The sequence below is a fragment of the Actinoplanes awajinensis subsp. mycoplanecinus genome, from assembly GCF_001509495.1.
GTDB classification, from domain to species: domain Bacteria; phylum Actinomycetota; class Actinomycetes; order Mycobacteriales; family Micromonosporaceae; genus Actinoplanes; species Actinoplanes palleronii.
This window is the reverse complement of sequence record NZ_LLZH01000339.1, coordinates 1-47,594: the sequence shown is the minus strand read 5'-3', so window position 1 is coordinate 47,594 and position 47,594 is coordinate 1. Positions and strand designations below refer to the sequence as shown.

The 47,594-nt window shown below is 71.3% G+C and carries 38 protein-coding genes and 2 pseudogenes; 15 read left to right on the top strand and 25 right to left on the bottom strand.

Annotated elements, in window-relative coordinates:
- Nucleotides 1–288: 288 nt before the first annotated feature.
- From ADL15_RS53780 to ADL15_RS56255, 3 genes and pseudogenes are all read left to right on the top strand, one after another.
- Nucleotides 289–624, top strand: coding sequence for a hypothetical protein (locus tag ADL15_RS53780; RefSeq protein ID WP_157442067.1), 336 nt, complete (start codon nt 289–291; stop codon nt 622–624).
- Between the two features lie 149 nt (nt 625–773).
- Nucleotides 774–1,262: pseudogene (locus tag ADL15_RS57300) on the top strand (tannase/feruloyl esterase family alpha/beta hydrolase); the annotation flags it as partial.
- Nucleotides 1,263–1,290: 28 nt separating this feature from the next.
- A pseudogene (locus ADL15_RS56255) lies at nt 1,291–2,430 on the top strand (tannase/feruloyl esterase family alpha/beta hydrolase); the annotation flags it as partial.
- 112 nt (nt 2,431–2,542) lie between these two features.
- On the opposite strand, the gene ADL15_RS47870 reads toward ADL15_RS56255, so the two are convergent.
- The gene (locus ADL15_RS47870) at nt 2,543–2,995 is read right to left on the bottom strand and encodes a hypothetical protein (protein ID WP_067707190.1); all 453 of its coding nucleotides are present in this window, start codon (nt 2,993–2,995) and stop codon (nt 2,543–2,545) included.
- On the bottom strand, nt 2,977–3,171 hold the full coding sequence (locus ADL15_RS57295) for a TetR family transcriptional regulator (RefSeq protein WP_394327002.1): 195 nt from the start codon (nt 3,169–3,171) through the stop codon (nt 2,977–2,979). Before ADL15_RS57295 ends, ADL15_RS47870 begins: the two co-directional genes overlap by 19 nt.
- 84 nt (nt 3,172–3,255) lie before the next feature.
- Between ADL15_RS57295 and ADL15_RS47865 the strand changes: the two genes are divergently transcribed.
- Nucleotides 3,256–4,743, top strand: a complete 1,488-nt coding sequence (locus ADL15_RS47865) for a tannase/feruloyl esterase family alpha/beta hydrolase (protein WP_067707185.1) — start codon at nt 3,256–3,258, stop codon at nt 4,741–4,743.
- Between the two features lie 107 nt (nt 4,744–4,850).
- Here ADL15_RS47865 and ADL15_RS54815 read toward each other — a convergent pair whose 3' ends face one another.
- The 3 genes from ADL15_RS54815 to ADL15_RS47850 form a co-directional block, all read right to left on the bottom strand.
- Entirely contained in the window at nt 4,851–5,393 is a 543-nt protein-coding gene (locus tag ADL15_RS54815) for a DUF4232 domain-containing protein (RefSeq protein ID WP_269748446.1), read from the bottom strand.
- A 136-nt stretch (nt 5,394–5,529) separates the two neighbouring features.
- Complete coding sequence (locus ADL15_RS47855; RefSeq protein WP_198171328.1) at nt 5,530–6,159, bottom strand: M15 family metallopeptidase; 630 nt, start codon at nt 6,157–6,159, stop codon at nt 5,530–5,532.
- A 201-nt stretch (nt 6,160–6,360) separates the two neighbouring features.
- Nucleotides 6,361–6,825, bottom strand: coding sequence for a hypothetical protein (locus tag ADL15_RS47850; protein WP_067707177.1), 465 nt, complete (start codon nt 6,823–6,825; stop codon nt 6,361–6,363).
- A gap of 138 nt (nt 6,826–6,963) precedes the next feature.
- Between ADL15_RS47850 and ADL15_RS56780 the strand changes: the two genes are divergently transcribed.
- The 3 genes from ADL15_RS56780 (at nt 6,964) to ADL15_RS47840 (ending at nt 9,145) form a co-directional block, all read left to right on the top strand.
- The gene (locus tag ADL15_RS56780) at nt 6,964–7,092 is read left to right on the top strand and encodes a hypothetical protein (RefSeq protein WP_269748445.1); all 129 of its coding nucleotides are present in this window, start codon (nt 6,964–6,966) and stop codon (nt 7,090–7,092) included.
- A 261-nt stretch (nt 7,093–7,353) separates the two neighbouring features.
- Nucleotides 7,354–7,713, top strand: coding sequence for a hypothetical protein (locus ADL15_RS47845; RefSeq protein ID WP_067707174.1), 360 nt, complete (start codon nt 7,354–7,356; stop codon nt 7,711–7,713).
- A 172-nt stretch (nt 7,714–7,885) separates the two neighbouring features.
- Nucleotides 7,886–9,145: a hypothetical protein gene (locus ADL15_RS47840; RefSeq protein WP_067707171.1), complete on the top strand. Its 1,260-nt coding sequence runs from the start codon at nt 7,886–7,888 to the stop codon at nt 9,143–9,145.
- A 34-nt stretch (nt 9,146–9,179) separates the two neighbouring features.
- On the opposite strand, the gene ADL15_RS47835 is transcribed toward ADL15_RS47840, so the two are convergent.
- Both ADL15_RS47835 and ADL15_RS47830 read right to left on the bottom strand, forming a co-directional pair.
- Nucleotides 9,180–10,142 (bottom strand): hypothetical protein, encoded by a 963-nt coding sequence (locus tag ADL15_RS47835; protein WP_067707169.1) that lies wholly within the window; start codon nt 10,140–10,142, stop codon nt 9,180–9,182.
- A gap of 54 nt (nt 10,143–10,196) precedes the next feature.
- Nucleotides 10,197–11,318: an NAD(P)/FAD-dependent oxidoreductase gene (locus ADL15_RS47830; protein ID WP_067707166.1), complete on the bottom strand. Its 1,122-nt coding sequence runs from the start codon at nt 11,316–11,318 to the stop codon at nt 10,197–10,199.
- Nucleotides 11,319–11,408: 90 nt separating this feature from the next.
- Between ADL15_RS47830 and ADL15_RS47825 the strand changes: the two genes are divergently transcribed.
- The gene (locus tag ADL15_RS47825) at nt 11,409–11,888 is read left to right on the top strand and encodes a MarR family winged helix-turn-helix transcriptional regulator (RefSeq protein ID WP_067707162.1); all 480 of its coding nucleotides are present in this window, start codon (nt 11,409–11,411) and stop codon (nt 11,886–11,888) included.
- Nucleotides 11,889–12,007: 119 nt separating this feature from the next.
- Here ADL15_RS47825 and ADL15_RS47820 read toward each other — a convergent pair whose 3' ends face one another.
- Entirely contained in the window at nt 12,008–12,829 is an 822-nt protein-coding gene (locus tag ADL15_RS47820) for a hypothetical protein (RefSeq protein WP_157442064.1), read from the bottom strand.
- The gene (locus ADL15_RS53775; RefSeq protein WP_157442063.1) at nt 12,777–13,259 is read right to left on the bottom strand and encodes a hypothetical protein; all 483 of its coding nucleotides are present in this window, start codon (nt 13,257–13,259) and stop codon (nt 12,777–12,779) included. Before ADL15_RS53775 ends, ADL15_RS47820 begins: the two co-directional genes overlap by 53 nt.
- Before the next feature lie 90 nt (nt 13,260–13,349).
- Between ADL15_RS53775 and ADL15_RS47815 the strand changes: the two genes are divergently transcribed.
- From ADL15_RS47815 to ADL15_RS47800, 4 genes are all read left to right on the top strand, one after another.
- On the top strand, nt 13,350–15,209 hold the full coding sequence (locus ADL15_RS47815; protein WP_067707157.1) for a glycoside hydrolase family 15 protein: 1,860 nt from the start codon (nt 13,350–13,352) through the stop codon (nt 15,207–15,209).
- Nucleotides 15,196–16,056 (top strand): alpha/beta fold hydrolase, encoded by an 861-nt coding sequence (locus ADL15_RS47810; protein WP_067707155.1) that lies wholly within the window; start codon nt 15,196–15,198, stop codon nt 16,054–16,056. Before ADL15_RS47815 ends, ADL15_RS47810 begins: the two co-directional genes overlap by 14 nt.
- A gap of 92 nt (nt 16,057–16,148) precedes the next feature.
- Nucleotides 16,149–16,802, top strand: a complete 654-nt coding sequence (locus ADL15_RS47805; protein ID WP_067707152.1) for a Bax inhibitor-1/YccA family protein — start codon at nt 16,149–16,151, stop codon at nt 16,800–16,802.
- Between the two features lie 477 nt (nt 16,803–17,279).
- Nucleotides 17,280–17,699 (top strand): hypothetical protein, encoded by a 420-nt coding sequence (locus ADL15_RS47800; protein WP_067707149.1) that lies wholly within the window; start codon nt 17,280–17,282, stop codon nt 17,697–17,699.
- Between the two features lie 636 nt (nt 17,700–18,335).
- Here the strand turns inward: ADL15_RS47800 and ADL15_RS47795 are convergent.
- From ADL15_RS47795 to ADL15_RS47720, 16 genes are all read right to left on the bottom strand, one after another.
- Entirely contained in the window at nt 18,336–18,686 is a 351-nt protein-coding gene (locus tag ADL15_RS47795; protein WP_067707146.1) for a CU044_2847 family protein, read from the bottom strand.
- 8 nt (nt 18,687–18,694) lie between these two features.
- Nucleotides 18,695–19,159: an LppP/LprE family lipoprotein gene (locus ADL15_RS47790; protein WP_067707142.1), complete on the bottom strand. Its 465-nt coding sequence runs from the start codon at nt 19,157–19,159 to the stop codon at nt 18,695–18,697.
- A 2-nt stretch (nt 19,160–19,161) separates the two neighbouring features.
- A complete protein-coding gene (locus ADL15_RS47785; RefSeq protein ID WP_067707139.1) occupies nt 19,162–23,277 on the bottom strand; it encodes an ATP-binding protein in 4,116 nt (1,371 codons plus the stop codon).
- Between the two features lie 130 nt (nt 23,278–23,407).
- Nucleotides 23,408–25,729 (bottom strand): hypothetical protein, encoded by a 2,322-nt coding sequence (locus ADL15_RS47780; RefSeq protein WP_067707136.1) that lies wholly within the window; start codon nt 25,727–25,729, stop codon nt 23,408–23,410.
- A 49-nt stretch (nt 25,730–25,778) separates the two neighbouring features.
- Nucleotides 25,779–26,078 (bottom strand): YbaB/EbfC family nucleoid-associated protein, encoded by a 300-nt coding sequence (locus ADL15_RS47775; RefSeq protein WP_067707134.1) that lies wholly within the window; start codon nt 26,076–26,078, stop codon nt 25,779–25,781.
- Between the two features lie 11 nt (nt 26,079–26,089).
- Nucleotides 26,090–29,401 carry a right-handed parallel beta-helix repeat-containing protein gene (locus tag ADL15_RS47770; protein ID WP_067707131.1) on the bottom strand — a complete coding sequence of 1,104 codons (3,312 nt, stop codon included), beginning with the start codon at nt 29,399–29,401 and terminating at the stop codon, nt 26,090–26,092.
- Nucleotides 29,401–32,310 carry a hypothetical protein gene (locus ADL15_RS47765; protein ID WP_067707128.1) on the bottom strand — a complete coding sequence of 970 codons (2,910 nt, stop codon included), beginning with the start codon at nt 32,308–32,310 and terminating at the stop codon, nt 29,401–29,403. The genes ADL15_RS47770 and ADL15_RS47765 overlap by 1 nt, the downstream gene beginning before the upstream one ends.
- Nucleotides 32,311–32,315: 5 nt before the next feature.
- Nucleotides 32,316–33,671 (bottom strand): type VII secretion protein EccB, encoded by a 1,356-nt coding sequence (gene eccB, locus ADL15_RS47760; protein ID WP_067707125.1) that lies wholly within the window; start codon nt 33,669–33,671, stop codon nt 32,316–32,318.
- 6 nt (nt 33,672–33,677) lie between these two features.
- Nucleotides 33,678–35,084 carry a type VII secretion integral membrane protein EccD gene (gene eccD, locus ADL15_RS47755; RefSeq protein WP_067707122.1) on the bottom strand — a complete coding sequence of 469 codons (1,407 nt, stop codon included), beginning with the start codon at nt 35,082–35,084 and terminating at the stop codon, nt 33,678–33,680.
- A 43-nt stretch (nt 35,085–35,127) separates the two neighbouring features.
- Entirely contained in the window at nt 35,128–39,093 is a 3,966-nt protein-coding gene (eccCa, locus tag ADL15_RS47750) for a type VII secretion protein EccCa (protein ID WP_067707119.1), read from the bottom strand.
- On the bottom strand, nt 39,090–39,452 hold the full coding sequence (locus ADL15_RS47745) for a hypothetical protein (protein ID WP_067707116.1): 363 nt from the start codon (nt 39,450–39,452) through the stop codon (nt 39,090–39,092). The genes eccCa and ADL15_RS47745 overlap by 4 nt, the downstream gene beginning before the upstream one ends.
- Nucleotides 39,445–40,260 (bottom strand): hypothetical protein, encoded by an 816-nt coding sequence (locus ADL15_RS47740; protein ID WP_157442061.1) that lies wholly within the window; start codon nt 40,258–40,260, stop codon nt 39,445–39,447. The genes ADL15_RS47745 and ADL15_RS47740 overlap by 8 nt, the downstream gene beginning before the upstream one ends.
- Entirely contained in the window at nt 40,257–42,074 is a 1,818-nt protein-coding gene (locus ADL15_RS47735) for a superantigen-like protein SSL4 (protein WP_067707110.1), read from the bottom strand. The genes ADL15_RS47740 and ADL15_RS47735 overlap by 4 nt, the downstream gene beginning before the upstream one ends.
- A 68-nt stretch (nt 42,075–42,142) precedes the next feature.
- Nucleotides 42,143–42,943 (bottom strand): hypothetical protein, encoded by an 801-nt coding sequence (locus tag ADL15_RS47730; RefSeq protein WP_067707107.1) that lies wholly within the window; start codon nt 42,941–42,943, stop codon nt 42,143–42,145.
- 130 nt (nt 42,944–43,073) lie between these two features.
- Nucleotides 43,074–43,376, bottom strand: a complete 303-nt coding sequence (locus ADL15_RS47725) for a WXG100 family type VII secretion target (RefSeq protein ID WP_067707104.1) — start codon at nt 43,374–43,376, stop codon at nt 43,074–43,076.
- 45 nt (nt 43,377–43,421) lie between these two features.
- The gene (locus ADL15_RS47720) at nt 43,422–43,742 is read right to left on the bottom strand and encodes a WXG100 family type VII secretion target (protein ID WP_067707101.1); all 321 of its coding nucleotides are present in this window, start codon (nt 43,740–43,742) and stop codon (nt 43,422–43,424) included.
- 293 nt (nt 43,743–44,035) lie between these two features.
- Here ADL15_RS47720 and ADL15_RS47715 point away from each other — a divergent pair, with 293 nt between their 5' ends.
- The 3 genes from ADL15_RS47715 to ADL15_RS54810 all read left to right on the top strand — a co-directional run.
- Nucleotides 44,036–44,452 (top strand): YbaB/EbfC family nucleoid-associated protein, encoded by a 417-nt coding sequence (locus ADL15_RS47715; RefSeq protein ID WP_067707098.1) that lies wholly within the window; start codon nt 44,036–44,038, stop codon nt 44,450–44,452.
- Nucleotides 44,449–45,411 (top strand): hypothetical protein, encoded by a 963-nt coding sequence (locus tag ADL15_RS47710; protein ID WP_067707095.1) that lies wholly within the window; start codon nt 44,449–44,451, stop codon nt 45,409–45,411. Before ADL15_RS47715 ends, ADL15_RS47710 begins: the two co-directional genes overlap by 4 nt.
- Before the next feature lie 6 nt (nt 45,412–45,417).
- Nucleotides 45,418–47,594: WXG100-like domain-containing protein (locus ADL15_RS54810; RefSeq protein ID WP_067707092.1), on the top strand; the 2,177-nt coding region annotated here is incomplete at its 3' end.

Below are 47,594 nucleotides of genomic sequence, written 5' to 3'. Positions count from 1 at the left end.
CCCCAGCTTCTATCGAGCCGCTGCGACGACCCAATGGTGAAGGTCTTTCACCTCCACTCGATAGAACAGCGCCTCGTGGCGCACGAAGCGGAACTTGAACGCCCACCTCACGCTCGAGGTCAAGCCTCGCAAGCTAGCACAATGGGCTGGAAACGATCGTGGGGGCTTGTCCCGAGGTGGTAGACGCCGATCCGCCTTGACGGCGGATCGGCTACCCATGACCTGCTCCGCAGGGGGTTCCGTTTCCTCGCCGGCCTGAAGGCCAGAGTATCCACGGAAAGAAATCTGATGACCGGTACGCTCGTCGCCGTGGTCCTGGCCGGCCTCACGATGTTCGTTGTCAGCGAACTGGTCGTTGCGGTACTTCCGATGATCATCGTTATCGCGTTCATTCCACCGGTGGAACGCCCGGGCGTCGCCACAGTCCTCGCCGCCGCCGGCGGTTCCCGCCGCCTACGGCTCTGGCGGGCGCTGCGACTTGCCGTCAAGGCTCGGCGCCTGACCCGAGGGAACGCCGGCCCCCTGGATCGATCGCCTTGTTGCTGCGCACCTGCCGTCAGGCCGGGCTGCCCCTTCGCCGCCCCCGCACGCACGGCGCCACCGAACCCGCACCGCCACTGGTGAACCCGCCAGGAGTCGGCGCGATCTCCGGATGCCGGCCAGGTATTGACACCCACCCATGGCCATATTTAGCTTTCCGTGCTCGTGTCGTGCGGTCGCAGGCGTCACCGAGGTCCCGCGATTGCGTATACGCCGCGAAACGGGGGACACCTATGCGCGCTCTCGTCCGGGCTCGGACGCTTGGAATCCGGGCACTGTCGGCCGTGCTCGCCGTCCTGGTGATGGCCGGCGGTGCCCAGGCCGCGCCCCGCTCGGCCGCAGCCGGGGCGTTCTCCGAGGCAGACGGCCCTCCCGTGGTGCTGCCGAAGATCGACTGCGCGGCCCTCGCCGGGCAGGACCTGTCCGGGATCCCGGACGCTCCGGCGGTCATCGGGTCCGCGACCGCGGCCACCTCCCCGGACGGCTCGGCAGCCTGCGAGGTCAAGGGAACCGTCGCACCGCAGATCCAGTTCGACGTGTACCTCCCCACCGAGACGTGGCGGCAGCGGTATCTGCAACTCGGGTGCGCGTCGCTCTGCGGGAACATCGACTTCTACGCCGACGCGACCGACGGGTGTGTGCCGCTGACCCGCGGCGACTTCGTCCTGGCCACCACCAACCAGGGCCACGTCGGCGTCGCCGGCTTCGACGCCACCTTCGGCGCCGACCCACAGCTGGCAAGCCCCGCGCTACTCCTACTTCGACGGCTGCTCACAGGGCGGCCACCAGGGACTGACCGAGGCACAGCGCTACCCACACGACTTCGACGGCATCGTCGCCGGCGCCCCGGCATCGCTGCTCACCTCGCTCATCGTGTGGTCCACCGGCTGGCACGCCACGGCGAACACCGACGCGCAAGGCCGGCCCATCCTGACCGCCGCCAAGCTTCCCGCACTGCACGCCGCGGTCCTGCGCGAGTGCGACGCACGCGACGGCCTGGCCGACGGCCAGATCGACGACCCCCGGGCCTGCACGTTCGACCCGCGCAGCCTGCGCTGCCCGACGGGAACCGACGATGCGAACTGCCTCACCGACGCGCAGATCGACACCGTACGCAAGTTGTATGACGGACCCCGAGACGAGCGGAACCGGCGGATGTACCCGGGCGGTGAGCCCGTCGGCTCGGAAGCGAACTGGGCCCGCTGGGTGACTCCGACCGCAAACGGCACCCCGGCCGTGGCCGAGAACAACGCGACGAACGCCCTGAAGTACCTCGCCTACCCGTCCGCCCGTCCGTCGGCGACACTGCACGACCTGCACTACGACGCGGCGACGTTCCACGAGATCTACCAGCGGGCCGGCATCTACGACGCGACCAACCCCGACCTGACCGCCTTCCGCGCCGCGGGCGGGAAACTCCTGCTCTGGCACGGCTGGGCCGACCCGGCGATCTCCCCCTACGGAACGATCGCCTACTACCACGCCCTGGTCGAACGCATGGGCGGGACGCCCGCCACCCAGCGCTTCGCCCGCCTGTTCATGCTGCCGGGCGTCGCCCACTGCGGCGGCGGCCAGGGACCGGACGCGATCGACGCACTCACCCCCACCCTCAACTGGGTCGAGAACGGCATCGCCCCCGACCAGCTCATCGCCACACAACGCCAGGACGACACCGTCACACGAACCCGGCCGATCTACCCCTATCCCACCGTCGCCCGCTACGACGGCACCGGCAGCACCGACGACGCGGCAGACTTCGCCCCGACACCCCCACCCACCCGCTACCAGGACGACATCCCCTGGCTCGGCTCGTTCCGCTCCGGCTACGAGCAGACCTGCACCTGGCACAACGGCCACTGGACCTGCACCCCGGCGCACAAGCCGAGCTGACCGGGGCGACTCGGCGTCCTGCTCCCCGACCGTGGCCAGGGCCTGCTCGATCCCGGGCTACCTCGTGGACCTTCGTGGACGGCGGACGGCGGGACGCACCTGATCCGCTCTTTCAGATGTGGGGCGAGTTCCGGGCCTCGATGGCCGTGACCGTGTTGCCCAACGCCTTGTCGAGCTGGCTCTTGGCGACCGATCCGAGCAGGAATCCGACGATCTTCCCCTTGAGGTTCTTCCCCTCGCGGATCACCACGGCGTTCAGCTCGGTCAGCCCGTCGGGCCGCCGGGTCAGGGTGTAGGTGTGCCCCGACGCTCCGCCCCACAGGTTGGAGTCGACGGTCGTCATGACGATCCGGTTCGGGTCCGACCAGTCGTACTCCAGCCGTTCCCAGACGCCACCGGAACCTTCCGTGACGTCAGCCCGGGTGGCGCTCCTGGAGTGCACCTTCAGCTGGTCGTCGGCGCTGGCGGTGAAGAGCTTCGACCGGCCTGGGCCGAAATCGGTGATCCCGGCGACCAACTGCTCAGGCGTCGCGGTGCTCGTCTTGGTCATGCGAATGATGGACATCGGTGTGCTCCGGTTCGGTGGTTTCGAGTACCGCACCAGCATCGCGTTCTCCGCGGTCCGCCGAGCCGGTGGAAGACCCTGGTCCCGGACCCTGGTGTGCCGGCACTGCGGGCGATCTGTGGAACGGTCGTCGCCGCACAACCGTGGCGCATGAACAGATCCCGGGCGACTGCCAGGATCTCCGCGCGGGTCGCGGCCCGGGGGCCGACCAGTGATCTTCCCTGGCTCGGGCGGGCACCCCGGCTGTGAGAGTCCTTGGCATGAGACGACGACTACTACTGATCGCCGCCGCGATCGTTCCGCTCTCGGCCGCCGCCCTGGCGCCGATGGCCGCGAACGCCCTCAACCGCGCCGAGAGTGCCTCGACGTCCTGCGGCACCCTGCCGGTCAGCGCGCCGGCGGGTACGCAGGTGGCATCCGTGACGGCGGTCGCCCGTCCCGGGGGAAGCGTCACGATCCCCGATCAGACACCACTGCCGACCCCGGCCGAACCGATCACCGGCGTGCCGGCCTGGTGCGACGTCACTGTCACGCTGACCCACCCTGGCGCGAACGACCACGTCACGGTCAAGGTCTTGCTGCCCACCGACCCGAAGAACTGGACCGGGCGGCTGCAGGCCACCGGCGGCAGCGCCTACCAGGCCGGCAATCTGGACGGCCCGGAGCTGGTCACCGCGGTCAAGAACGGCTATGTCGGCACCGCGACCGACGCCGGGGTCAGCGACAACCCGCTCGACACCAGCTGGGCGCTGAAAGCCGATGGCACGGCGAACACCGCGCTGGTGACCAACTTCGCCTCCCGCTCGCTGCACGACATGACCGTCGTCGCCAAGAGCGTGACCACGTCCTTCTACGGCAAGCCGGCCGACTACTCGTACTGGAACGGTTGCTCCACCGGCGGCCGGCAGGGCTACCTGGAGGCGCAGCGGTACCCGGACGACTACGACGGTGTCCTGGCAAACGCCCCCGCGGTGAACTGGGACCGGTTCGCGATCGCCACGCTGTGGCCGCAGGTCGTCTACAACGAGGAGAAGGTGGCGCTGACCGGCTGCGAGCTGACCGCTTTCAACAATGCCGCGGTTCAGGCCTGTGACACCGACGACGGGGTCAAGGACACCATCATCGGGGACCCGCAGACCTGCCGCTGGGACCCGCGGAAGCTGGTCGGGGCCACTGTCGAATGCGACGGTCAGACGCTGACCATCACCAAGGCCAAGGCCGACGTCATGCGCAAGATCTGGGCCGGACCGGTCACCCCGAACGGCACGAAGCTCTGGTACGGCCCGAACAAGGGCGCCGACCTGTCGTTCTACCTGGCCAAGGCGGGTCAGCCCTTCTTCGTCGCGGACCTCTGGGCGAAGTACTTCGTGACCCGGAACCTGGCGCTGGACACCACCGAGCTGACCTACCCGAGTTTCGCGAAGCTGTTCGCTTCCTCCCGGCGGCAGTTCAACCAGGTCATCGGCACCGATGACGCGGACCTCCGGGCGTTCCGCGACTCCGGCGGCAAACTACTGACCTGGCAGGGCCAGTACGACGAACTGGTTCCCACCCAGGGCACCGTCGACTACCGGGAGCGAGTGGAGCGGCTGCTGGGCGGCAAGGCGAAGGTGGACCGGTTCTACCGCCTGTTCCTGCTGCCGGGCGTGGCACACTGCGGCGGCGGCACGGGGCAGCAGCCCGGTGACGCCCTCGGCGCCCTGGTGAAGTGGGTCGAGAAGGGCAAGGCCCCGACCAGCGTGTACTGATGTCGCAGTGGAACGCGAAGCCGGCCCCGGGGCTTTCCCCGGGGCCGGCTTCTGTCACGGCCTCATCCGGGCCAGGCCCCGCCAGGCTCGATCCGGCGGGACAGGATCTAGCGGCGTGCGGTCGGCGAGGTGGAGGCGTCGGGGAACAACTGCCAGGAGCTGACCGCGAGGCGGCCGGTGCTGCCGAAGTCGAGGGCGGCGTCCGGTTCGATGGTCTGGGCGGGACGGCCGGCGAGGGGCTCGATCCGCAGGTACTTGCCGTTGGCCGGCGGTTTCCGCGTGTCGTCGTAGGTGTTGCGCCAGGCCAGTGCCGTGCTGGCTCGCTGGCCGGGACGCAGGGTGACCGGCTTCGGCGGGCCGTCCCAGGGCATGCTGCCGAGGATCTCGGTGACACCGTTGAGGACTCGGAGGTCGAGCACGGCCCCGTCGTCGTCGAGTGCTTGCACGGCCGGGTAGCCACTCAGGCGGTAACTCTTCGTACCGCAGTTGACCAGCGTGATGCTGAGCACGCGCAGGCCCGCCGCCGCGTCACCGCCGTCCGGCTGCACCCGGACGCCCTCGGGCGGGCAGGCCGCTGACAACAGCCCCGGAGGCGACGGCGACGGTGTTGCCGAGGGAACGACCGATGGTGTGGGGACCAAGGGTGACACTCCGTCGGCCGTGCCGATGGGACGTGCGCAGCCGGCGAGCAGCACGGCCCCGACAAGCGGGACGGCACAACGGAAGATCCGAGATCCGATCACCGGGCCATCCTGCCCGGCCGAGGCAAGAACGTCCGCACCGCTGTCAGACAGGGGCCTCGAAATGCTGGTAGTCCTTGAGCGACGTCCAGTCCCCGCCCCAGGTGAAACCGTGCCTCGTGAATGCCCGCCACACCGGGTCACCGTGCTTGATCATGCCCGGCCGGACCTTCTCACGGTTCGTGAACGCCTTACCGGCCGGCGGCTGCACGACCGCACCTTTGACGTAAGGGTTCTCCAGCGTATTGAGGTCAATGGCTTTACCGTACGAATGCACCGAGAAACCGCTCGTCGAACCGGTGATCGGCCGGCAGTTGAACCCCGAGGTGTTGTCGGCGGCCATCGACGCGTTGTCATCGGCACCGAATCGATCCACCGGGAGCATCGTCCTGATCGGAAAACGCATCGAGTACAGCGTGTGGAAAACCTCCACCACGCTGCGCGCCACCGTCTGATTGACGATCAACTCGCCGCGGTGCCGGACACCGTCGAAGCCCCAGTGGGTCAGCTCCACACGGCGCAGGTCCGAGATCCGCACCGGGCAACCCGGGTGCCACGAGACTCCGGTCATCGCTTTCGCGGCGGCGAGGTCGATGGCCTGGATCGAGGCCCGGTAGCCGTCGTCGGCTGCGGCGGGTGCGGCAACGCCGATCACGCCGAGAACTGCGCTGGTCACGGCAGACATGATCGAGGCAAGCGAGGAAGGACGCACGTCCCGATACTGTCAGCCCCCACCGCAGTCGGCGTCGTTTATGACCACAGTGGCCTCGTCGTGAAGGGCCGGCGTCACCCGGCCGAGGTAACCATCGGGTGCGGGCGTTGCGGGCCGAACGGGATGTGAATGCGAGATCGGGAAGATACGGATGGCCCGAGCCGATCAGTCGAAAACCGACAACGGCAGTCGTACGAGCGGCGGAACCCGCTCGGCGGCTCGGCTCTCGAACCACACCAGGACATCGTCGCCCTCCACCCGGGCGGCGACCTGGGCGTCCGGCGCCGGCCAGCGCTCGTCCACCTCCCGGACAGCCTCATGGATGGCTTCCAGAGCGGCCACGGCCGCACCCCGCACACGTGTCCTGCGTGGCATCGGCACCCAACTGCCGAACCCCCAGGGCAACCAGACACCTCGCTGCCCGATGCTCAAGATGACGTCGCCGTCCCCGCCGCTGACGTCCCAGAATCCATATTCCTCGCCGGGCGCTGCGGTGCTGGGCACCGCCCAGATCTGCAAACCGCCGCCGGTACCCACTCTCGTGTCGACGCTGCGGACCCCGGCGGGTAGGTGCCCCGCCAGCGCCTCGATCAGCCGATCGAGCAGTCGTCGCCCAGCAATTCCCTTCACGGCATGATCCAACCAGCCGGAAACACCGCGGGCCAACCCTCGATCCGGACAGTCGAACGACCCACACGGCCGACCGGGCACAGCGAACCAAAACCACGACCAATGGGCCCGGATCAGCACAGCGCTTACTGTGGCATCGTGAAGGGACGTGCGATTCCCCTGCGACCCACCGCAGTGATCATGTCCGTGGTGGTGCTGGCGGTGCTGCAGGCCGGGCAGTGGAGCATGCCGTCGTGCTGGGCGCCGCGCTCACCCTCCCGCTGCTGACCGCCCGCCCGGCACCCCTGATATCGACCCTGGTCACCGTCACGGCGGCGGGTTGGTGCACGTTCTCCGGGTACGGGCAGGGCCTGCTGGGCTGGCCGTGGCCCGCCGCCGGATGTTTCGCGCAGCGCCTTCCTGCTCACCCGCGACCGCGACATCGTCTGACCCGGGCCGGGTTCGCGCCTGCTGCCGGTCGGCGAGACCGCGGACACCGCTCTCCTGCGCCGACGGTTACCGCCGGCTCCGTCAGGGAACCTCAGGGAGATGAGTACCTATCCTGATCCGGCCTGGCACGGCGATGTCTACCCCTCTGAAGAGGAGATCGATCCGGCCGGCACCGACGGCCCGGTCGGGGCGTACGCCAGCGGGCCCGACCCGTTACCATCCTCCGCGCCTGGATCGCCGCCCATCCCCGGACCGGCAGACCGGGTCGCCACCGCCGCTAACTCGATTGTCATCCGGCGCGCGGACGGGTCGATCGAGGTGGTCACCGACCTCGACGGTGACGGTATCGCCGACGTGGTGCAGCTCGACCTCGACGGTGACGGGGTGCCCGACCTCACCTACCTCGACACAGACCACGACGGGCAGCTCGACACCGTGCTGCGCACCCCGAACCACTGACAGCACGGTGCGGGCTCGACCCGGGTCCGGTAAAGCCTATGTCGCATGCCGCAAGGCAAGCCGATAGGCGGGTCGGCGGCATAAGCGCACTTCCGGCAGGCGCCGCCCCCTCAGCAAAGTCCCGCTCCGTGCCGGAAGCAGTGGGTCGCGCCGAACGCGGTAGAAAGTACGGATGAACATCCGAGCGGGTGGGATCGCCCTCTCCGCCGCGGTCGGGGCGCTGGCCGGTGCCGCGCTCGCCGGGACCGCGTCGGGTCGGCGTCGGGGCGCGGCAATGGGCGCGGCCATCATGGCGGGCACCGAGGTAGTGGCACGCGCCCGGCAGCGGCCCGGCGAGATTCCGGACTGGTGGTCGCGGGTGGTGATGAGTGGGGCCCTCGCGGCGATCGGCGGTGGCCTGGTCAAGGCCGGCCCTGTGCCGGTCGGGGTCGCCGCGGGCGCGACGGCCGGCGCGTTGGGCCTGCGACCGCAGAAGGTGCTGCTCGGCCCGGTCGTCGGCGCCGCGGTCGGGATGCTCTTCCCGAAGGGCGCGAAGCCTGCCGCCGTCGCCGCGACTGCCGTGGTCGGCTTCCGGGTGTTGTCCGCGCTCGTCTTCCGCGACCCGCAGGTGAGCCTGCTGGCCGAACGCGCCCGCGCCGAGGAGCTGCCGTTCGTCGTCCCGCTCGAAGCGCGCACCAATCGCGTCGGTACAGGTTTCGTGCGCGAGCTGGCCGACGTGCTCGGCGGCACCTACCGGGCCGACACCGAGGACGAGGGTATCGTCGCGTCACTCGACGAGCTGGCCGGGCCGCAGTTCGACCCGAGCGACGTCGACCCTCTGGTGCGCGAATTCTATGAACACACCAGCCGCTTCACACTGACCATCGTGCCCGAGTGGCGGCTCTGGGTCCGCCCCGGCTACCTGCTCTACCGCAATCTGGTGGCGCGCCCGCTCGGCCAGGCCAACGTACCGATGAACCAGCGCGAAACCATGCGCGGTGTCCGCAGCCGCATCGACACCATCACCCTGAAAGATCAAGAGCAAGTCGGCGTACGCGGGTGGATCCGCTCGTTCGCCGACACCGACGAACCAATCTATGTCGGCATCTACACCACATACCGGCATGAGGGCCGCGGTTACGTCAGTGTCGGCTTCCCGGTGCCGCACGGCAGTTTCACCGCCACCCTGCTGCCACTGCCCCGCCCCGGTGGAGGGCTCGTGCTCACCAGCCGCAGCGACCTCGCCCATCCAGGCCATTATCTGAGTTCCATCGACCCGCGAACCCGCGATCTGACCACGCTCGCAGTGCACGGCTTCACCGAACAACTCGACGTACACACCGAAGACGGCCGACTACACGCCGAGCACGCTTTTTCCCTGTACGGCCTCCCGTTCCTCACTCTGCGCTACACCATCACTTCTTCCCGAACCGAACCGAATGCAGGCCCGTGACAATCCGCCGTAGGCGACTTCCATCGAACAGGAATCAGCCGAGCTCCGCGATCAGGCGACGGAGGGTGTGGAACGCAGGCTTCGGCGAATAGTCGCTGCGCAACACGCCGAACCGGTGAAACAGGTCGTCCTTCGCACTGTCGGCATCGCGCAGTGTGAACAGTTGCCAGTGCGTCACGTTCAGCTCCGCCCGCAGTCGATACACCGTCCGGATGATGGTTTCCAGCACCACTGCCTGCTGTTCCTCGGGCCGGCCCGGGCCCGTTGGCCAACCGTTCTCACAGATCCGGATCGGCACCGTGGCCGGAATCCCCGCCGTCACCAGGGCTTGCTCACGGAAATCGCGCAACAGCCGCTCCACCGTGCCCGGCAACGCGTCGAGGCTCACTCGGGGGCCGAACACGTCCGGGTAGACGTCGATCCCTGCATAGTCCAGCGCCGCCGCGAATGATGGACCACCGGACTTGCGCACCCCGGTCCAGAAGTCGCTCACGGCGGGATCGATGTCGGGCACGACCGCGAACCCGATCGCCGCCGAACCACCGGTCTCACGCTTGGCCGCGGCGCCGGCCAGCACGCCTTCGACCATCGCGTCGCGGGCACCGGGAAACGCGCCGTCGGCTGCGGCGCCGGCCCAGGTCAGATTCGGTTCACCGGTGACCTGCACCGCCGACAGCCGCCCGCCGTGCCGGCGGACGACCTGGGCCACGAACGCAGCCCATGCCGCCACATCCCCGGCGGGATCCCGATAGCAGAGCACCAGATCCCACGGGATCCCGCCCGCAGTGAGGGTTGCGATCTGCGCGTGCACCGCCGCGGTGGAGTCGGCGCCGGACCAGAGTACGTACATGCGCGGAAGCAAGGCGCGGCCTTCTCCCTGCAACTCGCGGACCATCCGCCCGATCGCCTCGAAGTCATCCGGCGGTCCCGCGGCGATTCCGTCCGGCCCACCAGCGATCCCCAGCGGGAAGACTCCGAAAATGAGCGGCGCCGTCATAGCACCGACCCTAAATCAGAATCACCTCCACTACCGGCCGGCAGGTCGGCCTGCTCAATCCCAATCGTTGATCGATCTCCGCGGGTTGCTGAATCGCGAGGCGAACTTCGCGGTGAACAGGTCGGCGCCCTTGCGTTCGTAGACCATCTGCGCCGTGGCCGGGGCAGCGCCGTCCGGGGTGGGGAGCTGGCCGGCTCCCCCGTGCGTGCCCAGCGGGAGCAGGATCCTGCGCTCGGCCGTCGGCGACCAGACGGTGCCCGGTTGGTCGCCGGCGAGCTGGGCGGTGATGTTCTGCACCACGACCTCGGCATGGGTCATCGCGTAGGACGCCATTTTGGGATCGGGCAGAGCGGCGATGTCGCCGATCGCGTAGACGTGGTCGTAGCCCTGGACGTTCAGGCGCTCGGTGACCGGGACGGTCGCCTGCTCGGTCAGTGGCGTGAGCGTCCCGTCCGCCAGGTAGTCGGTGTTGGTCCGGACGCCGAAAGCGCGGAACCAGATGTCCGCCACGATCTCGTCGCCGCGGTCGGTGGTGACCGCGACGTGGCCGGCCCGGCCGGCGTCGATCGTCGGTAGCGCGGTCAACCCGGTGCCCAGGTGCAGCTCGACACCGAGTTTGTCCAGCTGGCGGCGCAGGTCGTCCTGCACCTCGGGCAGAAAGCCGGGTAGCAGCTGATCGGTCCGGTCGACGACGATCACCTGCTTGTCCGGCCAGACCTCCTTGATCTCCCCGGCGAGTTCCAGGCCGACCGGGCCGGCGCCGAGGATGAGGACGCGGTGGGTGCCGGCCAGCTCCTGGTGAGTCTCGCGGAGATCGCCCAGCTGCTCGGCGATGCTCGTTGAGCCATGGTGCGGCTTGGCCGGATAGGTGTAGCCGGAACCGGTGGCCAGCACGAGGTAGTCGGCCTCGACCCGCTCACCCGAAGCGAGCGTCACGCCGCGCGGGTCCACCGAGGCAGCCCGGTCGCGGAGCACCCGTCCTCGTTCGAGCAGGGTCGCGAACGAGAAGAAGGCGTTGGGCGCCCAGTCCGGCTGGGTCAGCGCCCGTAGCGACGCTGCCGCGTTGACGAACGCCTCCCGGGGGTCGATGAGGATGACGTCCGCGTCGGCGTCCAGCGCCTTGGCGACCAATGATCCTGCGTAGCCTCCGCCGACGACCACTACCGTGCGATTCACAGCTACTCCTTGCTGCAGCGCAGTGAAGTTGACGCGACAACTCTAGCTCGCAAAGTTGTCGCGTCAACTCCCCACCGATAGGGTTTCGCCATGACGAAGCCCCTGGAGCCGGCGGAGTGGGAGCTCTGGCACATCTGGATGCAGGCGCAACGCCTGCTGGCCCGCGAGCTGGACCGGCACCTGCAGCAGGACTACGGCATCTCCAAGGCTGAGTTCAGCGTTCTCGTGTCGCTGCACCAGGCGGCCGGTGGCCAGTTGCGCGTCGGCGAGCTCGCCGAGTCGCTCGCCTGGGACAAGGGTCGTGTCGCCCACCAGCTCACGCGGATGGAGGGCCGCGCACTCGTGAAGCGGATCGACAACGGGTCCACCGGCCGCCGGATCGGGGTCGGACTGACACCCCAGGGCCGCAGCGCCGTCCAGAAAGCCATCCAGGGCCACGAAGGCAACATCCGCCGATACTTCTTCGACCAGCTCACGCCCGAGCAGGCCGCAGTCATCCAGGTGTGGAGCCGGCAGGTGGTCGACCGGATCGAAGCGTCCGGCGACGAAGCCGCCGAGGACGCCGGCTGACGGCGGCAGCGGGTTCGACTCCGACGTCACGGTGGTCGATGCCGACGATTTTCTTGACGATCTGATCAGTACGGACGAGCCGCGCGACCGGGGGCTGCACGCCCTGGCGGGCCGATCCGTCAGACGGGGTCAAGGACGGCGGCTGAGCCACGCGGCGTGCGCGCGGGGTGCGCCATGAAGTGCAGCAGGGTGCGGCCCCGATGGTCGCGGGTGTGCGCGGAGACACCGGCATCGAGCAGCATCAGCACGCCCTCGGTGTCGCCGTGCAGCGCGAGCCGCATCAGTTCGCGGCGCTGCTCGGTCAGCCGGCGCGGCAGCCGGGCCTGGCGGGCCGAGCGGACGGGCGGGGCCTGGGGGACGACGGGCGTCGCGGGCACGGCCGCCGCCCCCGGATCCGGGAAGCCGGTGTCGTCGCCCGGGGAACGGGGCAGTCCGGCGGGACCGTTCTCCATGGCGGTCTTGGCGGCGAAGCAGCCGCTGCGGCTGCCGCCGAACGTGACAAGCATGGTTTCGCGCTGTTGCTCCTGCGCACTGTGCGGAATGTGTACGCGCCCGCCCTGCCAGCGGACCTCGTGCCAGACGCCGCCGCAGCGCACCCGCACCGGGTCCACCGGCGGGCGGCCGGGACGCGGTGGACCGGCCGGTGACACGGTGGCCGACGGGAACAGCGCCGCGTGGATCAGCGGGTGCAGATGGTCCGGGTCGATGAGTCCGAGACGGATCAGCAGGGCGTCGAGCGGCAGGCCGAGACGTTCCAGCGGGACGTAGGCGTCGCGCGGTGTGTAGGTGTAGAAGTCCATGGTGAGCCGTCCACCCCCGGCCGGGGTGAACGACAGGTAGGACTGGTCGCGCCACCCAGCGACGACCTGGCCCGGGGTGGTGGCGGCGTCACGGACCGCGCGGACGATCTCCGGCAGCCGATACCAGAAGCCGAGGGCCATGAACCGGTTGATCTGTACCCGCCGCTGCGGGACGTCGACTCCCAGCTCCGCCCACGCCCGCACGAACCGTTCGGTGGCCGGTACGGGGGCTGCCGACGGCGAGGATCAGGTCGTCGCGGTAGCGGGCCAGGACCGACAGGCGACGTGGCGACAGCGCGGTGTGGCCGGTACTCGGGCGCCGGGGCAGGTGCCAGCGCAACAGATCCGGGGCGAAATGGCGCAGATCTTGCTCGACACGGCCGGCTGCCGTCGTACCAAATCGGCTTTTGATTGTGGAAAAGTCGAGATCAACCGCGACGTCGGCGGCGGAGCAGGCACCCCGCCAGTCACCGGCGAGGCGGCGTTCGGTCGCCCGGTGGATCATCGGGGCGGGCACCGCGTAGCGGCGGACGGTGCGCCAGCCCCGCGCGTCGGCGTCAGTCAGGATCACCGCAACAAACTAACGCTGCGAAGTGCGGGACGACGCCAGTCATCCGCTGGGTATGAGGCGGGCCGCCCGGCGGGAGCCGACGCTTGCCGCATGACCGGCTACCCGCTCATCGCCGACCACGGCCTCATCGGAGATCTTCAGACGGCGGCGCTGGTCGCCACGGACGGGACCGTCGACTGGTTCTGCGCTCCCCGGTTCGACTCGCCGAGCGTCTTCGGCGCCCTGCTCGATCACGAGCGCGGCGGGCACTGCCGGGTGCGCCCCACCGTGGACGTGTTCACCACGAAGCAGCTCTACTTCCCGGACACCGCGATCCTGGTCACCCGCTTCATGACCGAGGCCGGCGTCGGCGAGGTCATCGACTTCATGCCGGCTGCCGGCGGCGAGGTCGCCTCGGGCACCCACCGGCTGGTCCGCATCATGCGCTGTGTCCGGGGCCGGATGACGTTCGCGATCGAGATCGCCCCGCGGTTCGACTACGGACGCGAGCCGCACGAGACCCACGTGGCCGACGACGGCGTCGTCTTCCAGGGCAGCCGCACCTCGATGACGGTGAACCTGGTCCGGGAACCCGACGACGACCGCCGGGCCCGAACCCTGCTGGACGCCGACGGCGACCTGCACGCCGAGCTGTCGCTGGAGTCGGGGCAGATGCGCGGCATGGTGCTGGAGACCGGTGTCGCCGGGCCCCTGCGCCCGGTCCGGGTGGCGGAGGCCCAGCTGCTGTTCGACGAGACGGTCGCCTTCTGGCGGGCCTGGCTGCGCAAGTCCACCTACTCCGGGCGCTGGCGCGAGATGGTCAACCGGTCGGCGATCACCCTCAAACTCATGACGTACGCGCCGAGCGGCGCCCTGATCGCGGCACCGACCGCCGGGCTGCCCGAGCAGATCGGCGGCGAACGCAACTGGGACTACCGCTACACCTGGGTGCGCGACGCGTCGTTCTCGGTGTATTCGCTGCTCGGCCTGGGGTTCACCGAGGAGGCGGCGGCGCTGGAGCGCTGGCTGGGGGACCGGGTCGACGAGGGCCGGGATGCCAAGAACGGCAGCGGTCCACTCCAGATCATGTACCGCGTCGACGGCTCCGGCGATCTGACCGAGGAGGTGCTCGACCACTGGGCGGGCTACCGCGGATCGTCGCCGGTCCGCATCGGCAACGCCGCCTCCGACCAGCTGCAACTCGACATCTACGGTGAGGCGCTGGACAGCGTCTACGCCGCCGACCAGAACGGGGTCGAGGTCGGCCACCAGGGCTGGAAGCGCATCGGTGAACTGCTCGACTGGGTGAGCGAGAACTGGGACCAGCCCGAGGAGGGCATCTGGGAGACCCGCGGCGGACGGCAGAACTTCACCTACGGCCGGCTGATGTGCTGGGTCGCCCTGGACCGCGGCATCCGCCTGGCGACCAGGCACGGGCGCCCGGCCTCGCTGCAACGCTGGCAGCAGGAACGCGACGCGATCTACCAGCAGATCATGGACCGCGGCTGGAGTCCGACCCGGCGGGCGTTCCGGCAGCACTACGACACCGACGTGCTCGACTCGTCGCTGCTGCGGATGTCCACGACCGGTTTCATCACCCCGACCGATCCGATGTGGCTCTCCACGCTGCAGGCGATGGACGCCGAACTGGTCACCGACAGCCTGATGTACCGCTACGACCCGTCGGCGTCACCGGACGGTCTGCGCGGCTGCGAGGGGACGTTCTCGCTGTGCACGTTCGCCTACGTCACCTCGCTGGCCCGGGCCGGCCAGCTCGACAAGGCCCGGGTGACGTTCGAGAAGATGCTGACGTACGCCAACCACGTCGGTCTCTACTCCGAGGAGATCGCGCTGACCGGCGAGCAGATCGGCAACTTCCCGCAGGCGTTCACCCATCTCTCCCTGATCGACGCCGCGATCACCCTCGACCGTCTGCTCGACCGTTCCCCGGCCGCTGATGAGATCGGCTGAGCTGCGCCCGGCCGCACGGCACGCGCCGATGCCGGGTTGGCGGGAGCGCTACGTCACGGTGCAGGGACGGCGCGTCTTCGTACGCCTCGGGCCGGACGTCCCGGGCACGACGCCGCTCGTCCACGTGCATGGTTTCGCGGTGTCCGGGACCTACCTGATGCCGACCGCCGCAGCGCTCGCCCACCGGGCCACCAGCCTGGTCCCGGACCTGCCCGGCTACGGCCGCAGCCACGGGTGGGGTCACGTGCTGGGCATCTCGTCGCTGGCCTGGGCGCTGCTCGAGACACTCGACGCGCTCGGGCTCGCCCGGGCGACCCTGATCGGCAACTCGATGGGCGCACCGGTCTGCCTGGAGGTCGCGCACAGCGCCCCCGACCGGGTGGCCGGCATCGTGCTGGCCTCGCCGGCCGGCGGCGTGCACAACCAGCCGCTCGTCCGCGCGCTCGGCCAGCTGGCGCGCGACGCCTGGCGGGAGAGCCCGGCGATGGTCCGCGTCGTGGTGCCGGACTATCTGCGGTTCGGGCCGATGAACGCGCTGCAACTGTTCAGCGAGCTGATGCGGTTCCCGTCTCTCGAACGCGTTCTGCGTACTCCGGTGCCCACCCTGGCCGTGCTCGGCTCCCGCGATCCGCTGATGCCGCCGCTGCAGCGGGTGCGGGAGGTGGGCCGGCTCGCGCCACCGCAGGTGACGATCGCGGTCATCGACGGCGCGGCCCACGCGATGAATTTCAGCCATCCCGGCGAGCTCGCCCACCTCATCGGCTGCTGGCTCGACGGGCGCGACATCACCGACGACCCGGATCAGCCCGGCCTCACCCAGGTCCTGCGCCTGGACATCGGCGACTGACCCGGCCCGTATCTCACCCCTGGCGGGCGGTGCCCGGACGGCCGCGCCGGTCCAGAGTGGCAGCGAGTACACCTCGATCGCAGGGAGTACCGATGGACAACACCTACCCGTACCAACCGGCCCGCGTCGCTACCGAAGGCCACACCCTGTTCGCCCGCACGATGGGCTACGTCTCGGCCACCACCGGCCTGTTCGCCCTCGGCGCCTACCTCGGCCGCAACCTGCCCGGGGGCGTGGCCTTCCTGGCCTACCTCGCGGCGTTCGCCGCCCTGATCGCCATGCAGTTCACCGTGCGCCGGTCACCGCAGGCCACGGTCGCCCTGCTCGCCGCGTTCGGGCTGCTGATGGGCGTCGCGGTCGCGCCGACGCTGGTCTACTACGCCAGCACCGACCCGCAGGCGCTCTGGCAGGCCGGCGCCGCCACCGCGCTGTTCGTCGCCGGGTTCGGGGCGGCCGGATTCGCCACCCGCCGCGACCTCACCGCGCTCGCCCGGATCTGCTTCTGGGCCCTGGTGGCACTGATCGTCTTCGGCATCGTGCTGATCTTCGTGAACATCCCGAACGGCGCGCTGATCTACTCCGTGCTCGGCCTGGTGATCTTCGCGGGTTTCATCATGTTCGACTTCCAGCGACTTCGACGCTCGTCGGACGTCGCCTCCGCACCACTGCTGGCGGCATCGATCTTCCTCGACATCCTCAACGTCTTCCTGTTCTTCCTGCGGATCTTCCGGGGCGGCAACCGCTGACCCCGGCCTGACCGCCGGCGCGCGGCCGGGGCTGCCCTCTGGCGCTGCCGCGCGCGGTCAGTGGATCGTCCATAGCGGAGGGCCACCGGCTCGACAATCCGCCGATCGAGCTATCACGGGCGAGTGACGCTTCCGCTACCTTCTGTGCTTTCGGTGGCCGTGGGCGGCCGCTCCCGATGAGACACAGGAGGGTCTCATGCCTATTACCGTGACACTGAAGCAGCTCGACGCTCTGTCCGCCACGAAACCGGCGAACAACCCCGCGCTGGAAGACGTCTTCGACGACTATGTCGTGCTGCGCGAGGTGCTGGCCCGGTACCTCACCGCCCCGGACCTGCGGGATCGCCACGAGTTTCTGATCGACCTGACCGAGCTCGGCACCGATTGGATCAATCGGCATGCGGCCTTCCACGACACATCGGCGGAGGGAAAGGTCTGGTCCGCCCTGGTGAAGCGGCGCAGAGATCGGAGACCGAGATGCTCGAACTGGGCGGCCTGCACGGCGCACTCGCGATCTCGGGTCTGCGCAAACTGCCCTTGTACGACAAGGACGTCTACCGCGGCATGGCCTTCACTCCCGCCGAGTGGGCGGAGAAGTCGAAAGAGTACGTGGTCGGGCAGCCGTTCACGCTGAAGACGATCACCAGTACCAGCACCGCCCCGGGCGTGGCGGTGGACTTCATCACCAGAATCGCGCCGGGCAAGAACGCCGCCCGCACGGTCGGCGTCCTTCTCAACCTGCACGACGCCGGCGGACACGACACGCTCGCTCTCAACGCGAACGAGATGGAGGTCATGCTGCTGCCCGGCACGCAGCTGTGGACCGAGTCGGTGTCGGCCCCGGCCGCCAACCAGCCGTGGTACGAGATCGTGGCCGGCGGGAAAGCTCCGGCCTGAGGACGGGAACCCACGACCCGGGCCCGGGCCCGAGAAGCCCGGCGACACGCCGAGAAAATCTGTGGCCCAAATGCTAGATATTCTGGCGAGGACTGGTTAGTGTTCTTCTTGTCGAACACAGAGATCGCTGAAGACGCAGACGATCGGACTGAGCGTCAAGCAGGGCCCGGCACCACGTCGTGGCTCGCTCGGTCCAGTGATTGAGTACGACGCAAGGCAGGTAAGACCCTGACGTAAGTCCAGGTCAGGGCAGATCTGGTGGGGCCGATGCAAGTTCAGGGCCGCACGGGAAAGACCGCCTGTCGCACGTGCCCGGGGCCATGAAGTCGCGTGGGGTTCCGGCACCGGCGGGCAGCAGTATCGGAAGAAGAGGAAAGGGAGGGCTGGACACCGTTGGATCGCCCGCTTCCAGAGCGCAGTTCACGTCTGGGGCGGACACCGAGTTTCCATCGTACGAAAGGTGGTCTCCGGTCACGCTTACGCGATCCTCGCACCGCACGCTGCTCATGGCGGCCGGTGTGGAAACGACAAGCCGACGACCCTGTCGGTGAATGGTGGTTCGACCTGTAAACCCGGGCCCCGGCGCATCAGCGCCGGGGCCCTCGTCCATGCCCTGCCCGACGACAGCTGCGGGTTTCACCGCTTCGTGTCGCGCCCCCACTCCAGGGTCACGGTGAAGTTCGCCTCGGCCGCCGACTTGGCCAGCATCACGCCCAGTTCCCCGGAGACCTTCACCTGCATCTGGACGATCACCTTGTCCGGCGCCGTCGGCATGCTGGTCAGCCGGTTGATCGCCATCTCGCCGAAACGCCGGATCTGATCGATCGACTCCTCGACCCGGCCGGCCAGCCGGCGGGCGTCGTCGGCGCGCCCGACCGGGCGAGGGTCGGCCGCGAACGGCGAGCCGTTGGTGGGGCCGGGCCCGTCCGGCTGAACGGCGAGCAGCTCGCCGTTGCCGTACATCAGGACGCTGACCTGCTCGGGCATGAGTTCTCCTACTGGTGGTTGGGGTCGGCCGGGATCGGCGGGGTGATGGTCAGCGTGGTGCCGGTCAGGGTGGCGGTGTGCCGGCGCGACGGGGCGCTCGGGCAGCACTGGGCGTCGCTGCCGGCGTACTGCGGCAACTCCAGCCGCACCGACGTGCCGTCCTGGCCGAGGATCTCGTACCGACCGCCGTGCGTGGTGCCGGCCAGCCGGCCCTCGTCGAAGAAGAAGACCTGCTGATAGCCGCCGTCAGCGCTGCCCGTGCCGACCGCGAGGAACGCCCGCAGCGGCCCGGGCGGCACGGTCGCGGGCTTGTCCGCGGTGAACCCCTTGCGGCGGATCTCGGCCAGCACGGTCCGGTAGTCGAACGGGACGCCCGACGCCGGTGCGGCGCTGGTCTGCACGCCCCAGCCCGGAGCCCGCCGTGGCGCCGGTTCGGCCTTCGCCGACGAGCAGCCGGCCAGCGCCAGCGCCACGCTCAGCAGGGATCGACCAGCCAGGGCACCGGGCCGAGACGCTCCCGTGCCCGGTCCTGATCGGACGTGGTCATCGCGCACAGCTGTTGCCTCCATAGGTCGACGTCGGTCGGGTACACCTCGACCGCACCGTGGCGCACCACGGCGAACCGCTTGCGGTCGTGGGTGAGCAGCACGTGCCGGGCCTCACCGGGCACGCGGGCGGAGCCGTCGGCCGGCCACAGCCGGTCGAGGTCGGGTGACAGCCCCCAGCCGGCGAGCACCTGCGGCCAGCCGGCCACCGAGTCCGCGTCGTCCGAGGACAGCGGGCGCGAGGTGAACTGGCCGACCGCGCCGGTCGCCTCGGCCGGTGCGGCCGGCGGGTCCCGGTCGAGCACGTCCCGGCCGAGATCGACCTCGTCGGTGCCGCCCTCGCCGATCACGACCGCACGGTCCGGTGACGGAAAGACCACGTTGCGGGTCTCACCGCCGGACATCGGGCCCCAGGCCGGGCCGGTGGTGCCGCGGTCGACGTCGAGCAGCTGGAACCCGGAACCGTCCGGGGCGACCACCGCCACCTGGCTGGATGCCGGCCTGGCCGCCAGCACGGTGGTTCCCGACTCGCTGCGCCCCGCCGCGGACGACAGGGTCAGGTGCCGAGGCGGCGCACTGCCCAGCCTGGCCGGATAGATCAGAAGATCATCATTCGATCGTACGACGATCCGCCCGTCCCCGAGCACGGTGAGCGCCGAGCGCGCCTCCCCCGGATCCACCTCGGCGGTGACCACGGCTGTCCCGGCGCGCCGCAACCCGGGCAGCTCGTAGCGGCTGACCTCGAAGGTGGCCGCCTTACCGGGCCGGGCCAGCAGCGCCACGAACGAGCCGTCCGGGGCCATCTCGGCCGTCCCCCGGTCCCCCGGCGTGCCGGTCTGGTCCACCGTCACCGCCGCCCGCGCGGAGCCGTCCGGGTTCAGCAGCTCCAGCACGTTGTCGTCGTGCAGCGCGAGCAGGGTCCCGTCCGGGCGGAACCGGGCGAACGAGATCTCCGCCGTGCTGCGGGGCGGCCGGGCCGGTGGCCGGATCACCCGCACCACCCCGTCGCCGGCCGCCGCGATCAGGTCACCCACCGCGTAGGGGCCGTCGGCGTCCGGGCGCCCCGGCGCCTCGGCGAGCTGCCGCGCCCCGTCGAACAGGAAGATCCGGTGCATCGTCGGGAACCCGGTGCCGACCTGCTCCCCGGTCACGTTGTCGACGCAGAGCACCCGCCGGCCGCTGACCGCCGCGGTCAGGCGCCCGCACCGGCCCTGGACCACGGCCGGGTACCGGCGGCGGGTCACCGGGTCGAGCAGCTGCTGAGAGTTGTCCTGGAAGTGGGCCAGCAGGGTCGGTGTCCCGAAGACCACGTGGTCCGGTGACGCGGCGGGGCGCATCGCTCGCACGGTGCTGGTGCCGGGCTTCCACAGCAGCGGTTCGAAGCCGTCCGACAGGCCGTCGCCGTCGGTGAGCCCGGCCACGACCCAGCCGCCGGGGCTGAAGCCGAGGTGCTCGATCGGGAACGGCACCCCACCGCGCAGAGTCCGGTTCCAGATCGTGCCGGAGCTCAGGTCGACGACGCGTACGGCGCGGGACCGGTCGGCCACCGCGGCCAGCCGGTGTCGCGTGCCGTCGAAGGCGAGCGCGTGCACCGCGGTGCTCTCGCTGTCGGTGCTGGCCGGCCCGGTCAGGCGCCGCACCACCGCCCAGTCGGCCGCCGCCCGGACGGTGATCTGCCCGGTCCGGTCCCCGGTCGCCACCAGCGTCCCGGCCGCGGCCAGCGCCGTGACCCCGGTCTCGTCGACCACCCGGCGCGGACCGTCCGGGCCGATCCGCCAGCCGGTCAACCGGCCCGCGGTGTCGGCGATCAGCACCAGGTCCCCGGCGACGGCCAGCTGTGCGACCGGGCCGGTGACCGGCAGCAGGGCCGTCGTGCCGGCGTTGTCGAGCAGGTCGTCGAGCACCGGCCGGATCGTGTCGGTGCGGCCGCGGGCCCGGGCGGCGGCCAGCTCCAGGATCGTCCGGGTCGCCTCGTCGGTACGGCCGATCTGCGCGGCGGTGCGCTGCAACCCGTCGGCGGTGCGGTCCCGGGCCACCGGGAACAGCACCGTGACCGCGGTGACCAGCAGCAGTACCGCCCCGGCGGCGCCGGCGGCGACCGTGCGCCGGACCCGGCGCTGCCGCTGCTCGTGGGCCAGCGAGGCGCGGACGAACTCCTGCTCCACCGCGGACAGGTCGCCGGGGCGCTCGTGCAGCCAGCCGCGCGCCGCCCGCAGCATCACCCCGCTGAGCAACGCGTCCTTGGCCCGCCCGGCGATCCAGTGGCGCAGCGCGGACTCCAGCTCGGCGTGCCACCGCCGGAACGCCCGGTCCGCGGCGATCCAGTCGCGCAGCCGCTGCCAGTGGATCAGCAGCGCGTCGTGGGCGAGCCGCACGCTGAGCTGCCCGTCACGCTCGCTGACCGTGATCAGGCGTTCGCCGGCCAGGCGCTGGGCGACCGGCCAGTAGCCGGGTGGCAGGTCCTCGACCGGCACGGTGGCCCGGGTGTCCTGCAGCGCGTCGTCGCCGACCCGGACGAGCCGGGTGAGCAGCCGCGGCGCGATCCGGCGCAGGTCGGTGCCGAGCCGTCGCAGGGCCTCGTCGCCGATCCGGGTCAGGATCCGGGCGACCCCGCCCAGCCGGAAGTAGTCGTCCGGACCGATCGGCGAGTCGGTGGCCCGCTGCCACAGTTCGCCGGCGGTGAGCTCGATCAGGGGCAGCAACTGCCCGGGTACGCCGTCGGTCGCGGCTGTGGCGTCGGCGACGATCCGGGCGACGGTCTCCGGGGCGAACCGTACGTAGCCGCTGAGCTCGGCCGGGCGCCGGATCGCGGTGGCGAGCTGCTCGGGCCCGAGCGGCGCGAGCACGAACGGCTGCTCGACCAGCGGCGCGGGCAGGTGGGTCGTGGCCATCGGCAGGTAGTCGTGGCGGACACAGGCGAGCACGCGCATCCGGTACCCGCCGCCGACGGGCCGGTCGGCGGTGTGCGGCAGCAGCAGTGCGAGCAGCTCACGTGCCGTCGCGGGGTCCTGGACCAGCAGCTCCTCCAGCTGGTCGATGATCACCACGAGTGGGGCCGGCAGCGCGCTCAGCACGTGGCCGAGGCCGTCGTCACTCAGCAGCCCGGCCAGGCGGGCCGCCGTTTCGGGGCCGGATCCACCGGTCAGCGGCAGCAGCGCGTCGGCCAGCCGCGCCGCGCTCGACAGCGCCGGGGCGCCGGCGTCGACGTACGAAACAAGGTGATTTTGATCTTTGAGGGTGGGCACCAGGCCTGCCCTGACCAGCGACGACTTGCCGACACCGGGCCCGGCCAGGACCAGGGTGACCGGATTCGCCCGCACCCGGGCGGTGAGCAGGGCGGTCTCCCGGTCCCGGCCGAAGAACCACTCGCGGTCCGCCTCGTCGAAACAGTGCAGGCCCCGGTACGGCTGCGGGGGCCGGCAGGCCTCGGTCAGCTCCGGCCACATCCGGTGGATCTCGCTGAACGGCAGCGCGTAGGCGGTCTGCCAGCCCAGCCCCTGCTCGCTGCTGAGCACGATCCCGAACGCGGCCCGATGCGCGGGCGCCCACAGCGGGCCGCCGCTGTAGCCGGAGACCACGCCCATGCGCGAGCGCGGGTCGACACCGAGCTGGATCAGCCCGCCCGCGGTCACTCCCTGGCAGGTGGTCTCCAGCCAGAACCCGGCCTCCCGGTTCTCCGGCACGCCGAACAGCCGGAACGTCGTCCCGGCGGGCGGCACCGTGCGCAGCACCGGCGCGGGTCGCACCCCGGCCGGCGGTTCGCTGTCGAGCACCAGACCGGCGAGGTCCCCGGTGAGCTGCGGGCGTTCGGGGGCGAAGAACCGCACCCGGGCGACCCGCTCCTCCCCCGGTGCGACCAGCGGGAAGTCGATACGGACCGGGTCGCCGTCGCGCGGCTCGCGGCCCAGCGCGAAGCTGACGTTGTGCCCGGCCGTGACCACGTGCCGAGCCCCGACCAGCACGGCCGCGCCGACCGGCACGCCGTCGCGTTCCCGCAGCACCCGGACCACGGCCACCTGGCTGGGCTCGCGCAGCAGCCGGGTCACCGGTGGCACTCGGCGGCGTCGCTCGTTCTGGACATCGCGTCCCAGGATCGGGCGGAGCCGAGATCCACTCAAGACACGCGGTGCGCTTTACCCCGATCGTGCGGGCGCGCGCCCGGGACGCCGGCCGCGGTCAGCTGACCCGGGGCCGCAGGCCGGATCCGGGTTCTGCCGTCAGGCCGGGGACCTGGGCGAAGCGGCGCACCGCCGCCGCGCCCACCGTGGCGCGGGCCGTGCCGGTGAGCCAGCGGTCGGCGGCGCGCTGCAGCTCGGCGATGATCACGTCGCTGCCGAGCGGGTCCGGGTCGGCGCCGGGTGGCAGGTGGCGCAGCAGGAGCCGGCCCCGGGTCTCCGCGGCCTGCGGCATCGTCGTGAGCACCTCGAACCGGCTGCCGGGCGGGAAGATCACCCGGTGGTCGGCGTGGTGCTCGTCGACCGGTTCCAGCGGTTCGGTGGCCGCGGCGCCGGCCGCCCAGATCAGCACGTCGACCGTCCCGGGCAGCACCGCCGGAACGGTCAGCGCCTCGGTGAAACCCCAGTCGGTGAGCACCGGCCGCGTCGTGATCCACTCCAGCTCGGTGGCGTTGAGGTCGGCGCTGAGCATGGCCGGGCCGTGATGCTCGGGCATCTTGGTCAGGCCGCTGGCCACGCAGCGGGCGAACGGCAGGTGCGGGCCGATCGCGCCGCCGTGCAGGGTCTGGCTGACCCCGATGCCGAACCCGGTCAGGTACATCCGCACCGCGGCCAGGTCGGTGATCAGGCCGTCCTCGGCCTGGAACCCGGAGTAGCGGGCGAGCACCTGTTCCACCTCGGTGCGCGCGCTGCGGTAGCGCGAGGTGAACGTCTCGCCGAGCCACACCCGGTCGGCGGCGACCGCCTCGGTGCCGGCCACCGCCCGCGCCGCCGGATCCGGGGTGGCCTGGAAGAAGCCGTTCGGGACCACCGGCGCCGGCGCGGCCGCGGGCACGGCCGGACGCGCGACCGGCGGCAGCACCCGCACCTGCTCGGTGATCTGCTCGAGCACCGGGGCCGGCGCCACGATCGGCAGCTGCATGGTCGGCTCGGCCAGCGCGGACACCGGCGCCGCCGGGGCCGGCGCCACGACCGCCGCCGGGGCCGCGACGACGACCGGGGCCACCACCGCGGGGCGCAGCGGCGCGAGGTCGAAGGCCGGGCTCTCGATCGCGGCGAAGGCCACCGGTTCGGCCATCGGCGCGGTGACCGCGGCCACGAACTCGCCGACCGGCGCGCCGCTCGACGCGGTCAGGAAACCGGCCCGCTGCTGGGTCGGCGCGTCCAGCCGGGACACCAGGTCCTCGGCCAGCTGCCGCAGCCGGGCCACCTGGGCCGGGTCGGCGTCGTCGACGAGCACCTCGAAGCGGTCCGGGTCCAGCGCCCGGGACCGGACCGCGGCCGCGTGCCCGGGCAGGTCGTTGCCACGGATCCACAGGCCGGACTCGACGATCTCGACGACCGCGTCGCCGGCGTACTGGAACTGCAGCGCCCCGAGCGGGTCGCCCAGCTCGGCGGTGGCGCGGTGCGCGACGATCTGCGGCGGCGCGCTGGCCTGCGGGGAGAAGCGCACCTCGCGGGCGAACGTCTGCCAGCCGGGTTGCCCGTCGGTCGCGGTGGTGTGCATCAGCGCCTCGTCCGGGCGGCCGGTGGGCACGCCGGTCAGGCACACCACCGGCGCGCCGAGCAGGTCCGCCAGGGCCTGACCGAAGCTGACCCCCTCGCCCAGGCGCACGTCGCCGTACTGCACGAACCGGGCCCGGCTGCGCGCCTGGTCACCGAGCAACCGCCAGAACCGGGCCACGTCGTCGAGCGCGAGCGCCGGCGCACCGGGGCTGCCGATCACCACGGTGACCTGGTCGGGATCGCAGGCCATCGACGTGGTGAGCCATGCGGCGTACGCGGCGGCCTCGGCGCCGGTGTGGTGCAGCCACACCCCGCCGGGCAGCGGTTCGGCGACCCCGGCGGCGCTGGTCGGCAGCGACTCCGCGACCTGTGCGTCCCAGGCCGGTGCCGGGTGGCGTTTGCCGGTCCACTCCGGCGGGCGGCCGCGGCGGTAGCGGATCCAGCCGGACCCCTCCCCGCCGTGCGCGAAGAGCATCCCGGACTCGCTGAGGGTGACCGCGCCGTCCGGGGACAGCACGGCGCGGCCGAGCCGGTCGGCGAGGAACTGCCCGGCCAGCAGCGACGTCTCCCGCCCGGCGCCGAGGAAGATCAGGCGCAGGTCGCGGCGGGTGCCGTGCAGGGTCGCGGCGACCGCTTCCCAGAACCCGGCGGGCAGGCCGGTGTGCAGGTCGAACACCACGATGTCGTGCTGCGGGTCCGGACGCACCTCGAGGGCCAGAGTCTGCGCCTCGGGGCTGATCTCGTCGCGGGCGTGCAGCACGACAGCGTTGCCGACGACGTTGCGGGTCACCGTCGCGGGATTGAAGGCCGTACGCACTGAGGAGCTCCGCTGGTCGAGAACGAGATGGTGGGGCGACGGTGGACGGTCAGTGCAGGTTGATCTCGACCGGGCCCATCCGCTGCTCGGCCAGGCGCGAGGCGGTGGCCGCGGCGGCCCGGACCGCCTCGGTGATCGCGGTGGCCAGCCGGTCCGGGTCACGGTGGTCGAACACGGCCGGGTCGACCTGCACCGAGGTGAGCTTGCCGAGGCCGCTGGCGAGCACCGCGACCGTACCGTCGGTGGAGCGACCGGTCACCACGGCCTGCCGCAGCGAGATCTCGGCGTCGCGCATGCGCTGCTCCAACGCCCGCGCGTTGTCGAAGAACTCCTGCATATCGGGGGCCATGACGGTTCCTCTCAGCTGACGGCCGCCAGGCCCTCGGCCTGACGGGTGGCGGCGGCTGTCCCCGCCATCGGGACGTTCAGGTCGGCGACGGCCAGGGTCCGCGAGGCGGCGGTGCGGCTCAGCAGCGAGGAGAACTCGTGCGCGGCGCGGACCGTCGGGCGCGGCAGCCGACCGGCCAGCCCGGCGATCGCAGCCTGCACGTCCGGCGGCACCTCGTGGCCACGGCGCACCAGGTGCCGCACCACGATGTCACCGAGCTCGGCCTCGGAGAACGCCGGCATCGACCACTGCCGGCCGAACACCTCGTCGAGCCCGGGGATCCGCTGGCGCAGCGCGGCCAGCGCGGCGATCTCCCCGATCAGCACCACGACCGGGTCACCGGCCGCCGCCCGCAGCTGCTCCACCAGGGCCTCGACGGCCTCGTCGGCGCCCTCGCCGGGCGTGTGGTCGATCAGCAGCACCCCGCCGGCGGCGTCCTCGATCGCGGCGCGGACCAGGCTCGGGATCTGGCCCGGCCACTGCGGGGCCAACGCGCCCGCGGTGGAGACCCGGACCACCTGGCCGACGCGGACCAGGTCGAGTTCGCTGAGCGCGGCCGCGTACAGCCGGGCGACCTCGCTGCGGCCGCTGCCGGGCACGCCGCCGAGGATCACGTTGGCGTTCTTCCCGTACGCGCGGCGGCGGTTGCGCAGGTCGCACAGCTGCAGCAGGCCCGAGCCGAGCGCCTCGCGCACCGAGGTGGAACCGACCAGGGCGCAGACGCGTTTCCACGAGCGGGTCGCCTTGATCGCGCCGGCCGGGTCGGTGGCGCTGTCCGGGCTGCTGTTCTGCTCCACCGGCAGGTCGTCGAGCAGCGCGAACTCCGGCGCGACGTCCTCGCCGGTGAGCCGGTTCATCTCGGTGTCCTTGACGACCGCGCTGGTCGCCAGCCGGGAGGCCTGGTTGTTGATCATGGCTTCGAACAGTTTACGGGCGACACGGCCGTTGCCGAAGGTGGCGTTCTTCGGGACCCGCTCGAAGTACGCGGTCAGCCCGTCGACCGCGTCGTCGGTGAGCTCGTAGTAGTGCTTGGCGACCAGGTTCGAGGTGATCGTGACGAGTTCCTCGACCGAGTAGTTCGGGAACTCGATGGTGCGGGTGAACCGGGAGGCCAGACCCGGGTTGGACTCGAGGAACTTCTCCATCAGCTCGGAGTACCCGGCGACGATCACCACGAGCTCGTCGCGGTGGTCCTCCATCATCTTCATCAGCGCGTCGATGGCTTCCTGGCCGAAGTCCGGCCCGGAGCCGCCGGAACCCGCCGACAACGTGTACGCCTCGTCGATGAACAGCACCCCGCCGAGCGCCTTGGTGACCAGCTCGGTGGTCTTGATCGCGGTCGAGCCGATGTACTGCCCGACCAGGTCGGCGCGGGCCGCCTCGACCATGTGGCCCTTGGACAGGATGCCCAGTTCGGCCAGGACCGAGCCGTAGAGCCGGGCGACCGTGGTCTTACCGGTACCGGGCGGGCCGGCGAAGACCAGGTGCCGGCTCATCGGCGGCATCGGCAGGCCCATCTGCATCCGTACCTGCGACATCCTGATCAGGTTGATCAGGGCGGTGACCTCTTTCTTCACCCCGCGCAGGCCGATCAGCGCGTTGAGTTCGCGCAGCGGGCCGGCGAGTTCACCCTCCGGCTCGTCCTTGCCGGCCGGGCCGGACTCGCCGTCGCCGGTGGCCGGGCCCGACGCGGACCCGGCACGCCCGGCGGCCGGGCCACCGGATCCCTGGGCACGCCGGCCGGTGGTCACCGAGTCCAGGCTCAGCTGCGCTCCGGTGCCCCGGTGGATGTCCTCGCCGGTGCTGTCCTGCACGACGCAGCGGGTCACGGTGACCGGCTCGGTGTTCTCGGCGCTGATCCCGGCCGCGCCGCTGCCGAGGATCTCGCAGTCGACGACCCGGCCCCGGGCGCCGTCGGCCAGGGCGATCCCGTTGCCCTTGGCGTCGCGCACCCGGACCTGGGTGGCGGTCACCTGGCCGCCGCCGGTGACCAGCAGCCCGTCGCCGGGCGCGCCGGTGATCTCGCTGTCCTTGAGCTGCAGCTGACCGCCGTCGACCCGCACACCGCAGCCGCGGGCCACCATCGAGCTGAGCGTCAGCGACGAGCCGGTGCCGACGGTGACCGTGGCCGGCGCGCTGCCGTCGAACCGGGCGTCGCGCACGGTGCCGCGGGCCTGGCCGCTGAACTCGAGCGCGACCCCGCCGTCGACGGCCAGATCCGAGCCCTCCAGGACGGTCTCGTCGCGCACCACGACACCGGCGCCGGTCTCCACCTCGGCGCGCAGCCGGTGCAGCGTCACGGTCCCGCCGCCACCGAACACCGCCACGTTGTCCCGGGTGCCGCGCACGGTCAGACCGCTGAACGTCGGCGAGGCCTTCGCCTCGGTCAGGACCGCTATCGGGGTTCCGGTCACCGTCGTGTCGGTGAATTCCGGCTTCGCCGAACCCGTCAGGTGTACGGCGGTGTGCCCGATCCCGGTGAAGGTACAGCGTACGAAATGGGGGGTTGCATTATCCGTGATGTGGACCGCCTGCAGTGCCGCACCGCTGAACGTGGAGTCGGTGACCGTCACGTCGATCTCACCGCGCAGGAACACGTCGACGTTCGCGCTGTCGCGCACGGTCAGCCCGGTGATCCGGGCGTGTGCCTTCTGCTCCACCACCAGGGCGGGCTTGCGCGCGCCGACGATCTCGCACTGGTCCATCACCAGCCGGCTGTCGCCGTTGGCGCAGATGCTGTTGGCCGGGGTGTCGCGCACGGTGCAGCGGCGCAGGGTGAGCGTGGCGGTCTCACCGACCACGATGCCCGAGGTGGTCACGTCCTTGATCGTGGTGTCCTCGACGGTGCCGGTGCCCGAGGACATCATCACGATCCCGGCGCCGGCACTGCTGGACACCTCGCAGCGGCGCATCGCGAGCGACCCCTGCAGCCGGGCCAGCACGGTGACCCAGGAACTGCCGGCGATCGTGCAGCCGTCCAGGGCGACCTCGCCGGCGTAGACGTCGACGGCGGCGAGTTTCGGGTCGCCGCTGGACAGGGTGAGCCCGCGCAGCTGGGCGCCCTCGCCGTGCACGACCAGCACACTGCCCTGCTCGACGTGCACCTCGACCGGGCCGCCGTCCTCGGCGCTGATCGTCACCCGGTTGCCGAGCACCAGCTTCTCGGTGTACCGGCCCGGGTGCACGCTGATCGTCGCACCGGCTTCGGCCCGGGCCAGCGCCGCACCGATCGTCGGGTACGCGCCGGGCTGGCGCGAGCCCACCACCAGAACCTGTCGGCTCATCACCGGGTCACCTCCTGCCGTTCCAGGCCCGGGAGCACGTCGAAGCGTGCCCGCGCGGCCGAACCGATCCGTCGCTTGGCCGGTGCGCCGGCCCATCGTTCCAGGCTGCGATGCAACGACGTGACGGCCAGCTCGTCGAGCGAGACCCGGTCCGGGTCGACCCGGCCCTCGTCGTCGATCTCGTTGCTGCCGATCTCGCGCATCAGGATCGAGCCGCGCCCGTCGTCCGACGGCTCGCGCAACTCGAGGACCTTGAAGCTGGTGCCGGGCAGGAACACCACCCGGTCGTCGATCCGTTCGTCGTCCTGCGGCTCGAGCAGCGCGGTGCGCCGCCCGGTCATCGACCAGAGCAGCACGTCGGTGTCGCCGTCCTGCACCTCGTCCGGCTGGGTCATCGCGGTGACGAACCCCCAGTCGGAGAAGAGCCGGCGCTGCCGGTAGAGCTCCCACTCCTCGGCCAGCGGCGACATCCGGAAGATCGTGGTGCCGCGGAACGACGGCAGCCGCGACAAACCGGAGACCGCGCAGCGGGCCAGCGGCACGTGCGGGCCGTTGCGCCCGGCGCGCAGCCCGGCGTCCACACCCGGGCCGCGGGCGGACAGGAACAGCCGGACCGCGACCGAGTCGACGAGCACGTCGTCGGTGCCGTGGCCGGCGCTCTGCAGACCCGGGTGCTCCGACATGATCCGGGCGACCGAGCTGGCCATCGTGTCGAAGTCACGGCTCAGGGTGCGCCGGACCCAGACGCGCTCCTCGTCGAGGGGGCGGTTGGGCAGCAGGGCGCTGGTGGCCGGGTCGGGCACCGGCTGCTGCCGGACCCGGGGGCCGGCCGGGGCGGCGGGCGCGACCGGAGCGGCGACGACAGGCGGCGCCTCGATCTCGACCGGGCCGGGGAGGTCGACCGGGGCCGGGGCCGACGCGGCGGGCGTGGGCTGGACGGCGGGAACGCCCACCTCGACGACGGCCGAGAGCGGCACCTCGATCGGGGGCGCGACCATGCCCGGGTCGAACGGGGGTGGCGGCTCGACCGCGGGTGGTGGCTCGACCGGCGGGGGCGGTGGCGCGATGTCCACCGTGGTCGGCGGCGCCGGAGCGACCGGGGCGGCGGGGAAGTCGACCGGCGCGGCCGGCAGCTCGACCGGCTCGTCGGGAGCGACCAGTGCGACCGGCGCCGGCGGCTCCTCGACGACGGGCGCCGGTTCAAAGGCGGCCGGTTCTTCGACAACCGGCGCCGGTTCTTCGACAACCGGCGGCTGTTCAACAGCGGCCGGCTCTTCGACAACCGGCGGCGGCTCATAAGCGACCGGCGGCCGCAACAAAGCGGACGACTGCTCGGCGACAGCCAGCACCGACGGCTCCTCGACCACCGGCAACGGCAGCGGCATGCTGAACGCCTGCGAGTCGTCGAACACCGGCAACGGCCCGCTGAACGCCTGCGACTCGTCGAACACCGGCGAAGGCGCCGGCAACGGCACGCTCACACTGAACGCCTGCGACTCGTCGAAGGCCGGCATCGGCGCCCGGTACGACTGCGGCTCCGCCGCCGGAACCGGCAACTCCACCACCGTCGGCACCGTCACGTCCACCGGCGCCCGCGACGTGATCGCGTCCACGTCGGCCGCGGCGGTGGCCCGCCCGCCGCGGGTCATCTCCGGCACCAGCACCGACGCCGGCACCAGCGCGCCCGGCGCGGTCATGTCGTCGAGCCGGGCCGCCAGATCCGCGGCGAGTTCGCGCATCCGGCCGGTCTGCGCCGGCACCGAGTCGTCGAAGATCAGCGTGCTCTGCTGCGGGTCGAGCGCGGTGGCCCGGACCCGTTCGGCGTTGCCCGGCTCCTCCACCCCGCGGATCCACAGCCCGGCCTCGACCACCTCGACGACCGCGTCCGGGGCGTACCAGAACACCCGGGGCGCGATCTCGTCGGTCCAGCGCAGCGGCGCCCGGTGGCTGAGCACGACCGGGCGGCGCGGCCGCGAGTTCTTGTGCACGCGCGGCACGTAGCCGAGTTCGCGGGCGAACGGCGGCCAGCCGAGCGTCCCGTCCGGCAGGACCGTGCGCAGGTCGTACTTGTCCGGGGTGCCGACCGGGACACCGGTGTAGCAGATCACGTTCGCGGCGAGCAGGTCGGCGAGCGCCTGGCCCAGCGCCTCGCCCTCGGGCAGCCGCACGTCGCCGTACTGCACGAAGCGGGTCCGGGCGCGGGCGTCCTCGTCGAGGCCACGCCAGAACCGCACCACGTCGTCGAGCGACAGCGGCGGGGTGCCGGGGCAGCCGAGCAGCACGGTCATCACATCCGGCTGGCAGGGCACGCCGGTGATCAGGTGCTGGCGGTGGGTGGCCACCGTGGCGGTGTCGCGGGTGTCGTGGATCCAGACGCCGCCGGGCAGCGGTTCGATCTCGCCGATCGCGCTGGACGCGCGGCTGTCGACCGCCGCGAGGTCCCACAACGGCGCCGGGTAGCGCTTGGACTCCCAGGTCGGTGTCTTGCCGGGGCGGAACCGGACCCAGCCGCTGCCCGGCTGGGAGTGCACGAACAGGGTGCCGGCCGAGCCGCGGATCAGTTCACCGTCGGGCGCGATGACCGTACGATTCAGTCGCTCCGACAACCACTGCCCGGCCATCGCCGCGGCGGTGGTGGAGCGCCCGCAGGCGACCAGCCGGATGCCGCGCCGGCGGCGCGGCAGCACCCGGGCCATCGCCTCCCAGGAGTTGATCGGCATCCCGGCGCCGAGGTCGAGCACGACGATGTCGTTGTCGGCGTCGGCCACCACGGCCATCGCCAGGGTCTGCGCCTCCGCGCTGATCCGGTCGGAGCCGTGCAGCACCGTGGCGTTGCCGACGATGTGCTGCTCGACCCGGCCGGGCTCGTCGCCTTTGCCACGGAGCAGGCCACGAATCCCGTTCGCCATGTCGATCAACCTCCTGCGGGGCTGTAGATCGCCCCGCGACTCAGGGCCGGGCCGTGCGGCAGGGCCGCCAGCAGGCTTTGCGGGAACGGCACCGGGGTGCCGTCGAGGCCGAGAGCGCTCTGGCTGTCCGTGTCGGCCACCGGGTAGGCGGTGCCCGACTCGGAGAGGTAGACGACCTGGTCACGCCGGTTCTGCGGGTGCGGCACGGCGACGACGGCCATGCCGGTGCCGGGTGCGGCGAGCACCCCGGCCCGGCCGGTGGCGTCCACCCCGGAGGCACCGGCGGCGGTGAACACGATCTGGGTCTCAAAGGTGTCCTCGCCGCTGGGCCGCTGCCGCTGGCACAGCGCCGCCGAGCCGCGGTCCTGCGGGCGCATCGCGGTCAGGTCGGGCAGCCGGTCCAGCAGGGTGCGGTCGCTCGAGCGGGCCGCGCCGACCACGGCGGCGGCGTCCAGCTCGATCGGCGGGGTGGCCGCGGCGGCCGCGCCGAGCAGGAACTCGGTCGCGCTGATCGGGGCGAGGCCGTCCTTGCGCAGCACGAACAGCTGCTCCTCGCCACCGGCCGGCCGCTGGCGGAACAGCGTGCCGACCCGGCGGTGCTGCCCGCCGACCTTCGGGCCGAACGTGCCGGCGCCGGGCACCTTCGCCGGGCCGAGCGCCACGCCGTCGGGCAGCCAGTCCAGCCAGGTCTGCGGGGCGAGCATCGGCCGCACGTTGCTGGCGCCGAGCGCGACCAGCACCGAGTCGGCCTCGACCCGGAACTTGTGACCACGAATGATCAGGTATGCGACGCCGGCCGGGCTGCGGACCACGCTGAACCGGTCCTGCGGCAGCACCGCGACCGGGGTCTGCGGGTCCAGGTTGACGCCGAGCGCGGCCGGGTCGGGCTTCTCGACCAGTGAGCCGGGCAGGCAGACCAGCCACGGCCCGGCCACCCGGGTGCCGCCGGACACCGACTGCGGCCAGCCGGAGTCGCCGAGCTCGGCACCGCGCGGCACGTCCTTGATCGAGTTACGGGAGATCAGCTTGACCGTCATGGCCTTGCCGAGCAGCAGCGACGCGGTGGTCACGTTCGCCACCGGGCGCAGCGCGCCGTCGAGGTAGACGTAGCGGTTGCCGGTCTCCTTCTCCACCACGAGGTTGCCGGGTTTGCTGTACGCGGTGGAGCCGCCGGGCACGATCCAGCCGTAGACGGCGACACCGCCGATGCCGAGCGCCGCCACCAGGATGCCGAACAGCAGCCCGGTCATCGCCCGGTGACCGGGGATCTCGGCGCTGGTCGGGTCGCCCTGCACCAGGGCCGAACCGAGCCGGCCCATCATGAACTGATGGGCGTGCACGTGGTCGCGTTGGGTCTGCACGCCCGCCTACCCGAACAGTCCGCGGGCCCAGGCGTAGAGCCCGAGCGTCTGCGCCAGGATCGGCAGGATCGCGACGCCGGAGGCCACGTCGAAGAAGGTCGCCGAGTACTCCCAGAACGGCAGCATCCGCTGCGGCCACGGTCGCAGGGCGGCGAGCACCAGCGGGATCAGCAGCACGAGCAGCACACCGATCAGCGTGAACCGCCCGCCCGAGGGCATGCTGTCGGCCAGCCGCAGCAGCACCAGGACGTAGCCGGCCACACCCGCGGCGACCAGGGCGAGCCGCTGCCAGAGCCCGAAGAACGTCCGCGAGCGCAGCAGCACCGCACTCGACACCAGCAGCACCAGCGTCCAGCCGGACCAGCCGGACACCTGGTTGACGAAGTGGAACAGCACCGGCAGCAGCACCGCGGCCACCACGATCGCCACGGTCAGGTACGTCTCGGCGTTGTCGGCGCGCTCCTTGACCAGGCTCGAGTCGTCCGGCTCGATGTCATAGGCCATGTCCTCGCCGGTCTTGGGCAGCTGCGGGCCGCGCAGGCGCGACAGCTTCACCGCGAACCGGGGCGCCAGCACGATCACCGCGAACAGCACCGCGCTGGCCGCCGCCGACGTGGTCGCCGCGCTCGCGCCGGCCGCGTCGCCGAGCAGGATGGTCAGCACCACGGTCAGCGCGGTCAGCCCGACGAACAGCATCGGTGCGAACGGCATGTGCGGGGTGACGGTGCGCTGGAAGACCAGCAGCAGCGCGCTGACCGCGGTGGCGGCCACCGCGCCGGCGAGCACCGCCGGACCGGTCCAGGCCACCCCGTCGAGCTGGTCGTCGACGGCGCTGGACGCGGCGATCGCGGCGAAGAACACCGCGCCGCAGCCGAACAGCAGCGCGAAGTTGCCGTCGGTCAGCCGGCGCGCGCTGACCAGTGCGGCGGCCAGCAGCGCCAGCGACAGCACCGCGCCGCTGACGATCTGCGGCAGCAGCGGGCCGTGTGCCACCACGGCCCGGGCCACCACCAGCATCACGATCGCGGAGAGCACCAGGAACAACGGCCGGCGGTGTTCGGCCTGCCACCGGTCGGTGCGCCGGTTGACCATCGTGGCGACACCCTCGGCGAGGTCGTCGAAGTCCAGTTCGGGCAGCGGGTCCTCGGCGCGACGCAGGTACAGCTGCTCGCCCTCGATCCAGTCGAGGCTCTCCGGAGTGCCGGACAGCTCGAACGGCACCGCACCGAGCCGCTGCAGCACCCAGGGGCCCTCCGGCAGGTCACGTTCGAAGCCGGGCCCGCTGCTGGTCAGCTGCAACAGCTGCGGCAACAGGTCGGCGACCGGGATGCCGACCGGGACCGCCAGGTCCACCTGGCGGTCGGGTCCGGTCACGGTGATCCGGCAGATCTCGCCGCTCATCGCCGCGGTCATCGGGGTACCTCTTTCATCGGCGCGGGGCGCCCTGGTGCGGATCTCATCGGTGTGTGCCGGTGCTGACGTGACCGGTCTGCATCAGGCGCACACCACGGCGGGTGACGAGCTGGGCGCGTCCGGGCGGGAGCCGCCGCGGCGCGGCCTCGCCCAGGAACTTGCCCTCCTCCTTGGGGTAGGAGAACAGCGTGGCCGGGGTGCCCAGCTCCCACATCCGGCGCACGACCGGGTCCATCATGGCCCGCATCGCGCCGGACGTGCTGCGCGCCAGGATCACGTGCAGCCCGACCGAGGAGCCCTGCGCCAGCAGCGGGAGCAGCGGTTCCAGGGTCGAGCCGACACCGACCCCCTTGGTCATCAGGTCGTAGTCGTCGACCACGACGAACAGTTCCGGGCCTTCCCACCAGTCGCGGCGGCGCATCCGTTCCGAGGAGATGTCCGCGCCGGGCAGCCGCCTGGTCATCGAGACCGAGGTCTGCCCGGCCAGCTCGTAGAGCCGGTCGCCGGTGAACGCCGCACCCACCTGGTAGGCCGCGTCGATCGCGGTGTCCAGGTCGCGCCGCGAGTCACCGAGCACCACCTTGGCCTGCTCGGGGGTGTAGCGGCGCTGGATGGCGGCGAGCACCAGCCGCAGCATGTTCGTCTTGCCGGTCTCGTTGTCACCGAAGACCAGCAGGTGCGGGGTGGCCAGGAAGTCGTGCCAGACCGGGGCGATGCGCTGCTCGTCCTGGCCCAGGCAGACCCGGAACTCCGGCTCCGGGTCGGGCAGGCTCGCGGCCGGCAGGCTCGGCGGCAGCATCCGCACCTGCGGGGCCAGCGGGCCGGGCCAGAACGTGCCGATCTCCTCGACCACCGCCTTGGTCGCCTCGGCCAGGTCACCGACCGCGGACAGCCCGTCCATCCGCGGCAGGCCACCGAGGAAGTGCAGGCCGGTCGAGGTCAGGCCGCGACCGGACTGGTTGGGCACGGTGGCCGCCTTGCGGGCGCCGACGTCGGACTCCATCGAGTCGGCCAGCCGCAGTTCGAGGCGGGTGCCCATCAGGTCACGCAGCCAGGTGCGCATCTCCGACCAGCGGGTCGCGGTGACCATCACGTGCACGCCGAACGACAGGCCCCGCGAGACGATCTCCTGGAACTTGCTGTCGAGCTCCTGGAAGTCCTGCTTCATCGTGTACCAGCCGTCGATCACCAGGAACACGTGACCGAACCGGTCGTTGATCTCACCGCGCGCACAGGCGGCCAGGTAGGAGGCCATCGAGTCGAGCCCGCGCTGGGCGAATTCCGCTTCGCGGCGCTCCATGATTTGCAAGATCTCTTCGATGGTACGAACGACCCGGTCCCGTTCGAGTCGCGTCGCGATCGAGCCGACGTGCGGCAGCCCGGCGATCGAGGCGAGCCCGCCGCCGCCGAAGTCGAGCCCGTAGAACTGCACCTCGCGCGGGGTGTTGGTCAGCGCGAGCGCAAGCATCAGGCTGCGCAGCAGGGTCGACTTGCCGCTCTGTGCGGCGCCGGCGATCCCGACGTGCCCGTCGGCGCCACCGAGGTCGGCGGTCAGCAGCTCGCGGATCTGCTCGGCGGGCCGGTCCACGATCCCGATCGGCACCCGCAGCTTGCCCTGCATCGCCGGGTCGTCGACGGTCATCCCGCGTCGCGGGTCCGGTACCACGCTGGGCAGCAGCGAGTCCATGCTGGGCGCGGCGGACAGCGGCGGCAGCCACACCTGGCGAGCCGGTGGGCCGGACCCGGCCAGCCGGTCCAGCAGCACCTCGACCATGCTCGGCCCGGTCGGGGTGGCGAAGTCCTCGGCGAGCACCGGGCCGGCCTCGGCCAGCTCGCGCGCCGGGTCGTAGCCGCCGGCGATACGCCGGGTGGTGAACTCGACGACGTCCCGGGACCCGGCCGGCCCGCCGGCCACCGCGACCCGCCCACCGGCGCCGGTGTACGGGCCGGAGACGTACGCGGACTTGAACCGCACCAGGTTCGTCGTGTCGATCTTCAGGTAGCCGTTGCCGGGCTCGGACGGCAGCTCGTAGGCCGCGCCGACGCCGATCACCGCGCGCGACTCCATCGAGGAGAACGTGCGCAACGCCACCCGGTACGACAGGTGGCCCTCGACCCGGCTGATCCGGCCCTCGTCGAGCCGCTGCGAGGCGAGCAGCAGGTGCACCCCGAGGCTGCGGCCCAGCCGGCCGATCGACACGAACAGGTCCATGAACTCGGCCTTGCTCGACAGCAGCTCACTGAACTCGTCCACGATGATCAGCAGGACCGGGAACGGCACCAGCTGGGCGCCGGCCGAGCGGGCCTTCTCGTAGTCGAACAGCGACGCGTACCCGCTGGCGCGCAGCAGCTCCTGGCGCCGGGTCATCTCGCCGTTGAGGGCGTCCTGCATCCGGTCGACAAGCGGCAGCTCGTCGGCGAGGTTGGTGATCACCGCCGAGGTGTGCGGCAGCCGCTCCATGCCCATGAAGGTCGCGCCGCCCTTGAAGTCGACCAGGACCAGGTTGAGGATCTCCGAGGAGTGGGTGGCGGCGAGCGAGCAGACCAGGGTGCGCAGCAGTTCGCTCTTGCCGGAGCCGGTGGCGCCGATCAGCAGGCCGTGCGGTCCCATGCCGCCCTGCGCGGACTCCTTGAGGTCCAGCTCGATGACCTCGCCGTCCTCGGTGACCCCGATCGGCACCTGCAGGCGGTTCCGTTGCGGATTGCGGGTGCGGAACAGCGCTTGTACGTCGTACGCGTTGAGGTCGCGGATGCCCAGCAGCGAGGTCAGCTCGAAGTCGTTGGTCAGCGGCTCGTCGACCACGTCGAGGGTGCCGCTGGTGCGTTTGGGCGCCATGCTGCGCGCCAGCGCCAGCGCCTGGGTGCCGTCGAGCACGTCGCGCACCGCGGAACCGACCGCGTCGCCGGCCGGGAACGTCACCTTGTCGTCCTGCACGCTCAGCCGCAGCACCTTCGGCCCGCCGGGCATGGTGCCGGTCAGGTCGATCAGCACGACGTTGCGGATGCCGGTGCCCAGCAGCCGGGAGCTGTCCGGGATGTCGGCCAGGTGCGCCAGCACCACCACGAACGGTTCGGCGGTCGACGGGCGGGCGGTCCGGTCGTGGTCGCCGCGGTCACCGACCTCCGCGCCGAGCAGGTCCATCAGGTCGTCGTGGCTGCTCGCGAACAACCGGACCGGGCCGGCCGCGTCCACCGCGCTGGGGTGCGCGTTGTGCGGCAGCCACTTGATGAACTCCCACGGCTGGCGGTGCACCTCGGTGGCCAGCACCGCGATGCGCACCTCGTCCGGGGCGTGGAACGTGGCCAGCTGCGCCAGCATCGCCCGGACCAGGTCGATCGCCGGTTCGGCCTCGCCCTCCAGCTCGATGCTGGTGAAGCTGCGCAGCCCCACCGAGACCGGGATGCCGCCGACCGTGCGGTACGCCTCGGAGAAGCGGCGCAGCGAGATCGACGAGAGTGGTTCGAGGTCCTCGATCGGCTTGGTGGTCGGCGGGATGAACTTCAGCAGCGCGTTCTGCCGGCCCAGCCCGATCCGGACCCGGCCGAAGTCGTCGTGGCTGGCCCGCCGTTCCCACAGCCGGCTGCTCATCGCGATCGACCACAGCCAGCTCGGCTGCGGGTTGTTCCACAGGACGAACTCGCGCTGCTGCGCGGCCGCGGTACGGGCCTGTTTGCGCAGCTGGGCGATGTAGCGCAGGAAGTCCCGGCGTTCGCCGCGCATCTTGCGTTTGCGTTCGGAGGCCGACTTGCCGATCTGCATGACGCCCATCAGCAGCATGCCGCCGGCCATCGCGCCGCCCATCACGTACATGATCGGCGCTTTGCTGTAGAGGCCGAACATGGCCATCATGCCGCCCATGCCCAGGCCCATCGGCACGATCATCGCGAACGACCGGAAGTCGAGCGGGGCCTCCTCGGCCATCAGCGGCGGCTCCTGCAGGTCGATCTCGCCCTCGGGGCCGTCCGGGCCGGTCGCGCGCGGCGGCCGTTTGACGGTGACCGTGCTCATCCGAGCACCCCGGTGTCGCCGGCGCCGCCGCCCCAGACGTCGTCGCTCTGCTGCAGCAGCTTGACGGCGTACCGGTCGTTTCGGAAGCGCTCGACCACGCGGGCCTCGTCCTCCTCGTCGCCGCGGGCCCGGCTCTCCTTCTCCTTGGCCTTCTCCTCGGCCTCGGCCTGCTCGCGTTCCTTGGCCTCGTCCATCTCCTGGGCCAGGGCGTTCATCATTTCCCAGCGTTCGTCCACGCTGAGGATCGGTCCCTCGCCACCACACCCGACGGTCGGGATCAGGTCCTGGTCCGTGGCCGGCTTGGTGGGCCGCCAGACCGGACGCGGCGCGGCGAGCCCGTCCTCGTTCCGATCAGGCATCGGCTGGTTTCTCCTCGTGCGTACGGTTCGGCTCGTCCTGCAACCACCACGAGTCGCCGGCGTCGTCCCAGCCCGCGGTGTCCCCGCCGGACTCGTCCGGCCGGACCACCGGTACGTGATCCTCGGCGGCCGGGAGCATATCCGCCTCGATCTCGGCCTCGGCCTGCGGCGTCCACCGCTCGGGTGCTTCGGTCAGCAGCTCGGCGGCGTCCGGGGCCTCGGGCTCGGCACGCTCGTCGATCTCCTCGGTGACGGCGGCCAGCGACGGCAGCAAACCGAGGTTCTCGGCCGTGGCCGGCTCCGGCTCCTCCGCGATCGGCGTCTCGCCGGCCTGCTCGCCGGGGGTCTTCTCCTGCGGCTCCTCGTCGGACGAACCGCGGACCGGCAGGAACGGCAGGATCAGCAGGTCGTCGTCGCGCTTGTCCTTGCCCGGGGCCTCGACCGCCGGGACCGGGGAGCGCATCACGTCGACGGCCTGCATCGGCATCGGGACCTCGACCGGCGTGGGGGCCTCGGGCAGCGCGGTCACCGGGACGGACGGGTCCGTCCCGCTGCCCGGCTCGCCCTGCCACGCCGCGTCGTCGCGCTGCGCCGCCTCGGGCCGTTCGATCGGCGCCACCGGCACCAGGTGCGGCGCGGCCGTGAGCGGGTTGCCACCGGCCGGCAGCGTCGTGCCCAGGCCCGCACCGCCGGCGTCGGCGCCGCCGGGCGCGTCCGGCCCGTCGACCCCGCCGAGCTTGACGCCCGACCAGTCGGTGTCGTCGCCGGTGAGCAGCCCACCCGCGTCCGGGGCGTCCGGCAGGCTCACGCCACCGGCACCACCGGGCGCACCACCGCCGGGCATCTGACCGCCGGGCATCTGACCCAGACCGCTGCCACCGGGGTTCGCACCACCAGACCGCTGCCACCGGGGTTCGCACCACCGGGCGCGTCCGGCACGTCCACCGACCCCAGCGTCGGCGCCTGCCAGTCCGCCTCGTCACCGGTCAGCAGCCCACCCGCGTCCGGAGCGTCCGGCAGGCTCACCCCGCCCGCGCCACCACCGGCACCGCCGCCCGGCATCCCGCCGCCGGGCATGCCGCCCAGACCGCTGCCACCGGGGTTGGCACCGCCGGGCGCGTCCGGCACGTCGACCGATCCGATGGTGGTGGGCTTCCAGTCCGATTCGTCGCCGGTCAGCAGGCCGTGCGAGTCCGGGGCGTCCGGCAGGCTCACGCCGCCGGCGCCACCGCCCGCGCCGCCACCGGGCATGCCACCGCCCGGCATGCCCGCGCCCACGCCACCGCCGCTGCCACCGCCGACGCCGGGGCCGGTGAGGCCGGGGATGTCGATCCCACCACCGATGCCGGTGCCGCCGGACGTGTTCGCGGTCGGCGCGGACGGGACCTTCGGCGGGGTGAACGCGCCCACGCCGGTGCCGGAGCCGATGCCCCCGCTGGATCCGGCGCCACCACCGATGCCGGTGCCGCCGGACGTGCCGGGCGGCTTGGGCAGTTGCGGCGCGGTGAACGTCGGAACACCGCCGCCGGTCAGGCCCGATCCGCCGCTGCCGCCACCGATCCCGGTGCCGGTCGGTGTGTCGAAGCCGGGCAGGCCCGTGGTCGGGGTGCTGAAGCTCGGCGTCGAGATGTTCGGGGTGCTGATGTTCGGCGTGGAGATGTTCGGGGTCGAGATGTTCGGGGTCGAGATGTTCGGCGTGCTGACGTTCGGCGTGGAGATGTTCGGGGTCGAGATGTTGGGCGTGGAGATGTTGGGCGTGCTGATGTTCGGGGTCGAGATGTTCGGGGTGCTGACGTTCGGCGTACTGATGTTCGGGGTCGAGATGTTCGGGGTGCTGATGTTGGGCGTGCTGATGTTGGGCGTCGAGATGTTCGGGGTGCTGACGTTCGGCGTCGAGACGTTCGGGGTGCTGGGGCTCGGGGTCGGCGTGTTCACCGGGGCGTTGCTGCCGGTGTTCGCGTTCACCGCGCTGGTGGTCGCCTCGTACTGGGTGGCCACCGTGTCGACGACCTTGAGCATCGCCTCCGTCATCGGCTTCTCGAACGGGCTGCCGGTGATCGAGACCAGGCCGTTGCTGCCGACCGCGTTGTTCGCCTCCCGGGACAGCGCCGCGAACGACTCGTCGAGGTAGGCCATCGTCTTCTGGCCCCACTGCAGGTACTGAGCACTCGCGTTGAGCTGCGACGGGACCGAGTTGATGCTGCCGATCCCGGCGGCGCCGGAGATGTGCTCGGCCTGCTTGCCGATGCTCTTGGAGAGCCCCTCCATCTTGGTGAGGAACGCGTTCGCGGCCGTCCCCTGCCAGCCCCGGCCCTCACCGGCGATCGCCTTGGACTGGTCGTGCACAAACGTCTCGAGCCACAGCAGTGTGCTGAGCGCGCGCTGGAAGGCGGCATACGCGTCCATCACGGACTGCGCGTTGACCAGCGTGGCGGCCCGGGCGATCTGTTCCGGCGTGGCGATGCCCGCGGCGCCGGTGATCGAGGCCCGCAGCATCGCCCAGCCGCCGGACGTCCGGGCCCAGCCCTGGTAGTCGTTGAGGTCCGTGGCGTCGACGGTGGTCGGCGACCACCAGCCGCCCCCGGATTCTTCCCAGTCCTTGCGGTCGTACTGCTTCGCCATCGCCCTGATCCTCGAGAGAACTGAAAGTTACGCGCGCCGGGCCACGGCCGGGCCCGGCGCCGCGGCGGTCAGGCGGAGCTGCTGCCGTGGTTGCCGACGCTGGTGATCTGGGCCCAGGCGTCGTCCATCACGCCGTCGAGCTGGGTGGTCGTGACGGTGTTGAACTCCTCGGCCGTCTCGTACTCGTCCATCATCTGCTTCAGGTCGACCTGCAGGTCGACCAGCGCCGTCTGCAGCGTCAGCATCAGGTCCATCGCCTCGCCCTTGAGACCCGAGCTGGTCGAGCCGGTGCCCTCGATCTTCTGGCGCATCACCTCGGCCTTGGCGAAACCGCCCGGCTTCATGTGGACGTCCTTGAGCTGGTTGTGCGCGTCGATCAGGATCCCGGTGCCGGCGGGGTCGGCGACCGCCTTCAGCGCGTCGATGAAGTGCTGGATCGCCTGGTGGCTGACGACCAGGTTGCCGTCCGGGTTGTTCTGCACGTCGTACGTCGGGATGTTCGGCTGGGCGAAGCCGGAATCCTTCGTCGGGATGTACGTGTGGTGCGGGTCAAACGCGTCCGGCGTGACCGTGGCCGGCTGGGTCGTGCCCTGGTAGGTCTTGACGAGCTCTTTCCAGTGGCTCGTTTCGAGCACATTGTCCTTGTACCACTGGTAGGTGTCCTTCTGCTCCTGGTTGTACCCGGCCCAGTCGAACGGCGGCTGGTACCTGCCGGTGTGGTGGTTGTTCCAGTTCGTCAGGTCCTGATGGATCTTGTCGATCAACGAGTCGGTCCAGCCCGCCGGCTTGCCGATGGTGCCGTCGTGCGTGCCTAGGACGCCGATCTGCTTGATCGCCTCGGTGTTGGCGTAGTCCATGTTCGCGCCCATGTCAGCTGACCTCCGTCGCTCGGGCTTGGTGAGAACGCATCGCCGGCCTGGTCAGGCACGCCAGGCCGGCGAGGAACCGGCCCTGCGGCCGGCGGGGTGGGCCGGCGTCGTGCGACGCCGGCCCGGGCGGTCAGCCGCCGCGGACGTCGTTCCAGATCGAGGCCTGCCGCTGCTCGGTCGTGCCGTAGTTGTCCGAGATCTGCAGCAGGGTGGAGCGCGCCTGGTCGAGGTAGGTGGACATCTCGTTGGCGGACTGGTCCCAGACCTGCTTGGAGACCGTGTACTGCTCGCGGGCGGCACCCGTCCAGTCGGCCATGCTGCGCTCGACACTCTGCTCCATGTCGGTCAGCGCCGACTTGATGCGGGTGTTGATCTGGTTCATGTCGTACAGGGTGGCATCGGCCTGATTGAAGTCGAACCGGAAGTCGGACACCGTGTCGGGTCCTTTCTGAAGCTGAGGGGTGGTGGGGAGGGCGGATCAGATACCGGGGAGGGCCTGCCCGAACGACTGCGCGGTCTGCGCCGCCGAGTCCTCGGCCTCGGTGTAGCCCTTGGTCGTGACACCCATCACTTCGAGCATGTTGACCAGCTCGTCGATGACCCGCTTGAACGAGTTCTCCCAGCTGTCCATGGCCTGGTTGAAGCCGTTGGACGCCGTGCCGGTCCAGCTGCTCTGCAGGGTGGCCATGTTGGAGTTGACGTTCTGCAGGTAGCCGGTGAACTCGGTGGCCCGGTCGGAGAACTGCTGGGCAGCGAACTGCATGCCCTGCTGGCTGGTTTGCACCGTAGGCATCGTCACGTCGGTAGCTCCTCTTCGTGGTACAGGTCTGGGAACACACGGTCCGAAGTGGATGCCGATTCGCGCCAAAGCTGTTTACGACATCCGTCCCGATCCACGCATGTCGACGTCATGAAACCGCCCGCCATGAGACCTGTCAAACACCAGTGGCAGAAGGCGGGCATCTTTTGGGCAGGGCGCAATCAGGAAAACATACGGAGACAAGGCGACGTAACGACGAATTTTCCCAAGCTTGCTATTGTCTCGCGGGCCTGGGCTGCACCGCCGCCGCAGGTGCTCACCGAGGGGGTTGCATGAACGGCAGCGAGCGCATCGAGCAGCTCTTCGCGGAGTACCAGCGACAACGCGACAACCTCGCGGACATGCAGCGGAAAATGAGCGAGATCTCGGCCTCGGCCACCTCACCGCGCCGCGAAGTCACCGTCACGGTCGGTCAGAACGGGGTGCTCACCGACATCCAGTTCGCCAACGGTGCGTACCGCCGGATGACACCGTCCGATCTGACCGCTGTGGTTATGACCACATTCGCCGAGGCGAAGGAGGCGGCCATGGACCAGGCCGCGCAGATCCTCGCCCCGATGCTGCCGGACGGCCTGAACGCCGCGGATCTCGTGCGGGGCAAGGCGGGTGCCGACGCGTACCTGCCGGCCGAACCGCGGATCGCGACCAGCGTCCGCGAGATGCTCGGGATGCGGGGGCCGACGGCATGAGCACCGCGCGCGGACAGATGTGGGTCAACCCCGACGGCGTCGTCAACGTCGGCCGGGCCTACGGCGAGCACTCCGACACGTACGCCCGGCACGTGCGGGCCATTCACCAGCTGCGCAACCAGTACGGCGAGGCGTGGGGCGACGACGAGACCGGCCGGGAGTTCTCCAAGAAGTTCCTGGCCGGGCTGGACCAGCTGGAGGCGCTGGTCGGCTCGGTCCGCGGGACCCTGGACTACACCTCCGAGGGCCTGACCACCGGCGGCCGGCAGTACCGCGCGGCCGACGACGACGCGCGCACCGCGGGCTACAAGATGGAGCAGGACTTCAGCGACCTGTCGGTGCCCACCGGCACCGTCGCCACCGCCCGGGTCACCGAGGGCACCCCGGCCGAGCCGATGTCCCGGCTCACCCGGTCCACGCGGCCCGCCACCGAGGCACAGCCGCTGCTCGCCCGGACCATGTCGGCCCGGACCGAGGCGCAGCCACTGCTCGCCCGCACCTTGGCGACCGAGACCGAGGGGCGGCCGCCGCTCGCCAAGACGGCCCGGCTGGCCGTGGCGGACTCCGACGGCCTGCCGCTGGAGGACGCCCAGCTCACCCCGCGGATCAGCGCCGCGCTCACGCCGGCCATCCCGGCGATCTCGTCGTACGTGGCCAAGCCCGAGTACACGACCGCGCTCGTCGACGGCCGGCCGCTGCCCGAGGGCTACCGCCTCGAGGCGCTGAACCCGTTCGCCAACGGCACCACCCGCATCGACGCCAGCCTCTACGACGCGGTGGCCCCGATCGGTCACACCCCGGTCACCAACGCCGAGGGCCGGCCGCTCGACCCGGACGGCAGGCAGTTCTTCATGGTCAAGGACAACCCGCATGCCGACCCGACGGCGTCCGGCTACCGGCCGATGTTCCTCAGCTTCACCGCGGACGGCAGCGCCGCACCGCTCGGCCCGGCCTACTGACCTCCCGTGCCCGACTTCCACATCCCGCACGACCCCGAATGGCAGTGGGTCTACGACCTGATCCTGTACGGCGTCGGCGAGGAGTTCCCGCAGGCCGACCCGACCCAGCTGCGCGCGATGGGCGACGACCTCTACCAGTTCACCAACACGCTGCTCGGCGGGATGGCCGCGACGGCCAACCTGGGCAACGCGCTGAGCGCCCACCAGGACGGCCAGGCCGCCGAGGCGTTCGGCCGGTTCTCGCGCGGGATCACCCAGAGCATCCCGCAGGGCGCGAACATCTCGACGTCGCTGGGCGGTGCGTCGTACCAGTTCGCCCTGGACTCCGAGTCGACCCAGTACGGCATCGTCATCGCGGCGTTCACCCAGGTCGTCGAGATCGCGATCGCGCTCTCCTCGGGCTTCGGCGCACCGGCGGTCCCCGGGCTGATCAAAATCGGCCAGGAGATCGTCAAGACGCTCATCGAGATGCTGTCCACCCGGCTGCGACAGGTGCTGCAGCACCTGGTGTGGGAAGCGGTCCAGGAGGGTCTCGAGGAGCTCTGGCAGAGCGCGGCCGGGCAGATCGTGCAGATGGCCGAGGGCCACCGGCACGGCTTCGACTACAAAGACCTGGGGATGTCGTTCGCCGGCGGCGCGTTCATCGGCGGCGGCGTCGCCGGGATGCACATGATCGGCGGGAAGTTCTTCCCGAAGTTCACCAAGAACGTCTTCGGCGGCGAGGTGCTGTCCGGCGGCGCCGAGACCCTGTTCGAGGGCCTGTTCAACATGATCGTCGGCGGCGGTGGCTTCAACCCGGGCGCAACGTTCACCTCCTCGATCATCGGCGGGATGGCGCACAACGGCGCCTACGAGATCGGCCAGGCGATCGGGCCGGGCACCGGCGGCGCGCACGGCGACCTGCCGCCGTCGACGCTGAAGTCCGCGGTCGGCTCAGGCGGGAACACCCCGCCGGCGCTGACCACCGGCGTGGCTCCCCCGACCACCGGCACCGGCAGCCACACCGACACCGGCTCACCAACCCCCAACCCAACCGGCGCGGGCACAGGCACAGGTGCAGGCACGGGCACAGGCACAGGCACAGGCACAGGCGCGGGCACTGGGACCGGCAGCACCGGCACGGGCACGGGAGCCGGCGGCACGGGCACCGGCACGGGAACTGGCAGCACCGGCACCGGCACCGGCAGCACGGGCACGGGAACCGGAGGCACGGGCACCGGAACTGGCGGCACGGGCACCGGAACTGGCGGCACGGGCACCGGAACCGGAGGCACCGACACGGGCACGGGAACCGGCAGCGCGGGCACCGGGACCGGCAGCACGGGCACCGGCAGCACCGGGACCGGGACCGGCACGGGCACCAGCGGCACTGGCGGTATCGACACGGGCACAGGAACTGGCGGCACCGGCACAGACGGCACGGGCACCAGCACCGGCGGCACGGGCACCGGGACTGGCACCGGGACTGGCACCGGCGGGACAGGCACCGGCTCGGTCGGCGCCACCACCGGCGACGGCGCGCCGAGCACGATTTCCATCGGCGGTAATTCCCCGGGCGGTTCGCCATCGGCCACCGGCCCAGACGGCAATTCCGTCACCGGCAATCCCACCAGTGACCAAACGGTCACCGGAAACAACGGTGGAACAAATTCCAGCGGAAGCAATACCAGCACCGATACGGCAAACAGCGGATCCGTCGGCAGTTATACCGGGAATGGCACCACCACTGTCGGTAACGGCGGGACTGGAACCGCCGTTCAGCCGGACATCTCGCACTCCGGCGACACCACTATCGGTACGGGACAGTCGAACACCGGTATCCAGAACACCGGCAATCCCAACCCCGGCACCACGAATACCGCAACCGGCAATCCCAGCAGCGTGGGCAATCAGCCCTCCGGCACGAACCCGGCCACCGGCACGAGCGAGACCACGCCGACCCGCAGCAACCCCGGGACCACCGGCACACCACCACCCGCGACAGCGCCGCAGACCTCGACAGTGGTCAACGCGCCCCCTATCGCCTCCGCCACCACCAGCCCGGCGCCAAGTGGTGGCCTCCCCGGCTTCGACACCCCCGCACCGGCCGCAACCACTACGAACCCGGCCGCGAACACCCCCCCCGGCCCGGCGACCAACAGCCCACCCACCACCGCCCCGGCCAGCAGTACCAGCACCACCAC

Excerpts from the sequence above, each read along its gene's own strand:
- ADL15_RS47770 (WP_067707131.1), bottom strand. The coding sequence starts at position 29,401 with ATGAGCCGACAGGTTCTGGTGGTGGGCTCGCGCCAGCCCGGCGCGTAC.
- ADL15_RS47735 (WP_067707110.1), bottom strand. The coding sequence starts at position 42,074 with ATGGCGAAGCAGTACGACCGCAAGGACTGGGAAGAATCCGGGGGCGGC.
- ADL15_RS47775 (WP_067707134.1), bottom strand. The coding sequence starts at position 26,078 with ATGGCCCCCGATATGCAGGAGTTCTTCGACAACGCGCGGGCGTTGGAG.
- ADL15_RS47710 (WP_067707095.1), top strand. The coding sequence starts at position 44,449 with ATGAGCACCGCGCGCGGACAGATGTGGGTCAACCCCGACGGCGTCGTC.
- ADL15_RS47870 (WP_067707190.1), bottom strand. The coding sequence starts at position 2,995 with ATGTCCATCATTCGCATGACCAAGACGAGCACCGCGACGCCTGAGCAG.
- ADL15_RS47745 (WP_067707116.1), bottom strand. The coding sequence starts at position 39,452 with ATGCCTGATCGGAACGAGGACGGGCTCGCCGCGCCGCGTCCGGTCTGG.
- ADL15_RS47825 (WP_067707162.1), top strand. The coding sequence starts at position 11,409 with ATGACGAAGCCCCTGGAGCCGGCGGAGTGGGAGCTCTGGCACATCTGG.
- ADL15_RS47805 (WP_067707152.1), top strand. The coding sequence starts at position 16,149 with ATGGACAACACCTACCCGTACCAACCGGCCCGCGTCGCTACCGAAGGC.
- ADL15_RS47865 (WP_067707185.1), top strand. The coding sequence starts at position 3,256 with ATGAGACGACGACTACTACTGATCGCCGCCGCGATCGTTCCGCTCTCG.
- eccCa (WP_067707119.1), bottom strand. The coding sequence starts at position 39,093 with ATGAGCACGGTCACCGTCAAACGGCCGCCGCGCGCGACCGGCCCGGAC.
- ADL15_RS47810 (WP_067707155.1), top strand. The coding sequence starts at position 15,196 with ATGAGATCGGCTGAGCTGCGCCCGGCCGCACGGCACGCGCCGATGCCG.
- ADL15_RS47715 (WP_067707098.1), top strand. The coding sequence starts at position 44,036 with ATGAACGGCAGCGAGCGCATCGAGCAGCTCTTCGCGGAGTACCAGCGA.
- ADL15_RS47840 (WP_067707171.1), top strand. The coding sequence starts at position 7,886 with ATGAACATCCGAGCGGGTGGGATCGCCCTCTCCGCCGCGGTCGGGGCG.
- ADL15_RS47795 (WP_067707146.1), bottom strand. The coding sequence starts at position 18,686 with ATGCCCGAGCAGGTCAGCGTCCTGATGTACGGCAACGGCGAGCTGCTC.
- ADL15_RS47730 (WP_067707107.1), bottom strand. The coding sequence starts at position 42,943 with ATGGGCGCGAACATGGACTACGCCAACACCGAGGCGATCAAGCAGATC.
- ADL15_RS47765 (WP_067707128.1), bottom strand. The coding sequence starts at position 32,310 with ATGGCGAACGGGATTCGTGGCCTGCTCCGTGGCAAAGGCGACGAGCCC.
- ADL15_RS47845 (WP_067707174.1), top strand. The coding sequence starts at position 7,354 with ATGAGTACCTATCCTGATCCGGCCTGGCACGGCGATGTCTACCCCTCT.
- ADL15_RS47835 (WP_067707169.1), bottom strand. The coding sequence starts at position 10,142 with ATGACGGCGCCGCTCATTTTCGGAGTCTTCCCGCTGGGGATCGCTGGT.
- ADL15_RS47800 (WP_067707149.1), top strand. The coding sequence starts at position 17,280 with ATGCTCGAACTGGGCGGCCTGCACGGCGCACTCGCGATCTCGGGTCTG.
- ADL15_RS47815 (WP_067707157.1), top strand. The coding sequence starts at position 13,350 with ATGACCGGCTACCCGCTCATCGCCGACCACGGCCTCATCGGAGATCTT.
- ADL15_RS53780 (WP_157442067.1), top strand. The coding sequence starts at position 289 with ATGACCGGTACGCTCGTCGCCGTGGTCCTGGCCGGCCTCACGATGTTC.
- eccD (WP_067707122.1), bottom strand. The coding sequence starts at position 35,084 with ATGACCGCGGCGATGAGCGGCGAGATCTGCCGGATCACCGTGACCGGA.
- ADL15_RS47820 (WP_157442064.1), bottom strand. The coding sequence starts at position 12,829 with ATGGCCCTCGGCTTCTGGTATCGGCTGCCGGAGATCGTCCGCGCGGTC.